Origin of the sequence: Streptomyces sp. NPDC001604 (assembly GCF_042893475.1) — a bacterium.
Lineage (GTDB): Bacteria > Actinomycetota > Actinomycetes > Streptomycetales > Streptomycetaceae > Streptomyces.
The window spans coordinates 169,313-225,736 of record NZ_JBIAUY010000008.1 but is presented as its reverse complement, the minus strand read 5'-3'; the positions used below and the strand labels follow the sequence as shown (position 1 = coordinate 225,736).

The following is a 56,424-nucleotide window of genomic DNA, read 5'->3' as shown; positions in this document are numbered from 1 at the left end:
CGCTGCCCTCTCAAGGCAGTAGCGCCGGTTCGAATCCGGTCGGGGGTACTGATCTCGATCAACTCGGGATCGCTAGGGCCCCCGTTGTGTAGCGGCCTAGCACGCCGCCCTCTCAAGGCGGTAGCGCCGGTTCGAATCCGGTCGGGGGTACAAACTGGTCTAAACCACATTGGTCTATGGTGTAATTGGCAGCACGACTGATTCTGGTTCAGTTAGTCTTGGTTCGAGTCCAGGTAGACCAGCTCGGATCTGCAGCGGTGCAGTACTGAACGCTTGCAAGATCCTCGCCCCCGTTGTGTAGCGGCCTAGCACGCCGCCCTCTCAAGGCGGTAGCGCCGGTTCGAATCCGGTCGGGGGTACATCATGAAGGCCCTTCGCTTCGGCGGAGGGCCTTCGCTGTGGCCGGTGCTCATTCGAGGCCGTACCGCCGCGACGACTCCTCCTCCTGGGCCAGTCGGTGCAGCGCCTGCATCGCCGGTTCGTTGAGGATCGCCCCCAGGACCGCGAACTCGGTCTGCTCCGCCTGGGACGGGTGCGTCTCCATGAGGTCCAGATCGAGGACGGCCGTCCGGTGCATCAACTCGGCGTACGGTACGAGTTGTTCCGCTCCCCAGCCGTAGCCGAGCCGGCGGAAGGCGGCCACCGCCACCACCAGCGAGCGGTACGCGGGCGAGATGGTCGCGAGCCGCTTGGCGTTCTCCCAGCCGAGCCGGTCCAGCAACGCGTCGACCTCCTGGTGCGCGGCCCGGACGTACTCGTCGTCCTCGTCCGGCTCCGGCACCTGCGGCAGCGCCCAGAGCGCCGCGCCCAGGCGGATCGTACGGGGCAGGGAGTCGTCGTCCACATGCTCCAGCACCTCCCGGACCGTCGCCACCGGCAACCGGCCGATCTGGATCATCGCGCGCACCAGCCGCAGCCGCCGCAGGTGCTCCTCGTCGTACTCGGCGGTGGTCGCGTTGATCTGCCGTCCGGGCATCAACAGCCCTTCGCGCAGGTAGTACTTGATCGTCGCGACGGACACACCGCTGTGTCTGCTCAGTTCGGCGAGCCGCATGTCTTGCGCCCCTTCTCGGATACCGGCACTATCCAAGCACCGCCAGTCGGATAGCGCTGCTCGCCAACGAGGGGAATGGCCATGGTGTCCCGTACGACGGCCGACGCGAAGGGCGATGTCGTCGTCCTGCTGATCGGAATGCGCATCAACCGCTTCTGGGCCGTCCATCTGTGGCTGCCGGTGATGCTCGGGATGTTCCGCATGCTGCGGGAGCTGGCGAAGGATCCCGCGCGGGGCCTGCTCAGCCGGGTCCTGCTGTCGGCCTCGCCCCGCACGTACTACGTCGTGCAGTACTGGGAGTCCAAGGAGAAGCTGTACGCCTACGCGACCGCGCCGGACGCCTTCCACCACACGGCGTGGGCCGCGATCAACCGCAAGGAGCGCAGCGGAAGACTGCGCGGGCAGGTGGGGATCTGGCACGAGGCGTACATCGTGCCGGAGGGGTCGTACGAGGCGATCTACGGTGACATGCCTGCCTTCGGCCTCGCGGCCGCGCACGGGCAGATCCCGCTGCAGAAGCGGGGCCGGTACGCGAAGGACCGGTTCGCCTTCCGCTCGCCGCAGGAGGCGGCGGCCGAGAAGGCCGGGTGACCAGGGGGGCAGGAGGAGCGGGGAGGGCCTGCCGCGGCGTTGAGGCCGGCTCTCCTCGCTGACGTCTCCCTACCGTCCCGAGTGTCAGCCGGTGCGGCGCAGCGCCTCGGAGAGACGGGCGGCGGCGTCGATGACCGCCTGGGCATGCATACGGCCCGGGTGGCGCGTCAGGCGCTCGATGGGGCCGGAGACGGACACGGCGGCCACGACGCGGTTGGACGGGCCGCGTACGGGCGCGGAGACGGACGCGACGCCCGGTTCCCGCTCGCCGATGGACTGGGCCCAGCCGCGGCGTCGTACCCCCGAGAGCGCGGTGGCCGTGAAGCGAGCGCCCTGCAGGCCCCGGTGCAGGCGCTCCGGCTCCTCCCACGCCATCAGGATCTGTGCCGAGGAACCGGCCTTCATCGTGAGCGTCGAGCCGACCGGGACGGTGTCCCGAAGTCCGGACAGGCGCTCCGCCGCGGCGACGCAGATGCGCATGTCGCCCTGGCGGCGGTAGAGCTGGGCGCTCTCGCCCGTGACGTCCCGCAGATGTGTGAGCACCGGGCCCGCGGTCGCGAGGAGACGGTCCTCGCCGGCGGCCGCAGCCAGCTCCGCCAGGCGCGGGCCGAGAATGAAACGGCCCTGCATGTCGCGTGCCACCATACGGTGGTGCTCCAGGGCCACGGCCAGTCTGTGGGCCGTCGGTCGTGCCAGTCCGGTGGCCGCCACCAGTCCCGCGAGGGTGGCCGGTCCGGACTCCAGGGCGCTGAGAACAAGGGCTGCCTTGTCCAGAACGCCCACGCCGCTACTGTTGTCCATGAAACGATACTCACGTCTCACTCTGTGAAACGCAAGTTCCTTTTTTCGTGAGACGCGCAACCCTTGTATGCACAGCGGCCCGCTGACCGAACGGGCCGGATGACGGACGCCCGTGAATTGGGGCCGGGTGCCGTCTCCTCAAGATCTCTAGTTGGGCCGGTGGACGTTTGCCGGCCGGAGGGAAAGCGATGGGTAGGACACTCGCGGAGAAGGTCTGGGACGACCATGTCGTCCGGCGCGCCGAGGGCGAGCCCGACCTCCTCTTCATCGATCTCCACCTCCTGCACGAGGTGACCAGCCCGCAGGCCTTCGACGGCCTGCGCCAGAACGGCCGCCCGGTGCGCCGTCTCGACCTCACCATCGCGACCGAGGACCACAACACCCCGACCCTCGACATCGACAAGCCGATCGCGGACCCGGTCTCCCGGGCCCAGCTGGAGACGCTGCGCAAGAACTGCGCCGAGTTCGGCGTCCGGCTGCACCCGCTGGGCGACGTCGAGCAGGGCGTCGTGCACGTCGTCGGCCCGCAGCTGGGTCTGACCCAGCCCGGTACGACGGTCGTGTGCGGTGACTCCCACACCTCCACGCACGGCGCCTTCGGCGCGCTGGCGTTCGGCATCGGCACCTCGCAGGTCGAGCACGTGCTGGCCACCCAGACGCTGCCGCTGGTCCGTCCGAAGACCATGGCGATCACGGTCGACGGCGAACTGCCCGAGGGTGTCACGGCCAAGGACCTGATCCTGGCGATCATCGCCAAGATCGGCACCGGCGGCGGCCAGGGCTACATCCTGGAGTACCGCGGCTCCGCCATCGAGAAGCTCTCGATGGAGGCCCGGATGACCATCTGCAACATGTCGATCGAGGCCGGCGCCCGCGCGGGCATGATCGCCCCGGACGAGACCACCTTCGAGTACCTCAAGGGCCGTCCGCACGCCCCCGAGGGCGAGGACTGGGACGCCGCCGTCGCGTACTGGAAGACGCTGAGGACGGACGAGGACGCCGAGTTCGACGCCGAGGTCGTCATCGACGCCGCCTCGCTGTCGCCGTTCGTCACCTGGGGCACCAACCCCGGCCAGGGTGCGCCGCTTTCGGCGTCCGTCCCCGACCCGGCTTCGTACGAAGACGCTTCGGAGCGCCTCGCCGCCGAAAAGGCCCTGGAATACATGGGGTTGGAGGCCGGGCAGCCGCTGCGCTCCATCAAGGTGGACACCGTCTTCGTAGGCTCCTGCACCAACGGCCGCATCGAGGACCTGCGCGCCGCGGCCGAGCTCGTCAAGGGCCGCAAAGTCGCCGAAGGCGTACGGATGCTGGTCGTCCCGGGCTCCGCGCGCGTGGGTCTGCAGGCCGTCTCCGAGGGCCTGGACGTGGTCTTCAAGGAGGCCGGCGCCGAATGGCGGCACGCGGGCTGCTCGATGTGCCTCGGCATGAACCCCGACCAGCTGGCCCCGGGTGAGCGCTCCGCGTCCACCTCCAACCGCAACTTCGAAGGCCGACAGGGCAAGGGCGGTCGTACGCACCTGGTGTCGCCGCAGGTCGCCGCCGCGACGGCGGTCCTGGGCCACCTGGCCTCCCCGGCCGACCTGTCCGACGCCGAGACCCGTACGCCCGTTGGAGTCTGAGAGTCATGGAAGCATTCACCACGCACACCGGCCGGGCCGTCCCGCTGCGCCGCTCCAACGTCGACACCGACCAGATCATCCCTGCTCACTGGCTCAAGAAGGTCACGCGGGACGGTTTCGAGGACGGGCTGTTCGAGGCCTGGCGCAAGGACGAGACCTTCATCCTCAACCGCCCCGAGCGTCAGGGCGCCACGGTCCTGGTCGCCGGCCCCGACTTCGGCACCGGCTCCTCCCGTGAGCACGCGGTCTGGGCGCTGCAGAACTACGGCTTCAAGGCCGTGATCTCCTCCCGCTTCGCCGACATCTTCCGCGGCAACTCGCTGAAGAACGGCCTGCTCACGGTCGTTCTCGAGCAGAAGATCGTGGACGCCCTGTGGGAGCTCACGGAGAAGGACCCCGAGGCCGAGATCACCGTCGACCTCGAGAACCGCGAGGTGCGCGCCGAGGGCGTCACCGCCTCCTTCGAGCTGGACGAGAACTCCCGCTGGCGGCTGCTGAACGGGCTGGACGACATCTCCATCACCCTCCAGAACGAGGCCGACATCGCCGCGTACGAGGCCAAGCGCCCGTCGTACAAGCCGCGGACGCTCAAGGTCTGATCCCGGGCCCCTGAGCAGGTCGGCTTTCAGCCACCCGAACACCCCCGTTGTACCCCCGATCAGCCCGATCGGGGGTACAGCTGTGTCCGGGCCCGAGCGGCCTCGGGCGCGCTCGGGCCTGTTCCCAACTTCCCACGTTACGACGGTTGTTGCCGGGGTAGCCGAGTTGTGAAGACGCGACTTCCGCCGAAGCCCGGAAGGCCGTTTGAGGCATCAGTTGTGACCCCCGCAGGCGACAACTCGCCCCAGATGGCACAATCTGTGCATGGAACACGACGGCCAACTCGAGCTCTATGCGGCGGTCGCGGACCAACTGAAGGAAGCGCACTCAAGGGTGCGCGCACTGCAAGTCCCGGAGGGCGTACGGATGGCGCTGACCCGGAAGCTGCTGGTCATTACGGCCGCGGCCAAGCACGATCTCGCCGACGCGGCAAGGCGTCTGGAGGCGTTCACCGTGGACCTCGACGAGGGTCGATTCCCCGAAGAGGACCGCTGAACGCGTTCGAGACAGCCGAGTTCGTTGCGGCGCACGGGTGATTAGCCCGTTTCGTGTTTGATTTGCGGTATATATCTGCCTAACGTGCGAAAAAGCTTGAACACTTTCGTTCGGGCAATGTCTCCGAAGGGGAAGACGTGAACAAGGCGCAGCTCGTAGAAGCGATTGCCGACAAGCTGGGCGGCCGACAGCAGGCCGCCGAGGCTGTCGACGCGGTCCTGGACGCCATCGTCCGCGCGACCGTCGCCGGGGACCGGGTCTCGGTCACCGGCTTCGGCTCGTTCGAGAAGGTCGACCGTCCGGCCCGCTACGCCCGCAACCCGCAGACCGGCGAGCGGGTTCGGGTCAAGAAGACCTCCGTTCCCCGCTTCCGCGCGGGCCAGGGCTTCAAGGACCTGGTGAGCGGCTCGAAGAAGCTCCCGCGCGGCGGCGAGGTCGCCGTAAAGAAGGCGCCCAAGGGCAGCCTGACCGGTGGCGCTTCGGCGACCGTGAAGAAGGCGGCCGCGAAGAAGACCACCAAGGCGGCCACCGCCAAGAAGACCACGGCGAAGAAGACGACGGCGAAGAAGACGACGCCCGCCGCGAAGAAGACGACCGCGAAGACGACGACGGCCAAGAAGACGACGGGCGCCGCCAAGACCGCCGCGGCGAAGAAGAGCACCGCCAAGACGGCGACCGCCAAGAAGGCCCCGGCGAAGAAGGCGACGGCCAAGAAGGCCCCCGCCAAGAAGTCGACGGCCCGCAAGACCACCACCGCCAAGACGGCCACGGCCCGCAAGAGGTAAGAGGTAAGGGCACAGGGGCACTCACGCGCCGGGCCGGACTCCGCATTGGAGTCCGGCCCGCGGCGTGTTTTCGGGGGCAAATGGTGTGGTCAGAGGGTCTGGAGTGTCACCAGCGTGATCCGGAGGCTGTCTTCGGCGCCCTCCGTCTCGATGCGGACCCGTTGCCCGGGGCGCAGCAGTCGCAGGCCGCCCGCGTCGAACGCCGGCGCGTCGAAGGGCACCGGGGTGCCGTCGTCGAGCAGCACGCTGCCGGTTCTTGTCTCGGCGTCGTACGTGTATGCGGTGGCTTGCATAGCGGCCAGCGTAGTGCCCCTCGGGGGTTCAGCTCGCCCAGCCCAGCCTGCGGGCAGTCGTGCCGCTAGGGGCGGCACGGGTGGGCGCAGGCGGCACCTCTCAGCGAGCGGCGCCCGACCCCCCCACCGGCACCTCAGGTCCCCGGGATCAGCAATCCCGCCGAGACCGCTGCCGTGTACCGCCCCACCCCCAGTGCCAACGCGGCGCGCAGGTCCTCGCCGGTATCCACGTCCTGGCGTACGGAATCCACCTCCCCGAGCGCGAGCTCCACGGCCCCGGAGGCCCGGTGCCGGGCGCGGGAATCCGGGCCGAATGCCGGGAGCAATTCCTGGGCGGCGGCTGCGGCCAGCAGCGTCGTGCCGATTCCGGCCGCGTCGGCGAGGAAAGCGCGGGGGAATTCCGTGGCCGCGTCCAGCACCCGGGACAATTCCAGGGGCCGCAGCGCCGGGAGATCGGCGTTCAGGGCCGCAACGGGGCTGCCTGGCCGTGCGGCGCGTACGGCGGTCACGCCGTGCGTCAGGGCCGCGTTGAGGCCGCCCCGGGGCTCGTCGGGGACGATCCTGGCGCCCAGCGCGGCGAGCTCCCGGCCGGCCAGGGCGTCGTCCGTGACGACCGCCACATCCCCGACCACCGGGCAGGACAGCGCCGCCGCGACGGTGTCCTGGGCGAAGGCGAGGGCGAGTCCGGGGCGCAGCCCGTCGGCCGCGGTGTCCGAGAGCCTGCTCTTGGCGCGCGTCAGGGGTTTCAGGGGTATGACCAAGGTCCACAGCACCGGCGTTCCGTCCCTCTCTCGTCGCGGCCCATTGTCACTCAGCCGTCACCTGGACCATCTGGCGGTCGCGTCGTCGGGGCGTACGGTGTTCTCGACAGACCGGCGGCCTGGGGCGACACTTGTGCGGCCCCCAAGGCCCTAGAGGAAGGTGTCCGCGTGCCCCGCCGCAGAATCGGCTTCTGGTACCGCTTCGCAGCGGTCCTCTGCAAACCGCCGCTGGTGGTTCTGATCAAGCGGGACTGGCGCGGAATGGAGCACATTCCGGCAGAGGGCGGATTTATCACCGCGGTGAACCACAATTCCCATGTGGACCCCTTCGCGTATGCGCACTATCAGTACAACACCGGACGGGTTCCGCGATTCCTGGCGAAGAGCGGCCTTTTCAAGAAGGGATTCGTCGGCGCCGCGATGCGCGGCACCGGGCAGATCCCCGTCTACCGCGAGACCACGGACGCGCTGAGCGCATTCCGCGCCGCGATCGACGCCGTGGAGCGCGGGGAGTGCGTCGCCTTCTACCCCGAGGGCACCATCACGCGGGATCCGAACCAGTGGCCCATGACCGGCAAGACGGGTGCCGCGCGGGTCGCCCTGACGACCAAGTGCCCGGTGATTCCGGTGGCTCAGTGGGGCGCCAACGAACTGCTGCCGCCGTACGCCAAGAAGCCGAACCTGCGGCCGCGCAAGACCCACCACGTGCTCGCGGGGCCGCCCGTCGACCTCTCGCGCTTCTACGACAAGGAGATGACCCCCGACCTCCTGAAGGAGGCGACCGAGGTCATCATGGCCGCCATCACCCGCCAGCTGGAGGAGATCCGCGGCGAGAAGGCGCCCGCGACGCCGTACGACCCGCGCCGGGAGCGGATCGAGCAGCGGCGCAGGACGCACCAGCAGAAGCTGGTCCAGGAGAAGGCCGAGCAGGAAGAGGGGCAGGGTACGTGAGCAAGCCCGTCAAGGCGGCCGTCTTCGGCACCGGTTCGTGGGGCACCGCGTTCGCCATGGTGCTCGCCGACGCGGGGTGCGAGGTCACTCTGTGGGGCCGGCGGGCCGAACTCGCGGAGGCGGTCAACTCCACCCGGACGAACCCCGACTACCTCCCCGGTGTCGAACTCCCGGACAACGTACGGGCGACGGCGGACGCCGCCGAGGCCGCCCGCGGCGCCGACTTCACCGTCCTCGCGATCCCCTCGCAGACGCTGCGCGGCAACCTCGCCGAGTGGGCGCCGCTGCTCGCGCCCGACACGACCCTCGTCTCCCTGATGAAGGGCGTCGAACTCGGTTCCGCCATGCGGATGAGCGAGGTGATCGAGGACGTCGCCAAGGTGGGCGCCGACCGGATCGCCGTCGTCACCGGGCCCAACCTCGCGCGGGAGATCGCCGCCCGGATGCCGGCCGCCGCCGTCGTCGCCTGCACCGACGAGGCGGTCGCCCAGCGACTCCAGGCCGCCTGCCACACGCCGTACTTCCGGCCGTACACCAACACGGACGTGGTCGGCTGCGAACTCGGCGGTGCCGTCAAGAACGTGATCGGCCTCGCCGTCGGCATCGCGGACGGCATGGGCCTCGGCGACAACGCCAAGGGCTCGCTCATCACCCGCGGCCTCGCCGAGACCACCCGGCTCGGCGTGGCGCTGGGCGCCGACCCGCTGACCTTCTCCGGACTCGCGGGCCTGGGCGACCTGGTGGCGACCTGCTCCTCGCCGCTGTCGCGCAACCACACCTTCGGCACCAACCTCGGCAAGGGCATGACCCTGCAGGAGACCATCGCGGTCACCAAGCAGACCGCCGAGGGCGTCAAGTCCTGTGAGTCCGTGGCGGATCTGGCCCGCCGGCACGGCGTGGAGATGCCCATCACCGAGACCGTCGTGGACATCGTGCACGAGGGCAAGCCCCCGGTGGTCGCCCTCAAGGAGCTGATGTCGCGCAGCGCGAAGCCCGAGCGACGCTGAGCGAACCTGCTGAGTCGACGCTGTATCGGGGCTCTACCAACGGGTACGCTCAACGCGATATGAGCACCGAGAACCTCCCCCAGAGCCCTGAGCAGCCGCCTCGCAAGCCGCGCGTGGCCGTCGTGTTCGGCGGGCGCAGCTCCGAACACGGGATCTCCGTGGTCACCGCCGGCGCCGTCCTCAAGGCCATCGACCGGACCAAGTACGACGTCCTGCCGATCGGCATCACCCGGGACGGCCGCTGGGCCCTCACCGCCGACGAGCCCGAACGCATGGCGATCACCGACCGCCGTACGCCCGAGGTGGAGGACGTCGCCGAGTCGGGCGAGGGCGGTGTGGTGCTTCCCCTCGACCCCGGCAACCGCGAAGTCGTCGTCAGCGAGCCCGGATCGGTGCCCAAGGCGCTCGGCGAGGTCGACGTCGTCTTCCCCGTCCTGCACGGCCCGTACGGCGAGGACGGCACCCTGCAGGGTCTGCTGGAGCTCTCCGGCGTCCCGTACGTGGGTTCGGGCGTGCTCGCCTCGGCCGTCGGCCAGGACAAGGAGTACATGAAGCGGGTGTTCACCTCCTTCGGGCTCAAGGTCGGCCCGTACGTGGTGATCCGGCCGCGTGAGTGGGAGCAGGACGAGTCGGCCGCCCGCAAGAAGATCGTCGACTTCGCCGGCGAGCACGGCTGGCCGCTCTTCGTGAAGCCCGCGCGTGCGGGCTCTTCGATCGGCATCACCAAGGTCGACGACATCGCCGGCCTCGGTGACGCGATCGCGGAGGCCCAGCGGCACGACCCGAAGATCCTCGTGGAGGCGGCGCTGCGCGGCCGTGAGATCGAGTGCGGGGTGCTGGAGTTCGCGGACGGTCCGCGGGCGAGCGTGCCCTCCGAGATCCCCCCGCCGGACGCGCACGCCTACTACGACTTCGAGGCGAAGTACATCGACTCGACCCCGGGGATCGTGCCGGCACCGCTGACGCCCGAGCAGACCGCCGAGGTGCAACGGCTCGCGGTGGACGCCTTCGAGGCCGCGTCCTGCGAGGGCCTGGTGCGCGCGGACTTCTTCCTCACCGAGGACGGCGAGTTCGTGATCAACGAGATCAACACCATGCCCGGCATGACCCCGATCTCGATGTACCCCCAGATGTGGCAGGCCAGCGGCATCAGCTACCCCGAGCTGGTGGACAAGCTCATCCAGGCGGCCCTGCGCAGGTCAACCGGGCTGAGGTGAAGCGCCCCGCAAGGGGCGCGGGGCTGTACCTGATATGCGGCTCCGCCGCGTGGGCGCGAGCAACCCCACACGACTCGCAGTCGACGTATGACCTTTCCGCCGACGGCGATCAGTCGGCAATACCCTCCGGCACCGCCTTCTTGATGGCAGGCGCCAGATCAACCAACGGCGCCATGCCATCACCGGTGCGCTTCGCAGGGATGCGCACCTCGACATAGGCCTTGCGCAGGCTGGTGGTGAAGCGGAACGACCCGTCGTTCTGCTTCTGCAGCAGCCAGCCCACCCCATTGACCTCGACCCCGTCGGCCTCGGGATCACTCATCTCCGCGGGCCGCGGAACACCACAGCGCAGTATGATCGCCGGGTTCCCCCAGCCCGCGGTCAGCGCGGACGCGGGCTCCGGATCCCGGCGACTCAGACCGTCGACCTTGGCCGGCAGTACCTTGTCCAGGCTCCGGCACAAAGCAGCGACCTTCGCCCCCGGCGAGGGAACCGCCGCCGACGCGCTGTCGTCTGCTGATGAGCAGCCCGCGGCGGCGATCAGCAGGACGAGTACGGGCAGCCCGGCAGGAACAGGGCGCCGGCGACTGAAAGACTTCACCGGCCAAGGGTAGACGGGGGCTACAGATGGACGACCGGGCAGGTCAGGGTGCGGGTGATGCCGTCCACTTGCTGGACCTTCGCGACCACCATGCGGCCGAGGTCGTCCACGGTGTCGGCCTGGGCCCGCACGATCACGTCATAAGGTCCTGTCACGTCCTCGGCCTGGATGACTCCAGGGATCTTGCTGATCGTCTCGGCGACGGTCGACGCCTTGCCGACCTCCGTCTGGATCAGGATGTACGCCTGTACCACGGAACCTCCAGGGCGGCCACGAGGATCATGTGGGGAAAAGGAACGCCACGGTATCGCGTCGCCGCTCGCCGCGGGGAGACCTGCGGAGGCCGGGGCTTGCGCGCCGGGGTGCAGGCACGGCAAAGGTTGACGGTCACCTCGACCGTATCGAGGACACTGATGACGCGCGACCGGGCACGGCCAGGGACAGAAGGGGAGCAAGGGCAATGAAGGGCACTGTTGGTGAGCTCGGGGAGTTCGGGCTCATCAGGGAGCTCACCTCCCGTCTCACCACCACCCCGGCGGTCCGGGTCGGCCCCGGCGACGACGCCGCGGTGGTGGCCGCACCCGACCGCCGGGTCGTGGCCAGCACCGACATCCTCCTGGAGGGACGGCACTTCCGCCGCGACTGGTCCACCGCCTACGACGTAGGACGTAAGGCCGCTGCGCAGAACCTCGCGGACATCGCCGCGATGGGTGCCGTACCGACCGCACTGCTGCTCGGCCTGGTGGTGCCGGCCGAACTCCCGGTGACCTGGCCGAGCGAGCTGATGGACGGCATCCGTGACGAGTGCCAGGTCGCGGGTGCGTCCGTGGTCGGCGGGGATGTCGTACGGGGTGACACGATCGTGGTGTCGATCACCGCGCTCGGCGATCTGCGCAACCAGGAGCCGATCACCCGGGGCGGCGCCCAGCCCGGCGACCTGGTCGCGGTGACCGGCTGGCTCGGCTGGTCCGCCGCCGGTTACGCGGTGCTCTCGCGGGGCTTCCGCTCGCCGCGCGCGTTCGTGGAGGCGCACCGGCGCCCCGAACCGCCGTACCACGCGGGTCCGGCGGCCGCGGGGCTCGGCGCGACCGCGATGTGCGACGTCAGCGACGGGCTCATCGCCGACCTGGGGCACATCGCCGAGGCCAGCAAGGTCCGTATCGACATCCGTTCGGGCGCGATCGACATCCCCTCCCAGATGAACGACATCGGGCAGGCCGTCGGTGTCGACCCCATGCAGTGGGTGCTGACCGGGGGAGAGGACCACGCGATCGTGGCGACCTTCCCGCCGGACGTGAAGCTGCCGGCCCGCTGGAAGGTGATCGGCGAGGTGCTCAACCCGTCGGCACTGCCCCAGGTGACCGTGGACGGGGCGCCGTGGACCAGCAAGGGCGGCTGGGACCACTTCGGGGACATCGAGTCATGAGCACCCCGCCCAGGGTGCTGACGGTCGCGGGCTCCGATTCCGGTGGAGGGGCCGGGATCCAGGCCGACTTGAAGACGATGCTCGCGCTCGGCGTGCACGGCATGAGTGTCGTCACGGCGGTCACCGCCCAGAACTCCCTCGGTGTGCAGGGGGCTTGGGAGCTGCCGGTGGAGGCCGTGCGGGCCCAGTACCGGAGCGTGGTCGACGACATCGGCGTACAGGCGGTCAAGACCGGAATGCTGGCCTCGGCGGAACTCGTCGAGGCGGTGGCCGAGTTGATCGCCGCGACCGGCGCCCCCGCGGTCGTCGACCCGGTCGGCATCTCCAAGCACGGGGACTCGCTGCTGGCGGCCTCCGCGCTGGAGTCCGTACGGACGAAGCTGCTGCCCGCGGCGACCGTCGCGACGCCGAACCTCGACGAGGTGGCGCAACTCGCCGGGGTGCAGGTCGGGTCGGAGTCGGATCTGCGCGAGGCGGCTGCGGCCGTGCTGTCGTACGGGCCGCGCTGGGTGCTCATCAAGGGCGGTCATCTGCCGGGTGACGCCGTCGATCTGCTCACCGACGGCTACGAAGAGCACTGGCTGCGCGCTCCCCGGCACGACAACCGGCACACGCACGGCACGGGCTGCACCCTCGCGTCGGCGATCGCGTCGCAGCTCGCGAAGGGGCAGTCCGTGCCCCAGGCGGTGGCGGCGGCCAAGGAGTACGTCACCGGGGCGATCGCGGCAGGGTTCGCACTCGGCGGCGGGATCGGGCCCGTGGACCACGGGTGGGCCCTCGGAACGGGTGCTCCCTCGGCTTGATGCCGGTCGCCGCCCTTCCGGCTTGTCAGGTACAGCAAAAAGCCGGCCCACCGAGGTGGACCGGCTCAGTGCAGCGAACCAGCAGTGGCCGCGCGCTTAGCTGTGCGTCAGCGCGAGACCTTGCCGGCCTTGATGCACGAGGTGCAAGCGTTCACGCGCTTCGGCGTCCCGCCGACCACGGTACGGACGCGCTGGATGTTCGGGTTCCAGCGACGGGACGTACGGCGGTGCGAGTGCGAGATGTTGTTGCCGAAGCCCGGCCCCTTGCCGCAGACGTCGCAGTTGGCAGCCACGGGTCACTCCAAAGACTTCAGATGCACTTACGGTTGAGTCCCGGCATGCCGGGATCGAGATCGCAGGATCAGAGATCTGAGTGGCGGTGCCAGGGGAGAGCCCGATGTGGATCGGGCAACCGGAGCAGCATACAACGACTGCGCCAGTACAACGAAACTACCATGGCTGATCAGGGCCCCGCTCCCGGCCCTCTACCGGTGGTCACCCGCTCTGGGTCTACGCTGCGTCCAGTCCGGATCCTGAGGAGGCGCAGGTGGCGCAGGTGCCGCAGACATTCTTCGATGCTCTCGCGGTGCGCACCTGGTGCGGCCTCGCGCTGGAGGCGCTCGGCCGTGCGCGCGAGGAGATCGACGCGATCAACGTCTACCCCGTGGCCGACGGGGACACCGGCACCAACCTCTATCTGACCGTGGAGTCCGCCGTCGGGGCGGTGGAGGCGGTCTTCGCCGGGCACGAGGTGGGCGCCGGGGCCGCCGGGAAGCCTTCGCTGGCCGACGCCGCGCGCGCGATGGCGCACGGGGCGCTGATAGGCGCCCAGGGGAACTCCGGGACGATCCTCGCGCAGCTGCTGCGCGGCATGGCGCAGGTGCTGGCCGCCGAGGGTGGGACACCTCACACCGACGGCTCCGGCCTCCGGCTCGCGCTGCGGCACGCGGCCGACTCCGCCCGCCGGGCCGTCGCGCACCCCGTCGAGGGCACGGTCCTGTCGGTGGCCTCCGCGGCCGCCGACGCGGCCATGGGAGCCGAGGGCGACTGCGGGGCGGTCGCGCGGGCCGCCTACGAGGGGGCACGCGCGGCGCTGGCCGCGACCCCCGGGCAGCTGGCCGTCCTGGGCCGCGCCGGCGTGGTCGACGCCGGCGGACGCGGACTGGTGGCGGTGCTCGCGGCGCTGGTGGAGACGTTCACGGGGGAGGCGCCGGCCGTTGCGCTGATCGGGGGGCACGCGCGTGTGCAGACTGATACGGCCGTGGTGGAGACCCTCGTGACCGAGGACTGCGTCCCCCTGGTGGAGGAGGGCGGACCCGCATTCGAGGTGATCTATCTCCTGGAGGCCGAGGACGCGGCCGTGGACCGGCTGCGGGCGCGGCTCGACGCCCTCGGGGACTCGCTGGTCGTGGTCGGCGGTGACGGGCTGTGGAACGTGCACGTACACGTGGACGACGCGGGCGCCGCCGTGGAGGCGGGGGTCGAGGCGGGGCGGCCGTACCGGATCCGGATCACCCACTTCGGCGCCGGCGACGTGCACACCACCGGTGGGCGGCGGCCGCCCAGGGAGCAGGTGCAGCGGGCGGTCGTGGCCGTCGTGCCGGGCGAGGGTCTGGCCGGCCTGTACAGCGAGGCGGGTGCGACCACCGTGCTCGCGCGCCCCGGGGAGCCGCCCGCGAGCGGTGAGCTCGTCGACGCCGTGCGGCGCGCCCATGCGCGCGAGGTGGTACTGCTGCCCAACGACGCCGACCTGCGCCACACCGCCGCCGCGGCGGCCGAGCAGGCCCGGACCGAGGGCATCCGGGTCGCCCTGATCCCGACCCGCTCCGCGGTCCAGGGGATCGCCGCGCTCGCCGTGCACGAGCCGGAGCGCCGCTTCGACGAGGACGTCGTGTCGATGACCTCGGCGGCCGGCGCGACCCGCTACGCCGAGGTCGCCGTCGCCGAGCGCCAGTCCTGGACCATGGCCGGAATCTGCCAGGCCGGGGACGTCCTCGGCCTCATCGACGGCGACGTGGCCGTGATCGGCTCCGACGTCATCCTCACCGCCGAAACCGTCCTCGACCGCATGCTCCAGGCCGGCGGCGAACTGGTCACCCTGGTCCTGGGCGACGAGGCCCCCGACTCCGTCGCGGAACGCCTGGAGACCCGCGTCCGCGAGTCGTATCTCGCCGTGGACACGGTGGTGTACCACGGCGGCCGTCAGGGAGCCCTCCTCCTGATCGGCGTCGAATAGCCCCACCGGGACCCGCCGCTCCTGACATCAGCAGTCCCGACGGCCCGTCCGCTCCTGCCCTGGGCCGACCGCGAAGACGTCGGGCGGGCGGGGGCGCCTGGTCTCAGCGGCTGGGAGACCCTTTCGTCTGTGGCCGTACGGCTCGTGGCTACAGCGGGCCCCGCGACTCCTGGCCTCAGCCGGTCGCGGGACTGGCTGACCGCTACCAGCGCCGGAGCCCTTGCCCCTGCGACCGTCCGCTCCGGCCTTGGCCGGCTGCGAGTCCTGACCTTTCGCGGGACTGGCTGACCGCTACCAGCGACGGAGCCCTTGCCTCTGCGGCCCCTCTGCTCCGGCTTTGGCCGGCTGCGAGTCCTGACCTTGGGTCGGCCGTGGGATTCCTGGCCTGCGCGGTTCGGTGTTCCTGGGCCGGGGTGGTTGGGGGGCTGCTGACCGCTGCCGGTGTCGGGGTCCTGCCTTTGCGGCGCGTCTGCTCCGGCTTTGGCCGGCTGCGAGTCCTGGCCTTGGGGTCGGTTGCGGGATTCCTGGCCTGCGCGGTTCGGTGTTCCTGGGCCGGGGTGGTTGGGGGGCTGCTGACCGCTGCCGGTGTCGGGGTCCTGCCTTTGCGGCGCGTCTGCTCCGGCTTTGGCCGGCTGCGAGTCCTGGCCTTGGGGTCGGTTGCGGGATTCCTGGCCTGCGCGGTTCGGTGTTCCTGGGCCGGGGTGGTTGGGGGGGGGCTGCTGACCGCTGCCGGTGTCGGGGTCCTGCCTTTGCGGCGCGTCCGCTTCGGCTTTGGTCGGCTGCGAGATTCCTGGCCTTGGCGGTCGCGAGGCTGCCGGCCCCTGTCGACCGGAGTGGCCGCAGTAGGCCCCGGAGCTTCCGGCCTGAGTCGCCCCAGAGTCCCCGGCTTGGCCGACCCCGGAGCCTCCGGCTCAGACCGGGCTCGCCTCCCGCTCTCAGCCCGCCCCCTGTTCCTCCACCACCTGCAGCATCTGTTCCGCCTCCGCCTTTCGGTCCTGGGCTGTTTCGTCCTCGGGGTCGGCGCCGTCGTATGCGGCGAGGACCGTACGGGCGTGTGTTGCTGCCCGGGAGGGGCGGGCGAGGTCGGCTTCCAGCCAGCCTGCGGCGAGTTCGGCGCCGGTGCGGCTGTGCAGGGCGTCGTCGCCGAGGCAGGCGAAGACCGCGATCGCCTCGGTCACCTCGGACAGGGCGTCCTCGAGTGCCGCCCGGATCGAGTCGTCGTCGGCGTCCTCCGTGGCGGAGCGGGCGAGCAGGTCGCCGAACTGGCGGTGGGTGTGCCCGAGTTCGGCGACGAGCCGCTGCCGGGCCTCCTCGTCGGCCCCGGCGGCGCCCAGCGCCGTCTCGCACTCCCGGACCGCGCCCGCCATCAGCTCCCGGGCCGCGCCCGTCCCGTCCTCCGCGCGCAGCGCCAGCCAGGCGCGGGCGCGCAGGGAGCGTACGAGGCCGTGGACGTTGCCCACAGAGCGCCACAGGTCGCCCGCGCGTGCGTACGCCTGGTCCGCCTCGGCGGGCAGCCCGGCGGCGCCGAGCGACTCGGCGGCGAGGTGGGCGAGTGTCGCGTGGTCGTGCTGCTCGGGCCACTCCTCGGCGATCTCCGCGGCCTGCAGCCGCCGTTCGGCCGCCTCGCGGTGCTCGCCCAGTTCACTCAGACAGTCGCCGAGCCACCACAGCGTCTGGACGACCGCGCCGTCCCCGTGCGTCTCGGCGCTCAGGTCGGGCAACGCCGACTCCAGCACCTCCGCGGCCTCGGCCCACCGCTCCTGCCGCAGCAGGAACCCGCCGAGCTGCTGCCGCGCCCAGGCGCCGAGCGTCGGGCCCTCACCCGCCTCGTCCGCCCAGTGCGCCGCCTCCAGGGCATGCTCCGCGGCCTCCACGGACAGCCCCCGGCCGCCCAGCACCTCGGCGAGCTGCAGATGCAGCTGGGCCCGACCGACCGCCTCCAGATGCGCCCCGCCGTGCTCCAGTGCCGCCCGCAGCGCCCGTTCCGCCCCCGCGATGTCGCCCAGGTGATGCGCCAGCCCGGCCAGCCGCGCCTCGTACTCCACCGCGAACCACGGCAGCCCGGCCCCGACGAACCCGGCCGTGGCCCACCCGAGCAGTTCCACGGCCGTCTCCAGGTCGCCGCCCCGCACCGCCAGATCCGCGAGCATGGCCTGCGCCTCGGCCTGACGCGCGGCGATCCGCACATCGTCCCCGGTGTACCCGCCGACCAGCGCGAGCAGTTCACGTACGGCGCTCTCGGCATCGGCGAGAACCGTTTCCGCGGCCGGCTCGCCCGCCTCCTGCACCCGCCGCATCAGGACCCGCGCCCGGCCCATCAGCACGGACGCCGTCTGCCGCACCCCGGTGGCGTCGTCGGCGTACAGCGCCAGGACCTGGTCGTACGGCTCGGCGACCGCCGCCAGTGCTTCCTCCACCCGGCCCGACAGCGCCCGTACGTACGCCGCACGCGTGCGTGCCGCCAGCGCCTCACCGGGGTCGCCGGCCTCCGCGTACAGTTCGGCGGCCCGTTCGAAGAGTGCGGCGCCCTCCGGACCCCGGTCCATCGCCTCGTGGTCGGCGATCTCCGCGCGGTCGCGGGCGTCCAGCTCGACGCCCTCCGCGGCACGCGAGACGGCCGCCCAGGCGTCCATGGCGTTCGGCTGCAGGGTGTGCGAGAGTCGGCGTGCCTCGGCCAGCAGGACGGCCAGGTCCGGCACGTCCGCGGTCACCGTGGCCGGCGGCGCCACCGGAGGCGTCGAGACCGGGCGCGTCGCCCGCACCCCGAGCGGCAACCGCTCGACCAGCGGTCGCTGCGCCATACGCGCGCGTGCCCGCTCACTGACGTAGGCATTGCCGTTGCGCTCGTCGAAACGCGCCGCCAGCGCGAGCGCCTCGGCACGCGCGTGCGTGGCGAGTTCGCGCGCCGTCCACGTCCGGCCCGCCGGTCCGGGCACCTCACGGTCTCCCAGACCCACCTCGTCCAGCCGCTCCATGAGCAGTGTCACCACGCTCAGGAAGTCCAGCCGGCTGCGCGGATGCCCGGTGTCCGTGAAGTACGCCGGCCGCTCCGCGAGCAGCTCCAGACCGCGCGCTTCGTTCCCGGTCAGCGCGCAGAACTCGACATGGTCCGCATACGCGCCCCGCATGCTCTCCATGCCCCGCACCAGCCGGAAGCCCCGCAGATGGTTGGCGCGCGCCTCGTCCGTGCGGCCCAGCCGCAGCAGGGGCACCAGGGACGACGCGAGCACCGTGTGCGGCTCGTGGGCGCACGTGAACTCGCCCTCCAGGACCGGCCGCCACAGCAGCAGCGCCTCCGCGTCCCGCCCCCGCTCCGCCTGCCACCAGCCCTGCCCGTGCAGCTCGCACGCAGGACAGTCGGCCATGCTGTCCCGGTCGGCGGCCAGCCACGCGGCGTACGCCCGCTCCGCGCGCGCGACGTCCCCGAGGTGCGCCGCCACGCTGAACTCGGCACTGCGTACGGCCCGCTCGGAGTGCCCGGCGAGCCGGTAGCGGTGCTCCATCTCGCCCAGCCACTTCTCGATCGAGGCGAGCGGCACATGCGGCTGGTCGAGCATGCCGGACGACATCCATTTGAAGACCCAGTGCAGCGAGTGCGCCTCGTACTCGTCGAAGTCCTCTGGCCGCTCGTCCCACATGCGCAGCAGACGCGCGAAGGGGACGAACATCTTGTCCTTCTCGGAGCTGTAGTTGTAGACCTTCAGCTGGTGCCCGAGCGCCTCGATCACGGCGAGCGGGATGCCCAGCCTCTCGGCCTCCACGAGCAGCTGCTCCGCGCGCGCGTTGCGCGCCGGCCCCTCCGGCCGTTCGGAGTTCTCCGCCATCGCGCGGCGCAGGGAGTCGAAGTCCGTGATCCCGCTCATCAGTTGTCGTCCTCCCCGTGGGTCGCCCATTCCAGCAGGCCGATGAACGCCCGGTTCAGCAGCGCCGTGTCCGCCGGCCGCAGCGGACGCTGCGCCATGAGCAGCGCCTGCCCGTACAGGGACTCGGTGGCGGTGCCGATCAGTTCCGGATCGCCGAGCGAACTGATCCGCCGGACCAGCGGGCTGAGATGGTTGAGCACGAGACGCGCGCGCGGGGCGCTGCCACGCAGCGATCCCAGGATGCCCGCCCAGAGGTCGTCGGCCTGTTCCTCGGCCTCGGCGCGGGCCTGCTCGTGGCGGGCCGCCCGGTCGTCCAGGTGCAGCGCGGGAACGGACAGCGGGTGGAAGGCCCGCAGGACCACATCGCACCCCAGGGGGTCGAGTTTCGCCCGCGCGGCCGCCAGGAAGCCGGACAGGGCCAGCTCCTCGGCCGGGTCGACCGCGTCCAGGTGCGCGGTCACCGTGTCGGCGTCCAGCTCCGCGACCACCGTCCCGGGCCGTACCGAAGGCAGCGCCTCGACCAGCTCGCTGTCGTACGTGTAACCGCCGTTGATCACCCCGACGCCCTGCGCGGACGCGATCGGCGCGACCTGCCGGTACTCCTCCACGGTCCGCGTGAAGTGCACCACCGCGTGCCGCTGCGCGAACTCCTCCAGTGACAGCTGCCCGTCGGTGGTCTCGAAGGGCAGCCACGGCAGCATCGTGCGCAGCATCTCCTGGTCGTGCCGCGCCAGGGACTTCACACCCAGGTGGTGCACGGACAGGAAGGCCGCCAGCCGCTGCGGATCGCCGGCCGCGAGCCCGGTCAGCCAGGAGCGAATCCTTTCACCGAGCGCCTCCCGTACGGCGGCCAGCGTCTCGTCCTCGTACAGCGACTCGCGCGAGGCCGTGGGCCGCAGACTGTCGGTGTCCAGCACACACCGTACGAAGAACGCCCAGTCCGGCAGCAGCTGTTCGGCCCGCTCGGTCAGCAGCATGCCCTTCAGATGCACGCGATGCGTCGCCCGCTGGGCGGGGCTCACGGCCGACGGAAGGACGTACGCCACTCCGCGGATCCCGGCGAGCGGCACGTTCAGCTCGATCGAGTCGAGCGGGGTGAACCCGAACAGCTCGTGACAGTGCCGCGCCAGCGCCACACGCCGGTTGGCGGGGGAGGGGTACGACCGGTCCCAGGGCGCCGGGAGGTCGGTGACCGCCTCGTCGCCGACCCGGACGTCGTACGGCAGCAGCGACCCGAAGTCCCGTGCCAGCGTGAGCACCCGCTCGGGCGCGAGCCACTCCCCGGCCCCCGCCCGCGCCACCAGGTGCACGGTGGTGCCCGGTTCGGGCCGCGCCTCGTGCGGCAGCGTCCGCACGGTGTAGGAACCGTCGTCGCTCGCCGTCCACTCCACGACCGCCGCGTCCGGCGTACGGGCGCTGCGGCTGACGACCCTGATCCGCTCGGCGACCACGAAGCAGGCCAGCAGGCCGATGCCGAACTGGCCGAGGAAGTCGGACCGGGCCTCCTGGATCCCGTCGGCGATCTGGTCGGTCCGCTTGGAACTGCGCCCGATGGTGGCCAACAGGGTGTGCACGTCCGCCTCGGTGAGCCCCACTCCCGTGTCCTCCACCCGCAGGGCACCGGCCTGGGTGTGCAGCCGCACCCGCGCCGGCGCGTCGGGCTGCTCCGCGCGCCGGGCGGTGATGGCGTCCACGGCGTTCTGCAGCAACTCCCGCAGATAGACCTTGGGGCTGGAGTAGAGGTGATGGGAGAGCAGGTCCACCAGCCCGCGCAGGTCGACCTGGAACGTATGAGGTGATTGGGGTGACTGGGACGGCTGGGATGACTTCGAAGTCTGGGAGTCCATCGTCGCAGCGCCGGTGGGGGGAGGTTCGCGACGGCGCGGGGTCGGGCGGTCCCTGGTGGGGCGGTGACCGCGGGGGATGGCCGGAGCGCGCCATCCTAAGGCCGGAACGAGCCGTCTGACCAGGGGTTTCGCGGGACGTATACGGGATTGTCAGTGGCGTGGTGTGCAATGGATCTCGTGCCCGCACTGGAAGAACCACTGAAGCAACCACTGAAGTCAGTGCTCGGCCCCGCCACCGCGAAGGTGATGGCCGAGCACCTCGGCCTGCACTCCGTCGGCGACCTCCTCCACCACTACCCGCGCAGATACGAGGAGCGCGGCCAGCTCACCCACCTCGCCGACCTCCCGATGGACGAGCACGTCACGGTGGTCGCGATGGTCGCCGACGCCCGCCTGCACACCTTCGCCTCCGCCAAGGCCCCCCGCGGCAAGGGCCAGCGGCTCGAGGTCACCATCACCGACGGCAGCGGCCGCCTCCAACTGGTCTTCTTCGGCAACGGCGTCCACAAGCCCCACAAGGAGCTCCTGCCGGGCACCCGCGCGATGTTCGCGGGCAAGGTCTCCGTCTTCAACCGCCGCCTCCAACTCGCCCACCCGGCCTACGAGTTGCTACGGGGCGACAGCGACGAGACGGTCGAGACCTGGGCCGGCGCCCTCATCCCCATCTACCCGGCCACGGCCAAACTGGAGTCCTGGAAGATCGGCAAGGCGCTCCAGACGGTCCTGCCCACCGCCCAGGAGGCCATCGACCCGCTGCCGGAGGGACTGCGCGAGGGCCGGGGCCTGGTCTCCCTCCCCGAGGCCCTGCTCAAGATCCACCGCCCGCACACCAAGGCCGACATCGAGGACGCCCGGGCCCGCCTCAAGTGGGACGAGGCCTTCGTGCTCCAGGTGGCCCTCGCCCGCCGCAGGCACGCCGACGCCCAACTCCCGGCCGTCGCCCGCAAACCCAAGCCCGACGGCCTGCTCACCGCCTTCGACGACCGCCTCCCCTTCACCCTCACCGAGGGCCAGCAGAAGGTCTCCAAGGAGATCTTCGACGACCTGGCCACCGAGCATCCGATGCACCGGCTGCTGCAGGGAGAGGTCGGCAGCGGCAAAACCATGGTGGCCCTCCGCGCCATGCTGGCCACCGTCGACGCCGGCGGCCAGGCCGCCATGCTCGCCCCCACCGAGGTCCTCGCCCAGCAGCACCACCGCTCCGTCGTCGAGATGATGGGCGAACTCGCCGAGGGCGGGATGCTGGGCGGTGCCGAGCACTCCACCAAGGTGGTGCTGCTGACGGGTTCCATGGGCGCCGCCGCCCGCCGTCAGGCCCTGCTCGACCTGGTCACCGGCGAGGCCGGCATCGTGATCGGCACCCACGCCCTGATCGAGGACAAGGTCCAGTTCCACGACCTGGGCCTGGTCGTCGTCGACGAACAGCACCGCTTCGGCGTCGAGCAGCGCGACGCCCTGCGCGGCAAGGGCAAACAGCCCCCGCACCTCCTCGTCATGACGGCCACCCCCATCCCGCGCACGGTCGCCATGACCGTCTTCGGCGACCTGGAGACCTCGGTCCTCGACCAACTCCCCGCAGGCCGCTCGCCCATCGCCTCGCACGTCGTCCCGGCCGCCGACAAGCCCCATTTCCTCGCCCGCGCCTGGGAGCGGGTCCGCGAGGAGGTCGAGGGCGGCCACCAGGCGTACGTCGTCTGCCCCCGCATCGGCGACGAGGAGGACGACCCGAAGAAGTCCGGCAAGAAGAAATCCCCGGAGGACGAGGCCGAGAAGCGCCCCCCGCTCGCCGTCCTCGACGTGGCCGACCAGCTCGCCAAGGGCCCCCTCCAGGGCCTGAGCGTCGAGGTCCTGCACGGCAGGATGCACCCCGACGACAAGGACGCGGTCATGCGCCGCTTCGCAGCCGGCGACACCGATGTCCTGGTGGCCACCACCGTCATCGAGGTCGGCGTCAACGTCCCGAACGCCACCGCCATGGTGATCATGGACGCCGACCGCTTCGGCGTCTCCCAGCTCCACCAGCTGCGCGGCCGCGTCGGCCGTGGCTCGGCCCCCGGCCTCTGCCTCCTGGTCACCGAGATGCCCGAGGCGAGCGCAGCCCGCCAGCGCCTGACCGCGGTCGCCTCCACCCTCGACGGCTTCGAACTCTCCCGCATCGACCTGGAACAGCGCCGCGAGGGCGACGTCCTCGGCCAGGCCCAGTCGGGCGCCCGCACCAGCCTCCGGGTCCTCGCGGTCATCGAGGACGAGGAGGTCATCGCGGAGGCGAGGGAGGAAGCCGCGGCGGTCGTGGCGGCGGACCCGGAACTGACGGGACTGCCCGGCCTCCGGACGGCCCTGGACGCGCTTCTGGACGAGGAGAGAGAGCAGTACTTGGAAAAGGGGTGAGGAGAACCCACCCCAGGGGCGCGGGGCTGTAATCCATATGCGGCTACCGCCGCGGGGGCGCGACCAGCCACACTGAAACCTGAAGTCGTCCATTCAATGAGGAACCAAAGATGACCCGCGTGATCGCCGGCGCCGCCGGCGGACGTCGCCTGGCCGTGCCGCCCGGCACCGGCACCCGCCCCACCTCCGACCGCGCACGCGAAGGTCTCCTCTCCACCTGGCAGTCCCTCCTCGGCGGCCCCCTGGAAGGCGAACGCGTCCTCGACCTCTACGCCGGCTCCGGCGCCGTAGGCCTGGAAGCGCTGTCCCGAGGCGCGAGCCACGCCCTCCTCGTCGAGGCGGACGCCCGCGCCGCCCGAGTCATCCGCGAGAACGTGAAGTCTCTCGGCCTCCCCGGCGCCGAGGTGAGGGCGGGCAAAGCCGAACAGATCATCCAGACGCCGGCGCCGACACCGCCGTACGACCTCGTCTTCCTGGACCCGCCGTACCGAGTCACAGATCACGATCTTCGCGAGATTCTCCTCACACTCCGCTCGGGAGGCTGGCTCGCGCCGGAGGCGATCGTCACCGTGGAGCGCAGCACCAGAGGCGGCGAATTCAGGTGGCCCGAGGGTTTCGACGCGGTCAAGGCCCGTCGCTACGGCGAGGGAACGTTTTGGTACGGTCGCGCCGCCTCTACGTGCGAAGACGCACGATGACCGGACCGGAGAGCGAGGGATCACTAGTGCGCCGCGCCGTCTGTCCCGGGTCGTTCGACCCCATCACCAACGGACACCTCGACATCATTTCCCGTGCCTCTCGCCTGTACGACGAGGTCTATGTCGCGGTCATGATCAACAAGTCCAAGAAGGGCCTGTTCGAGATCGACGAGCGGATCGACCTGATCCGTCAGGTCACCGCCGAGTACGGCAACGTGATCGTGGAGGCCTTCCACGGGCTCCTCGTCGACTACTGCAAGGAACGGGACATCCCGGCCATCGTCAAGGGCCTCAGGGCGGTCAGCGACTTCGACTACGAGCTGCAGATGGCCCAGATGAACAACGGTCTCTCGGGCGTCGAGACACTCTTCGTGCCGACCAACCCCACCTACAGCTTCCTGTCCTCCTCGCTCGTCAAGGAGGTCGCGACCTGGGGCGGGGACGTCTCCCACCTGGTGCCGCCGATCGTCCTGGAGGCCCTCGACAAACGCCTGCGCAAGGACTGATGGGGCTACAGTCGTCCCGTCCGTCTCCAACACAGCTGTAGAGAGTGGCGAGCACACGGTGGACGTGCAGAAGAAGCTCGACGAGATCGTCGCCGCGGTCTCCGGCGCCCGGTCGATGCCCATGTCGGCCTCGTGCGTGGTCAACCGCGCCGAGCTGCTCTCGATGCTCGAAGAGCTGCGCGAGGCGCTCCCCGGCTCCCTCGCCCAGGCCCAGGAGCTGATCGGCGACCGCGAGCAGCTGGTCGAGCAGGCCCGTCAGGAGGCCGACCGGATCATCGGGCAGGCGCACGCCGAACGCGGCTCCCTCATCTCCGACACCGAGGTCGCCCGCCGCTCCCAGGCCGAGGCCGAGCGCATCCTCGCCGAGGCCCGCCAGGAGGCCGAGGAGGTCCGCGCGGAGGCCGACGACTACGTCGACTCCAAGCTGGCCAACTTCGAGGTCGTCCTCACCAAGACCCTCGGTTCCGTCGGCCGCGGCCGCGAGAAGCTCCTCGGCACCGGCCCGGGCGTCGACGAGCAGGGCTACGAGGACGAGGACGCCCCCGAGCGCAGCCACGACCCCGAGACCCTGCGCAAGGACGCCGACGCCTACGTCGACGCCAAGCTCGGCGCCTTCGAGGCGGTCCTCGCCAAGACCCTGGAGGCCGTCGGCCGCGGCCGCCAGAAGCTGCACGGCCGTATCGCCACCGACGACCTCGGCGCCCTCGCCGACGACTCCACGTCCTTCCAGCACTCCAGCGACGCCGACTACCTGGCCGACCTCGCCGCCGTCGCGGAGCCGAAGGCCCCGGCCGAGCAGCCCGCCCAGCAGCAGGACTACGGCCAGCCGCAGCCGGCGTACGGCTATCAGCAGCAGACCGATCCGTACGGCGCCGGGTACCAGCAGCAGGCGTACGGCCAGCAGGACGCCTACGGCTACCAGCAGGCCGATCCGTATGCCTACCAGGGCTACGACGCCCAGCAGGCGGCGTACGACCCCGGCCAGGCGCAGCAGGGGCACCAGACGCAGCAGGCGCACCAGTCGTACGCCCTCGACGAGACCAGTCTCTTCGACACCGGCATGATCACACCCGAGCAGCTGAGAGCCTACGAACAGGGGCGCGGCCAGTAAGCAGCCACCGGATTGGGCCGTGAGCGAAAGGTCCAGTATCCTGGCTCTTCGGTCGCGTGTACGTCCGCGATCAGCGCTGCCCGGGGACACCGAAGGGCAGCGTCCCCCTGAGCTGGAAGACCGAAAGCAGGAATGGCTCTGAACGCCCGCCTCGACCACCGCAAGCCTCTCGTGTTCGACACACACGAGCTGGGGCGGCGGCCCGGTGCGCTGCAGCGCCTGACCCGCACGGTCGACGCTCCCAAGGACCTCGGTATCGCGGGAGTCGTCGGAGTGCCGGAAGGCGCCCCGGTGGAGCTCGAACTCCGTCTCGAGTCGGTCATGGAAGGGGTGCTTGTCACAGGCACCGCCCGTGCACAGGCCGAGGGGGAGTGCGTAAGGTGTCTGGAGCCGCTTCAGCTGGACGTCGAAGCGGAATTCCAGGAGATGTTCTCGTACCCTGACGCCGATGACCGGGGCCGCCCCAAAGCGGAGCCGGCCGACGACGCCGAGGAAGACGAGGACAGGCTCTTCATCGAGGACGGCCTGTTCGACCTCGAGCCCGTGCTGCGCGATGCGGTGGTGCTCGCACTGCCGATGCAGCCGGTGTGCCAGGAAGACTGTCCCGGTCTGTGCTCCGAGTGCGGAGCGCGGCTGGCGGACGACCCGGACCACCACCATGACGCCGTCGACATCCGTTGGGCGGCACTGCAGGGACTCGCCGGTTCACTCGGAGACGGCGAGAAGGACGAGATGAGCGGCGCCGAAGCGGGCGTCGACGAGAAGCAGGAGAAGTAGCCGTGGCTGTTCCGAAGCGGAAGATGTCGCGCAGCAACACGCGCCACCGCCGGTCGCAGTGGAAGGCTGCGGTCCCCACCCTGGTTGCGTGCGAGCGCTGCCACGAGCCCAAGCAGCAGCACATCGCGTGCCCGTCTTGCGGCACCTACAACAAGCGCCAGGTCCTCGAGGTCTGAGCGGCTGGTGAGAGGCACCGTGTCCACTGCCAAGAAGGCGGATGACGCCATGGCGGACCCAACCGCCAGGAAAAAGTCGGACAACACAGCCTCGTCCCACACGCTTCTGGAAGGGCGGCTCGGGTACAAGCTCGAGTCCGCCCTTCTGGTGCGAGCGCTGACCCACCGTTCGTACGCGTACGAGAACGGCGGTCTGCCGACCAACGAGCGGCTTGAGTTCCTCGGGGACTCCGTGCTCGGTCTCGTGGTCACGGACACGCTGTACCGCACCCACCCCGACCTGCCCGAGGGCCAGCTGGCCAAGCTGCGGGCCGCGGTGGTCAACTCGCGTGCGCTGGCGGAGGTGGGCCGCGGGCTCGACCTGGGTTCCTTCATCCGGCTCGGCCGGGGCGAAGAGGGCACGGGCGGCCGGGACAAGGCGTCCATCCTCGCCGACACCCTTGAAGCGGTGATCGGCGCTGTCTATCTCGACCAGGGTCTTGAAGCGGCGGGCGAACTCGTCCACCGGCTCTTCGACCCGCTGATCGAGAAGTCCTCCAACCTCGGAGCCGGCCTGGACTGGAAGACCAGCCTCCAGGAGCTCACCGCGACCGAGAGCCTCGGCGTGCCCGAGTACCTGGTCACGGAGACCGGCCCCGACCACGAGAAGACCTTCACTGCTGCCGCCCGCGTCGGAGGCGTCTCGTACGGCACCGGCACCGGCCGCAGCAAGAAGGAGGCGGAGCAGCAGGCCGCGGAATCCGCGTGGCGGTCCATCCGGGCCGCGGCGGACGAGCGCGCCAGGACTGCGGCCGAGAAGGCCGCAGCCGAGAAAGCCGCCCAGGACGGCGAAGGACCGTCGTCCGTCTCCGCCTGACCGACGTCTCACCGGCGGAAGTCTCCTTCTGACGAACAGCGACCCGAGCGTCCGTCCCTCCCCGGGGCGGGCGCTCGGTTCATCCACAGCCCGTACGGGGGTCCCGATGCCCGAGTTGCCCGAGGTCGAGGTCGTCCGGCGCGGTCTGGAGCGGTGGGTCGCCCATCGCGTCGTCGCCGACGCCGAGGTGCTGCACCCGCGTGCCGTACGCCGTCATGTGGCCGGCGCCGACGACTTCGCGCACCGCCTCAAGGGCCACCGCATCGGCGTCCCCAGCCGCCGCGGCAAGTACCTGTGGCTGCCCCTGGAGGACACCCACCAGTCGGTCCTCGCCCACCTCGGCATGAGCGGCCAGCTGCTGGTCCAGCCGAACGCGGCCCCCGACGAGAAGCACCTCAGGATCCGTGTGCGCTTCGCGGACGACCTTGCGACGGAACTCCGCTTCGTCGACCAACGCACCTTCGGCGGCCTGTCGTTGCACGACAACACCCCCGAGGGCCTGCCCGACGTCATCGCGCACATCGCGCGCGACCCCCTCGACCCGCTCTTCGACGACGAGGCCTTCCACCAGGCGCTGCGCCGCAAGCGCAGCACCATCAAACGGGCCCTGCTCGACCAGTCGTTGATCAGCGGAGTCGGCAACATCTATGCGGACGAGGCCCTTTGGCGCGCCCGCATCCACTACGAACGCCCCACCGCGAGCTTCACCCGCCCGCGCACCGCCGAACTCCTCGGCCACACAAGGGACGTGATGAACCAGGCGCTCGCCGTGGGCGGCACCAGCTTCGACAGCCTGTACGTCAACGTCAACGGGGAGTCGGGCTACTTCGACCGGTCGCTGGACGCGTACGGCCGGGAGGGTCTGCCCTGCAAGAGGTGCGCCACGCCGATGCGGCGGCGCCCCTGGATGAACCGGTCCAGCTACTTCTGCCCGAAGTGTCAGAGGCCGCCGCGCGTGGTGTCGTAACGCTCGCGGGCCGCGAGGACGTCGTCCATGCGGCCCTCCAGCAGATGGACGAGGGCCAGCAGCCGCTCGGCGACCTCGCGGCCGAGCGGGGTGAGTTCGTAGTCCACGCGGGGCGGGTTCGTCGGCTGGGCCTCGCGGTGCACCAGGCCGTCGCGCTCCAGCGCGTGCAGGGTCTGGGAGAGCATCTTCTCGCTCACGCCGTCGACACGACGGCGCAGCTCGTTGAAGCGCAGGGAACCCTCGAACAGGGCGCAGAGCGTCAGGCCGCCCCAGCGGCCCGTGACGTGCTCCAGCGTGCCGCGCGATGGGCAGGCCTTGGCGAACACGTTGTACGGGAGGTCGTCCGCCTGCCAGAGCTCCTGCGTGGTGTCCATACCTCAAGCGTACTTGAGTGCAGCGCTAACCGACAGGTTGCACTAACCGTGAGTTAGTGCACCAGTCGTCGCTCCGTCTAGTAGCCGAAGTCCTGCGTCCACCAGGGGCCACCGGACCCGAAGTGCACACCGACGCCCAGCGTCTTGAAGTCGCAGTTCAGGATGTTGGCACGGTGACCCGGGCTGTTCATCCAGGCCTCCATCACGGCGGCCGCATCGGCCTGGCCCCGGGCTATGTTCTCGCCGCCGAGGTTGGATATGCCGAGCTTCGCCGCCCGGTCCCACGGCGAGGCGCCGCTGGGGTCGGTGTGATCGAAGAAGCCCTCGGCAGCCATGGCGTCGCTGAACTTCTCCGCCAGCTGGGACAGGGTGCTGTTGGCGGACACCGCGCTGCAGCCGACCTTGGACCGCTCCTCGTTGACCAGCTTGAGCACCTCCGCCTCGGCGGCCGCCGCCGCGGAGACCGCCACCGGAGCGGTGGTCTGCGCGGGCGGCTTGGTCTCCTTCTGCGCCGGCGTCGTCTGCGGCTTCTGGGTGGGCGTGGCCTTCGGCTTCTCCGGCGCCTGGGTCGGCGCGGCCGAGGAGGTCGACGGGCTCGGCGAGGGCGAGGCCGAGCGGTCGGCGTCGCGGCTCGTCGAGGAACCCTGGTCACGGCCGGAAGCGCTGCCGGAGGTGCCGCCCTGCTCGGTCGCCGAGTTGGTCGGCGTGTTCGCGGCCTGCACCTTGTCGGAGCTGCCGCTGCCGCCCAGCCTGTAGTTGTCGAGGCCGGGCATCGCACCCGTGGCGACCGCGACCGTACCGATGGCGACGGCGGCGGAGACCCCGAGCAGACCGGTGCGCACCGGCGTCACGGCCTTCCTTCGGCGCCGGCGCGAGCCCCCACGCCGGGAGCCCTTGTCGGGAGCGTGCTCCGGGAACACCGTCGCGTAGTCGTCCTCGGTGGCGAACAGGTACGCGGCGCTCCTCGCGGAGGCCTCGGCGTACTCCGTGGAGTGCAGATAGGGGGCGGTGCCCAGAGTGGGCCGCTCGTCGTCCGCGCCGGTCTCCGGAGGGTCGTAGCTGTACGAGTACTGCTGGGGGTCGTAGCTGCTCGCGTACGAGCCGTCCCTACCTGTGACCCCCGTGGCGCGGCCCGTGGCGGCGCGGCCGGCGGCGGAGCGTCGGTGGCGTCCCATGTCTTGGCCTTCCTCGTCTTGCGATCAACGTGTCCCATATGATCTTGCCGAGTGATCCAACTCACACGATCGAGTGAGTTTCATATGAGATTCATTGGGTGGGGACGGTACCGCATGGCGTCAGAGGAGGATGTGTCCCGAGAGACATTGGCCGGTTAGGTTGCACCCATGAGCGAGGATGTGCGGCTGGTCGCCTGGGTGCGGGGACGCGTCCAAGGTGTGGGTTTTCGCTGGTTCACGCGGGCCAAGGCCCTCGAGCTCGGCGGCCTGAGTGGTTTTGCTCTCAATTTGGGCGACGGACGGGTCCAGGTGGTCGCCGAGGGCTCCCGCGAGCAGTGCGAGGGACTGCTCGACTGGCTCCAGGGCGACGACACGCCCGGCCGCGTTGACGGTGTCACCGAGATCTGGGACACACCTCGCGGGGGGTACGACGGCTTCGCCATCCGCTGAGCCGATTCTGTAAAGCGGCCCCGGTGAAAGCGGACGGACATGCCACCGGCAGCTGCCCGGAGCAGAAATTGCCTGGTGGTTGCCAAGAAGCGCTTGTCGTGGCAGGCTGCGCACCCAAGAATGATCGCCACGCCCTGAGGGCCCCGCAGGAGTCGCAGCGCCGCCGCCTTCAGGCCGCGCGCCCCCGGGTTGCCCGCCAATACAGGGCGTGATCGTGTTGACCGTCAAACTTTTTGGTGAGACGCTGAAAGCACCCCGCGCACCTTAGCTGTTTGGCATGGATGAACGGCAGCATGAACTCCATAGTGTCAAGCACCGCGGGTGCGATTCCCTCACGACCCACACCGCTTCGGTCGGTCACTCAGTGTGGAGGACCATCCATCATGGCAAAGGCGCTTCTCGGTTACGTCGGCGGCTCCGACCCTCGACTCCTCGCCGAGATGCGACGGCTCCAGCAGCGCGTCCAGGACCTGGAATCCGAGCTCGTACGGATCCAGGCGGAGAACGACGCGCTCGCGGCTGCCGCTTCTCACGACAGGATCATGGAGAGCATCGACGCACACCAGGCGGAGCCTGCGCTCACCTGATCACTGCATCGAACCACGACAGCAGTGGTTGGGCCGCCCGTATCAACCGCTAAGTTGTCAGAGTTTAGAGTTTGCAAGGGACGCTTCGGCGTCCCTTCTTTCTTTCCCCCGCACATCCTTTCACCCTCTTTAACGTTTGATGTGCCCTGCACGTTCAAGGGTGAAACCGCGGGGTCGCCAGGCTTCATCGTGTGGGATACCGGCGGAAGGTAGAGTCCAGCGGCGTGCACCTCAAGGCCCTGACCCTCCGCGGGTTCAAGTCGTTCGCCTCGGCGACCACGCTCCGGTTCGAGCCGGGCATCACGTGTGTCGTGGGACCGAACGGCTCGGGCAAGTCCAATGTGGTGGACGCCCTGAGCTGGGTGATGGGCGAGCAGGGTGCCAAGTCGCTGCGCGGCGGCAAGATGGAGGACGTCATCTTCGCCGGCACCACGGGACGCCCGCCGCTGGGCCGCGCCGAGGTGTCCCTCACCATCGACAACTCCGACGGGGCCCTGCCCATCGAGTACGCCGAGGTCACGATCACGCGGATCATGTTCCGCAACGGCGGCAGCGAATACCAGATCAACGGTGACACCTGCCGTCTCCTCGACATCCAGGAACTCCTCTCCGACTCCGGCATCGGCCGAGAGATGCACGTCATCGTCGGCCAGGGCCAGCTGGACTCGGTCCTGCACGCGGATCCGATGGGCCGCAGGGCCTTCATCGAAGAGGCCGCGGGTGTGCTGAAGCACCGCAAGCGCAAGGAGAAGGCCCTTCGCAAGCTCGACGCGATGCAGGCCAACCTCGCGCGTGTGCAGGATCTGACGGACGAACTGCGCCGCCAGCTCAAGCCGCTGGGCCGGCAGGCGGCGGTGGCCCGACGGGCGGCAGTGATCCAGGCGGATCTGCGGGACGCGCGCTTGAGGCTGTTGGCCGACGATCTCGTACGGCTGCGGGAAGCACTGAAGGCCGAGGTCGCGGACGAGGCCGCGCTCAAGGAACGCAAGGAAGCCGCCGAGCAGGAGCTGAAGAAGGCACTGCAGCGCGAGGCGCTCCTGGAGGACGAGGTACGGCAGCTCGCTCCCCGGCTCCAGCGGGCCCAGCAGACCTGGTACGAGCTGTCGCAGCTGGCCGAGCGGGTGCGCGGCACGATCTCGCTGGCCGACGCTCGGGTGAAGAGCGCGACGTCGGCGCCGCCGGAGGAGCGGCGCGGCCGCGATCCCGAGGACATGGAGCGCGAGGCCGCCCGTGTCCGCGAGCAGGAGGCCGAACTCGAGGCCGCTCTGGAGGCGGCCGAGCGGGCCCTGGAGGACACGGTCGCGCACCGGGCCGAGCTGGAGCGCGAACTCACGCAGGAGGAACGGCGCCTGAAGGACGTCGCCCGCGCCATCGCCGACCGCCGCGAGGGCCTCGCCCGGCTGAACGGGCAGGTGGGCGCGGCCCGTTCGCGCGCCGCGTCCGCACAGGCGGAGATCGACCGCCTGGCCACGGCCCGGGACGAGGCACAGGAGCGGGCCGTCGCCGCCCAGGAGGAGTACGAGGCGCTCAAGGCCGAGGTCGACGGCCTCGACGCGGACGACACGGAACTGGCCGAGCAGCACGCGGCGGCCAAGCAGCAGCTGGCCGAGGCGGAGGCCGCCCTGACCGCCGCCCGGGAGGCGGCCACAGCGGTGGAGCGCAAACGAGCCGCGACCCAGGCCCGCCACGAGGCGCTGGCGATGGGGTTGCGCAGGAAGGACGGGACGGGGGCGCTGCTGGGGGCGAAGGATCGTCTCTCCGGTCTGCTCGGCCCAGCTGCCGAACTGCTGACGATCACGCCCGGGTACGAGGTCCCCTTGGCGGCCGCCTTCGGCGCGGCGGCGGACGCCCTCGCGGTGACGTCCCCGTCGGCCGCGGCGGACGCGATCCGCTTGCTGCGCAAGCAGGACGGCGGCCGGGCGTCACTGCTGTTGGCGGGTGCGCCGGAAGCGCCCCAAACGGGTGCGGGGCTGTATCAAGATGCGGCTCCGCCGCAGGGCGCGACCAGCCACAGCGAACCCGCAGACACCCAACAACCTCACGCGGCAGATTTCGTCCGTGCGCCTTCCGACCTCATGCCCGCCATCCGCCGTCTCCTCGCAGGCGTCGTCGTCGTCGCCACCCTCGAAGACGCAGAGGAGCTCGTCTACAGACGACCGGACCTCACCGCCGTCACCGCCGAAGGCGACCTCCTCGGCGCGCACTTCGCGCACGGCGGTTCCGCCGGCGCCCCCAGCCTGCTGGAGGTACAGGCCTCCGTCGACGAGGCGGCCGCCGAGCTGGAAGAGCTCGCCGTCCGCTGCGAGGAACTCACCGCGGCACAGCACGCGGCCACCGAGCGCCGCAGGGAATGCGCGGCGCTCGTGGAGGAGCTGGGGGAGAAGCGCAGGGCCGCCGACCGGGAGAAGTCGGCCGTGGCGCAGCAGCTGGGCCGGCTCGCCGGGCAGGCACGTGGCGCGGCGGGCGAAGCGGAGCGCACCGTCGCCGCCGCCGCGCGGGCGCAGGAAGCGCTGGACAAGGCCCTCGAAGAGGTCGAGGTCCTCGCCGAACGCCTCGCGGTCGCCGAGGAGATGCCCGTCGAGGAGGAGCCGGACACCTCGGTACGGGACCGTCTCGCCGCCGACGGCGCCAACGCCCGCCAGACCGAGATGGAGGCCCGGCTCCAGGTCCGTACGCACGAAGAGCGCGTCAAAGGACTCGCCGGCCGCGCCGACTCCCTCGACCGCGCCGCCCGAGCGGAGCGCGAGGCACGCGCGCGTGCCGAGCAGCGCCGGGCGCGCCTCAAGTACGAGGCGTCCGTGGCGGAAGCCGTCGCCTCCGGCGCACGCCAGCTGCTTGCGCACGTAGAGGTCTCCCTCGCCCGCGCCGAGGAGGAACGCACTGCGGCCGACGCCGCCAAGGCCCGGCGGGAGCAGGAACTGGCCGCCGCCCGAAGCGCGGGCCGCGACCTCAAGGGCGAGCTCGACAAGCTGACCGACTCCGTCCACCGCGGTGAGGTGCTCGGTGCCGAGAAGCGCATGCGGATCGAGCAGCTGGAGACCAAGGCGCTGGAGGAGCTGGGCGTGGAGCCGGCCGGGCTCGTGTCCGAGTACGGCCCGCACCAGCTCGTACCGCCCTCCCCGCCCGCCGAGGGCGAGGAGCTGCCCGAGGATCCCGAGCACCCGCGCAACCAGCCCAGGCCCTTCCACCGCGCCGAGCAGGAGAAGCGGCTCAAGGCCGCCGAGCGGGCCTACCAGCAGCTCGGCAAGGTCAATCCGCTTGCCCTGGAGGAGTTCGCCGCACTGGAGGAACGCCACAAGTTCCTCAGCGAGCAGCTCGAAGACCTCAAGAAGACCCGCGCCGACCTCCTCCAGGTGGTCAAGGAGGTCGACGAACGCGTCGAGCAGGTCTTCACCGAGGCCTACCGGGACACGGCCCGTGAGTTCGAGGGCGTGTTCAGCCGGCTGTTCCCGGGCGGTGAGGGACGGCTGATCCTGACCGACCCCGACAACATGCTCACCACGGGCGTCGACGTCGAGGCCCGTCCACCGGGCAAGAAGGTCAAGCGGCTGTCGCTGCTCTCGGGCGGTGAGCGCTCGCTCACGGCCGTCGCGCTGCTGGTGTCCATCTTCAAGGCCCGGCCGAGCCCGTTCTACGTCATGGACGAGGTCGAGGCCGCGCTCGACGACACCAACCTGCAGCGGCTCATCCGCATCATGCAGGAGCTGCAGGAGGCCTCGCAGCTGATCGTGATCACCCACCAGAAGCGGACCATGGAGGTCGCCGACGCGCTGTACGGCGTCTCCATGCAGGGCGACGGTGTGTCAAAGGTCATCAGCCAGCGGCTGCGTTGACCTCAGCCGGCGGCTGGGTTGGGCAATCTCTTCAAGACTTGAACACATTCCCGTCACAAGCATGCTGAAAAGTCACAGGCATGACCCCTTGACTTCGAAACTTGAAGGCATAGTCTCGGCAACGTTGCTTTTACCTTCAGGTGTTACCCACCGGGAAGGGTCCCCCACCCGGCAGCGCTGCCGGTGGCCCGAGGAGTTGAACGTGACCAGCACAGTGCAGGCACAGAAGTCAGGAGCCAGAACGGCTCGTCCCGAGCACCTCGGGCGCGTCACCTTCATCGCGGCGGCGGCCGCGATGGGCGGTTTCCTGTTCGGCTACGACAGCTCCGTGATCAACGGCGCAGTCGAGGCCATCCGGGACCGCTACGGGATCGGCTCCGCGGCCCTGGCCCAGGTCATCGCCATCGCCCTGATCGGCTGCGCCATCGGTGCCGCGACCGCCGGCCGCATCGCCGACCGGATCGGCCGCATCCGGGTCATGCAGATCGCCGCCGTGCTGTTCACCGTCAGCGCCGTCGGCTCGGCGCTGCCCTTCGCACTGTGGGACTTCGCCCTCTGGCGCGTGGTCGGCGGCTTCGCCATCGGCATGGCCTCGGTCATCGGCCCGGCCTACATCGCCGAGGTCGCCCCGCCCGCGTACCGCGGCCGTCTCGGCTCCTTCCAGCAGGCCGCGATCGTCATCGGCATCGCCATCTCGCAGCTGGTCAACTGGGGTCTGCTGAACGCCGCCGACGGCGACCAGCGCGGCACGCTGATGGGCCTGGAGGCCTGGCAGGTCATGCTCGGCGTCATGGTGATCCCGGCCGTCCTCTACGGCCTGCTCTCCTTCGCCATCCCCGAGTCGCCCCGTTTCCTCATCTCCGTCGGCAGGCACGAGCGCGCCCGTGAGATCCTCGCCGAGGTCGAGGGCGAGCACGGCGACCTGGACGCCCGCGTGAACGAGATCGAGCACGCGATGAAGAGCGAGCACAAGTCCGCCTTCAAGGACCTGCTCGGCGGCGGCTTCTTCTTCAAGCCGGTCGTGTGGATCGGCATCGGCCTCTCGGTCTTCCAGCAGTTCGTCGGCATCAACGTCGCGTTCTACTACTCCTCGACCCTGTGGCAGTCGGTGGGCGTCGACCCGACGGACTCGTTCTTCTACTCCTTCACGACGTCGATCATCAACATCGTCGGCACCGTGATCGCCATGGTCTTCGTGGACCGGATCGGCCGTAAGCCGCTGGCCCTGATCGGCTCGATCGGCATGGTCGTCGGTCTCGCGCTGGAGGCCTGGGCCTTCTCGTACCACCTGGTCGACGGCAAGCTGCCGGCCGCGCAGGGCTGGACCGCCCTGATCGCCGCGCACGTCTTCGTGCTCTTCTTCGCCCTGTCCTGGGGTGTGGTCGTCTGGGTCATGCTCGGCGAGATGTTCCCGAACAAGATCCGCGCCGCCGCCCTGGGCGTGGCCGCCTCCGCGCAGTGGATCGCCAACTGGGCCATCACCGCGAGCTTCCCGTCACTGTCCGACTGGAACCTCTCCGCGACCTATGTGATCTACACGGTCTTCGCGGCGCTCTCCGTCCCGTTCGTCCTGAAGTTCGTGAAGGAGACGAAGGGCAAGGCGCTGGAGGAGATGGGCTGAGCAGCCCCGCACACTCGGGGAGAAGGGCCAAGTCCCCGCTGCCCCTCTCCTCGTACCGTCCGCCGCCCCCGCCCGGCACCGCCCGGGCGGGGGCGGCGGCCTCCTGTCCCACCGGATGAGGACGCCACCGCCGATCTCCAGGGCCTTGCGGATGCTCTCCTCGATGATTCGGTCGTCCGGCACGTCGAGCATCCGTATCTCGCCGTCCGGTTCCCGGACGAGCACTTCTCCACCAGCAGACTCATGGCCGCAGTGGACCACCGCCGGGCCCCGCCCGACCACCGGTCATCGCCCCGGCTCAGCCCCCAGCGCCGGAAGCACCCGCTCGGCGAACAGACGCAGACTCCGCCACCCCTCCTCCACAGGCATCCCACCGGCCAGCGGATGCAGTACGAGGCTGTCGAGCCCCTGCGCCACGCACTCGTCGGGGGTGAGGATCCGGTACACGCCCTCGGCGCGCAGCTCGGCCACGCTCGTGGCCGCCGACTTCACCGCCGAGCGGATGTCACCGGACTGCCAGGAGGCGTATGTCCGCGCCTCGTGCAGGAAGTGCTCGCCGTACTCGGCCCACGCCCGGTCGGGATCCTCGGCGAGGTGCAGCAGCGGGGTCTCGGCCGCGGGCATCATGGTCCAGCCCTCGGTGCCGTACTCGACGAGCCGCTCCTTGTAGTACGCCTCCAGCTCCGGCAGATGTGCGCTGGGGAAGAAGGGGAGACCGAAACGGGCCGCACGCCGGGCTGCGGCCTTCGAGGAGCCGCCGACCAGGAGCAGGGGGTGCGGCTCGGTGAAGGGGCGCGGGGTGACCCGTACCGTACGGCCCCGGTACTCGAACTCCTCCCCGGTCCAGGCCTTCAGCACCGTCTCCAGCAGCTCGTCCTGGAGCCTGCCGCGCCGCTTCCAGTCCACGTCGAACTGGGCGTACTCCTCCGGCCGGTATCCGATCCCGGCGACGGTCACCAGCCGCCCGCCGCTCAGCAGATCCAGTACGGCGATGTCCTCGGCCAGCCGCAGCGGGTCGTGCAGCGGGCCGATCACCGCCGAGACGGTGACCGCGATGCGCCGGGTGGCGCCGAAGACCGCCCCCGCGAAGGCGAACGGTGACGGCAGCCAGTTGTTGTCGGCGCCGTGGTGCTCCTCCGTCTGCACGGTGGTGATCCCGTGCTCGTCGGCGTACGCGGCCATCTCCAGGGCGGCCCGGTAGCGGGCGGCGAGCGAGGCGGGGGTGGCGCCGGGTTCGACGAGGTTGAAACGTACGACGGAGACGGGCATGGGGGTCCCCCTTCACCGGGCGGGTGGTGCGGGGGACGTTAGCTGACGGTGTGTCAGACATCCAGAGGGGTGTCGCAGGACTCCATGACTGATACTGGACCCGTTATGGAAACCGTCATCCTTGCTGTAGTCATCGCCGTGGTCGTGCTCGGCGCGCTCGGCGGGCTCATCGTCGGCAGCCGACGGAAGAAGTCGCTGCCCCCGCCGCCCCCCGCCGCGCCCGACATCACCGCCCCTCCGGCCGAGCCGCATGTCGGCGACGAGGCCGAGACACCCCGCGACGAACCGCGCCGGACGATAGAGGAGGTGGATCTTCCGGACGGTTCGGCGCCGGTCGCCGTCGAGGAGCCGCCCGTCCTCGAAATCCCCGAGATCGAGGTCCCCGAGCCGACCGCCGGACGCCTGGTCCGGCTGCGCGCCCGCCTCTCCCGCTCCCAGAACGCGCTCGGCAAGGGGCTGCTCGCGCTCCTGTCGCGCGAGCACCTCGACGACGAGACCTGGGAGGAGATCGAGGACATCCTGCTCACCGCCGACGTCGGCGTGGCCCCCACCCAGGAGCTGGTCGAGGGCCTGCGCGAGCGTGTGAAGGTGCTCGGCACCCGCACCCCTGCCGAGCTGCGCGGCCTGCTGCGGGAGGAACTCCTCAAGCTGGTCGGCACCGACCTCGACCGCACGGTGAAGACCGAGCCCGAGACCAGCAAGCCCGGCATCGTGATGGTCGTCGGCGTCAACGGCACCGGCAAGACCACCACCACCGGCAAGCTCGCCCGCGTCCTGGTCGCCGACGGCCGCAGCGTCGTCCTCGGCGCCGCCGACACCTTCCGTGCGGCCGCCGCGGACCAGCTGCAGACCTGGGGCGAGCGGGTCGGCGCCCACACCGTGCGCGGGCCGGAGGGCGGCGACCCCGCCTCCGTCGCCTTCGACGCGGTGAAGGAGGGCAAGGAGATGGGCTCCGACGTCGTCCTCATCGACACCGCCGGGCGCCTGCACACCAAGACCGGACTGATGGACGAGCTCGGCAAGGTCAAGCGCGTCGTCGAGAAGCACGCCCCGCTGGACGAGATCCTGCTCGTCCTCGACGCGACGACCGGGCAGAACGGCCTGGTGCAGGCCCGCGTGTTCGCCGAGGTCGTCGACATCACCGGCATCGTGCTCACCAAGCTCGACGGTACGGCGAAGGGCGGCATCGTGATCGCGGTCCAGCGCGAGCTGGGCGTACCGGTCAAGCTGGTGGGTCTCGGCGAGGGCGCCGACGACCTGGCGCCGTTCGAGCCGGAGGCGTTCGTTGACGCCCTTATCGGAGAGTGACCCCCCACCTACCAGAGTCGGTATGTGGTCTGTGGCCGAAGAAGCGCCCGTTTCCCAAGGTGCAGTTGGGGAGCGGGCGCTTCGCTGTGTACGGCTGGGGGGCGGCCCTGGGCCTACGCCCGCGACCGATGCGCCGCATAGGCCAGCGTCCCCAGCAGCAGCCGTGCCGCCGGCGGTTTCGTGGCCGAGTCCAGGGCGGGCGGCCGCAGCCAGCGCACCGGGCCCAGGCCGCCCCGGTCGGAGGGCGGAGCCGTGATGTACGTGCCGGGGCCCAGGCCGTGCAGGTCGAGGGAGGTCGGGTCGTCCCAGCCCATGCGGTAGAGCAGCTCGGGGAGTTCGGCGGCGGCTCCGGGGGCGACGAAGAACTGGGCGCGGCCCTCGGGGGTCGCGGTGACCGGGCCGACCGGGAGGCCCATCCGCTCCAGGCGGACCAGGGCGCGGCGGCCTGCGGGCTCGGCCACCTCGATGACGTCGAACGCCCGGCCGACGGCGAGCATGACCGACGCCCCGGGGAACTCGCTCCACGCCTTGGTCACTTCGTCGAGCGTGGCGCCGGCCTGGACCTGGGGCGCGAACTCCAGGGGATGCGCCCCCGGTGCGCTGCAGTCCGTCCGGCCGCAGGAGCAGTCGCCCGCCGCGGCCCGGGCGCCCGGGACCGCGTCCCAGCCCCACAACCCCGTGAACTCGGCGACGGCGGTGCACTCCGAGGAGCGGCCGCGCCGACGCGAGCCGGAGCGGATCTCCCGGATGCCGCCGATCGTGAAGCCCATGCCCCCTCCAACGGGTCCGACGCGTCGGTGGTTACGACGCGGATGCGGAACGTGACCCTGTGTTCCGGACGCATCGGCCCCGCGTGGTCCGGGCGGCGCTCGAAGTGCCCCGGGTGGTGAACTCGACGGCGCACGCCCCTGAGTGCATCGCTCCGCCTACTCCGGGTTGGTCTATGTCAAGTGAATCGCGCCGAGGCGACACTGAGTTCATTCGAAGGGGTGGCGAATGGTGGCGTTTCCGGGATCGCCATGGCTGGACGGGTGATCGTAGGATTACTGTGAGTGCACGAGTCCTGGGGGCACATGCACTCGTGGGTATGCCGGAGGCAAGTAGGTATCCCGTTCGAAGGGTGAGAACCGGCGGACGGGCGGCAGTATTTACCGGCATTCTGATAGGGCTTGGCGCACTCAGCGACAAGTGGTCTCAGGGATGGGGGCGTTCCAGTGAGCGGCAACGACGGAAGCGGGACGACCGCGACCAGCACGGACAAGCGCCCCAATGAGCTGCTCACGTCCTGGTTCGTGCGCAGCGGCTGGTCGAAGGGCGAACTCGCCCGTCAAGTCAACCGCAGGGCACGCCAGTTGGGTGCCAACCACATCTCCACGGACACCTCCCGGGTGCGCCGCTGGCTGGACGGCGAGAACCCTCGCGAGCCGATCCCCAGGATCCTGTCCGAGCTGTTCTCCGAGCGCTTCGGCTGTGTGGTCTCCGTCGAGGACCTCGGCCTGCGCGCCGCCCGTCAGTCACCCTCCGTGTCCGGCGTCGACCTGCCCTGGACGGGCCCGCAGACGGTGGCCCTGCTCAGCGAGTTCTCGCGCAGCGACCTGATGCTGGCGCGGCGCGGCTTCCTCGGGACCTCGCTGGCCCTGTCCGCGGGCCCGTCCCTCATCGAGCCCATGCAGCGCTGGCTGGTGCCCTCTCCCCAGGCCCAGTCCGAGCCGGAGCCGGAGCCGCCGGCATCGTCCCGCCGGCCCGGCAGGCTCTCCAAGCCCGAGCTGGACCTCCTGGAGTCCACGACGGTGATGTTCCGGCAGTGGGACGCCCAGTGCGGCGGCGGCCTGCGCCGCAAGGCGGTGGTGGGCCAGCTGCACGAGGTGACGGACCTGCTCCAGGAGCCCCAGCCCGAGGCCACCACCAGGAAGCTGTTCAAGGTCGCCGGGGAGCTGGCGGAGCTGGCCGGCTGGATGTCGTACGACGTCGGGCTCCAGCCGACCGCCCAGAAGTACTTCGTCCTCGCCCTGCACGCCGCCAAGGAGGCGGGCGACAAGCCGCTCGGCTCGTACATCCTCTCCAGCATGAGCCGCCAGATGATCCACCTCGGCCGGCCCGACGACGCGCTGGAACTGATCCACCTCGCTCAGTACGGCAGCCGGGACTGCGCGAGCCCCCGCACCCAGTCGATGCTGTATGCGATGGAGGCCCGCGCCTACGCCAACATGGGGCAGCCCGGCAAGTGCAAGCGGGCGGTCCGGATGGCCGAGGACACCTTCGCGGACGCGGACGAGTGGGACGAGCCGGACCCCGACTGGATCCGCTTCTTCTCCGAGGCCGAACTGCACGGCGAGAACTCCCACTCCTACCGCGACCTCGCCTATGTCGCGGGCCGCAGCCCCACGTACGCGTCCCTGGCCGAGCCCGTGATGCAGCAGGCCGTCGACCTGTTCTCCCGGGACCCCGAGCACCAGCGCTCGTATGCACTGAACCTGATCGGCATGGCGACGGTGCATCTGCTGCAGCGTGAGCCCGAGCGTGGCGCGGTGCTGGCCGAGCAGGCCATGCACATCGCCAAGAAGGTCCGCTCCGAGCGCGTGAACACTCGTATCCGAAAGACGGTCGACACGGCCGTACGCGATTTCGGGGATCTCGCCGAGGTCGTGGACCTCACCGAGAAGCTCGCCGTCGAACTACCGGAGACCGCCGAGGCGGTCTGAAAACCCTTGGCCCCGGCCGCGGCCGGCCCTCCCGAACTGCCCGACTCGGCTCCCCCCATGCCAGGTCATCGGAAGGCCGCCCGTGGCCGGTTCTTTCCCTCGGTGAAGGTTGCGCCACGATAACGATGGACGCGTCCGACATCCGGCAGTTCATCGAGGCGTAACACACAGGGCGCCTTCGTCACGGCGGCGAAACAACGAGGGGCTTCCAACGAAACCGCGCTGCGCCAATCTCATGGCGCATAACCGGCCCACCCCTCATGACCGCTTCAGGCTTCGCCCGCACGGGGCCGTACCAACGACGAGGAGACGCCGATGGCACCAGCCATCACGCTTGCCGCGGAGGCACCCAAGCTGTCCTCCGCGAACACAGGCTTCATGCTCATTGCATCCGCCCTGGTACTGATCATGACGCCGGGCCTCGCCTTCTTCTACGGAGGCATGGTCCGCGTCAAGAGCACCCTCAACATGCTGATGATGAGCTTCATCAGCATCGGAATCGTCACGATTCTGTGGGTGCTCTACGGCTTCTCCCTCGCCTTCGGTACGAACAACAGCCTCATCGGCTGGGACTCCGACTGGTTCGGCCTCCGCAAGGTCGGTCTGACGGAGCTGTGGCCCGGCTACACCATCCCGATCTTCGTCTTCATGGTCTTCCAGATGATGTTCGCCATCATCACTCCGGCCCTGATAAGCGGCGCCCTCGCGGACCGCGTCAAGTTCTCGGCCTGGGCGCTGTTCGTCGCCCTGTGGCTGACGATCGTCTACGTCCCGGTCGCCCACTGGGTCTGGGGCTCTGACGGCTGGGCCTTCAAGCTGGGCGTGATCGACTTCGCCGGTGGTACCGCGGTCCACATCAACGCCGGTGCGGGCGCCCTCGGCGTCATCCTCGTCATCGGCAAGCGCGTCGGCTTCAAGAAGGACCCGATGCGCCCGCACAGCCTCCCGCTGGTGATGCTCGGTGCCGGTCTGCTGTGGTTCGGCTGGTTCGGCTTCAACGCCGGTTCGTGGCTCGGCAACGACGACGGCGTCGGCGCGCTGATGTTCGTCAACACGCAGGTCGCCACCGCCGCCGCCATGCTGGCCTGGCTCGCCTACGAGAAGATCCGCCACGGCGCGTTCACCACGCTGGGCGCCGCCTCCGGCGCGGTCGCCGGCCTGGTCGCGATCACCCCGTCCGGTGGTGCGGTCTCCCCGCTCGGCGCGATCGCCGTCGGCGCCATCGCCGGTGTCGCCTGCGCCGCGGCCGTGGGCCTGAAGTACAAGTTCGGCTACGACGACTCCCTCGACGTCGTCGGCGTCCACATGGTCGGCGGCATCATCGGCTCCCTGCTCATCGGCTTCTTCGCCACCGGCAAGGGCCAGTCGACCGCGACCGGTGTCTTCTACGGCGACCACTCCTTCACCCAGCTGTGGAAGCAGTTCGCCGGTGTCGGCGCGGTCCTCGCCTACTCCCTGATCGCCTCCGCGGTCCTCGCCTTCCTCCTCGACAAGACCATCGGGATGCGGGTCACCGAGGACGAGGAGATCTCCGGTATCGACCAGGCGGAGCACGCCGAGACCGCATACGACTTCAGCGGCGCGGGTGGCGGCATCGCCGGATCCGCCGCTTCGGTCCTGGCCGCCACGGAGAGCAAGAAGGTGGACGCATGAAGCTCATCACCGCCGTCGTGAAGCCCCACCGGCTCGACGAGATCAAGGAGGCCCTGCAGGCCTTCGGAGTCCATGGCCTGACGGTCACCGAGGCGAGCGGTTACGGTCGTCAGCGGGGCCACACCGAGGTCTACCGCGGTGCCGAGTACACCGTCGACCTGGTTCCCAAGATCCGTATCGAGGTACTGGCCGAGGACGACGACGCCGAGCAGCTGATCGACGTCATCGTCAAGGCGGCCCGAACCGGCAAGATCGGTGACGGCAAGGTCTGGTCCCTCCCGGTCGAGACGGCCGTACGGGTCCGGACCGGCGAGCGCGGCCCGGACGCGCTCTAAGTGAAGAAGTAAGGACAGGAGCTGCTGGGTGTCGAGCACGGACGTGCACAAGGAAGCGGAAGACTCGGGACCCAGCGGCTACGCGGCGGCCCGGCTGCACCTCCTCACCGAGGGGGCGCGGTCCGGGCCGCCGCGCCGTACAGCCCTGTCCGAGCTGACGGACGACTGGCTGACGGGACTGTTCGCGGCGGGCGCCGAGGGACTGCGCGGGGTCTCCCTGGTCGCCGTCGGCGGCTACGGCCGCGGTGAGCTCTCCCCACGCAGCGACCTGGACCTGCTCCTCCTCCACGACGGCAGCGACCCCAAGGCGGTCGCCGCCCTGGCCGACCGCATCTGGTACCCCGTCTGGGACCTCGGCCTCGCCCTCGACCACTCGGTGCGCACCCCCGCCGAGGCCCGCAAGACCGCAGGGGAGGACCTGAAGGTCCAGCTCGGCCTGCTGGACGCCCGCCACATCGCCGGCGACCTGGGCCTGACGGCCGGTCTGCGGACGGCCGTCCTCGCCGACTGGCGCAACCAGGCGCCGAAACGTCTCCCCGAACTCCAGGAACTCTGCGCCGAGCGCGCCGAACGCCAGGGCGAGCTGCAGTACCTGCTGGAGCCGGACCTGAAGGAGGCCCGCGGCGGTCTGCGTGACGCCACCACTCTGCGGGCCGTCGCCGCCTCCTGGCTGGCCGACGCCCCGCGCGAGGGCCTCGACGACGCCCGCCGCCGACTGCTCGACGTACGCGACGCCCTGCACCTGACGACCGGACGGGCGACCGACCGGCTTGCGCTCCAGGAGCAGGACCAGGTCGCCGCCGAACTCGGACTGCTCGACGCCGACACCCTCCTGCGGCAGGTGTACGAGGCGGCGCGGGTCATCTCGTACGCCAGTGACGTCACCTGGCGCGAAGTGGCGCGCGTGCTGCGGTCGCGCGCCGTACGGCCGCGGCTGCGCGCCATGCTCGGCGGCGGAAAGCCCGTCCCCGAGCGTTCCCCGCTGGCCGAGGGCGTGGTCGAGCAGGACGGCGAGGTGGTGCTCGCCCGGGCCGCGCGGCCCGAGCGCGACCCCGTCCTGCCGCTGCGCGCCGCGGCCGCCGCCGCCCAGGCCGGCCTCCCGCTCTCCCTGCACGCCGTACGGCGCCTGGCGGCGACCGTGCGCCCGCTGCCCACGCCCTGGCCCGCCGAGGCCCGCGAACAGCTGGTCACCCTGCTCGGCTCCGGGCACCCCACCATCGACGTCTGGGAGGCGCTGGAGGCGGAAGGCCTGATCACCCGGCTGCTTCCGGACTGGGAGCGGGTGCGCTGCCGCCCGCAGCGCAACGCCGTGCACATCTGGACCGTCGACCGGCACCTGATCGAGACGGCCGTGCGCGCCTCCGAGTTCACCCGCCGCGTGCACCGCCCCGACCTGCTCCTGGTCGCCGCGCTGCTGCACGACATCGGCAAGGGCTGGCCCGGCGACCACTCGGTGGCCGGCGAGATCATCGCCAAGGACGTGGCCGCCCGGATCGGCTTCGACCGCGACGACGTGGCCGTGCTCTCCACCCTCGTACGCCACCATCTGCTGCTGGTCGAGACGGCCACCCGCCGCGACCTGGAGGACCCGGCCACGGTCCGCTCGGTCGCGGAGGCGGTCGGCTCGCAGTCCACCCTGGAGCTGCTGCACGCACTGACCGAGGCGGACGCCCTGGCCACCGGACCGGCCGCCTGGTCGTCCTGGCGCGGCTCGCTCGTCGCCGACCTGGTCAAGCGGGTCGCCGCCGTCCTCGCCGGGGACGTCCCCGACGAGCCCGAGGCCGCCGCGCCCACCGCCGAGCAGGAGCGGCTCGCCATCGAGGCGGTCGCCACCGGCAGCCCCGTGCTGTCCCTGCGCGCGCAGACCGAGCCGCCGACGGAGGAACAGCCCTCCGGCGACCCGGAGCCGCTCGGCGTCGAACTGCTCATCGCCGTACCGGACCAGGAGGGCGTGCTGCCCGCCGTGGCCGGTGTCCTCGCCATGCACCGCCTGACCGTGCGCACCGCCGAGCTGCGCACCCTGGACCTGCCGGACGGCGTCGAGGGCTCGGTCCTGCTGCTGAACTGGCGGGTCGCCGCCGAGTACGGCTCGCTGCCCCAGGCGGCCCGGCTGCGGGCCGATCTCGTACGGGCCCTGGACGGTTCCCTGGACATCGCCGGGCGCCTCGCCGAGCGCGACGCCGCGTATCCGCGGCGCCGGGGTGTCGTGGCGCCGCCGGCGCGGGTGACGGTCGCCTCGGCCGCGTCCCGGCTGGCCACGGTGATCGAGGTACGGGCCCAGGACGCTCCCGGCCTGCTGTTCCGCATCGGGCGGGCCCTGGAGGACGCGAGCGTACGGGTGCGCAGCGCGCACGTCTCCACGCTGGGCGCGAACGCCGTGGACGCCTTCTACGTGACCGGGCCGGAGGGCGCGCCCCTGCCGGGCGACGAGGCCTCGGCCGTGGCGCGGAAGCTGGAGGAGACCTTGCGGGGGTGACCGCGCTGTAGGAGCGGGCGGGGACGATTGTCTTGCGCGGCCCGATATCCTGGAAGACGCTCACACTGCCCCCGACTCCGAGGACCGACGCCGCCGTGTTCGACACTCTCTCCGATCGCCTCTCAGCGACCTTCAAGAATCTGCGCGGCAAGGGGCGTCTGAGCGAGGCGGACATCGACGCCACCGCGCGCGAGATCCGTATCGCGCTGCTCGAAGCGGACGTGGCTCTGCCCGTCGTCCGCGCGTTCATCAAGAACGTCAAGGAGCGCGCCCTCGGCCCCGAGCTCTCCGGCACGCAGTACCCCGCCCAGCGGGTGCTCGACATCGTCAACGAAGAGCTGGTCACCATCCTTGGCGGCCAGACCCGCCGCCTGCGGTTCGCCAAGCAGCCGCCGACCGTGATCATGCTCGCGGGTCTGCAGGGTGCCGGTAAGACCACCCTCGCGGGCAAGCTCGCCAAGCACCTCAAGGAAGAGGGCCACTCGCCGCTCCTGGTCGCCGCCGACCTCCAGCGCCCGAACGCGGTCACCCAGCTGAGCGTCGTCGCCGAGCGGGCCGGCGTGGCCGTCTTCGCCCCGGAACCGGGCAACGGCGTGGGCGACCCGGTCCAGGTCGCCAAGGACTCGATCCAGCACGCGAAGACCAAGGTCCACGACATCGTCATCGTCGACACCGCCGGCCGCCTCGGCATCGACCAGGAGATGATGCAGCAGGCCGCGGACATCCGGGACGCGGTCTCCCCGGACGAGATCCTCTTCGTCGTCGACGCGATGATCGGTCAGGACGCCGTCAACACGGCGGAGGCCTTCCGCGACGGCGTCGGCTTCGACGGCGTGGTCCTCTCCAAGCTCGACGGTGACGCCCGCGGTGGTGCGGCCCTGTCGATCGCCTCGGTCACCGGCAAGCCGATCATGTTCGCCTCGAACGGCGAGAAGCTGGACGACTTCGACGTCTTCCACCCCGACCGGATGGCCGGCCGCATCCTCGACATGGGTGACCTCGCCACCCTGTTCGAGAAGGCGCAGAAGGAGTTCAGCGAGGAAGAGGCCGCCAAGATGGCCTCCAAGCTCGCCTCCAAGAAGGGCCAGGACTTCACCCTGGACGACTTCCTGGCCCAGATGGAGCAGGTCAGGAAGATGGGCAGCATCTCCAAGCTGCTCGGCATGATGCCCGGCATGGGCCAGATCAAGGAACAGATCAACAACATCGACGAGCGGGACGTCGACCGCACGGCCGCCATCATCAAGTCGATGACCCCGGCCGAGCGCCAGGAGCCGACGATCATCAACGGCTCGCGCCGCGCCCGTATCGCCAAGGGGTCCGGTGTCGAGGTCAGCGCGGTCAAGAACCTCGTCGAGCGGTTCTTCGAGGCCCGCAAGATGATGTCCCGCATGGCCCAGGGCGGCGGTATGCCGGGGATGCCCGGGATGCCGGGCATGGGCGGCGGCGCCGGCCGCGCCAGGAAGCAGCCGAAGAAGGCCAAGGGCAAGCAGCGTTCCGGCAACCCGATGAAGCGCAAGCAGCAGGAGCAGGAGGAGGCAGCCCGCCGGGCCGCCGCCGCTCAGGGGGGCAACGCCTTCGGCGTGCCGGGGCAGCAGCCGCCGCAGGACTTCGAGCTCCCGGACGAGTTCAAGAAGTTCATGGGCTGAGTTCACCCGGTGCGCGTGCCAGGGGCGGGGTGTTGTCGTAACGTCCGCTTATGACCAACCCCGCCCCGCCGCGCAAGTCGCCCGACCAGCCCTGGCGTACCGAGGGCACTCCCGAGGAGCCGTCCAGGCCGCCGGGCGGGCGGAGGATGCGGGGCGGCTGGTGGAGCCTGATCCTGACCGCGCTGGTCGTGTATCTGATCGCGAATCTGATCCTGTCCTTCTTCAACGAGGGCAACGAGCCGACGATTTCGTACACCGAGTTCAGCAAGCAGGTCGGCGCGGGCAACGTCAGCAAGATCTACGCCAAGGGCAATGCGATCCAGGGCCAGCTCAGGAAGGCGCAGAAGAGCCCGCACGGCGGCGGCAAGTACACCAAGTTCAGCACCGAGCGGCCGACGTTCGCGAGCGACCAGATCTGGGACGACCTGACCAAGCACAACGTCACCGTCACGGCGGAACCGGTCGTCCAGCACCGCAGCTTTCTGGCCAATCTGCTGATCTCGCTGGCCCCGATGCTGCTGCTGATCGCGGTGTGGGTGTTCGTCGCGCGGCGGATGAGCGCGGGGCTGGGCGGCGCGGGCGGGATGCTCGGCCGCAAGGCGCCGCCCAAGCCGGTCGAGCTGCAGCCGGGCGCCAGGCGCACGACCTTCGAGGACGTGGCGGGCATCGACGAGGTCGAGGGCGAGCTCAACGATGTCGTCGACTTCCTGAAGAACCCGGACGCCTACCGCAGGATGGGCGCGAAGATGCCCCGGGGCGTGCTGCTCGCGGGCCCGCCCGGCACCGGCAAGACCCTGCTCGCGCGTGCCGTCGCCGGTGAGGCCGGTGTGCCGTTCTTCTCGGCGTCCGCCTCCGAGTTCATCGAGATGATCGTCGGCGTCGGCGCCTCACGCGTGCGTGAACTGTTCGCGGAGGCCCGCAAGGTGGCGCCGTCGATCATCTTCATCGACGAGATCGACACCATCGGGCGGGCCCGCGGCGGCGGCTCCGGCATGGGCGGCCACGACGAACGCGAACAGACGCTGAACCAGATCCTCACCGAGATGGACGGCTTCTCCGGCTCCGAGGGCGTCATCGTCATCGCCGCCACCAACCGCGCCGACGTCCTGGACCCGGCCCTCACCCGCCCCGGCCGCTTCGACCGGGTGGTCATGGTCTCGCCCCCGGACCGCGGCGGCCGCGAGGCCATCCTGCGGATCCACACCCGCGAGATCCCCCTCGCGAAGGACGTCGACCTCGGCCAGGTCGCCCGTACGACCCCGGGCATGACCGGCGCCGAACTGGCCAACCTCGCCAACGAGGCCGCACTGCTCGCCGTCAAGCGCAGACAGGAGCGGGTCACGCAGACCGACCTCTCCGAGGCCCTGGAAAAGGTCCAACTGGGCGCCGAACGGCCCCTGGTGATGCCCGAGGAGGAGCGCCGCCGCACCGCCTACCACGAGAGCGGCCACGCCCTGCTCGGCATGCTCCAGCCCGGCGCCGACCCCGTCCGCAAGATCACCATCGTCCCGCGTGGCCGGGCCCTCGGGGTCACGCTCTCCACTCCGGAGTCCGACAAGTACGCGTACACCGAGGAGTACCTGCGCGGCCGGATCATCGGCGCGCTCGGCGGCATGGCGGCGGAACAGGTCGTCTACGGGGTCGTCACCACCGGCGCGGAGAACGACCTGGAACAGGTCACGGGCATCGCCCGGGGCATGGTCGCCCGCTGGGGCATGAGCGAGCGCGTCGGCCGCCTGTCCGCCCTGCCGAACGACGCCCAGCAGGCTTACGGCCTCGCCGCCGCCCCGCAGACCCTCGACGTCATCGACGGCGAGATGCGCCGGATCGTCGACGAGTGCTACGAGGAGGCCTGCCGCAAACTCACCGACCACCGCGGCCGACTGGACGCCCTCGCCCGGGCCCTGCTGGAGCGGGAGACCCTGGAGGAGGCGGACGCCTACCGGATCGCGGGGATCACACGGCTGGAAAAGGCGGAGGCGCCTGACGCGCCCGGGGCCTAAGGGGTACGGGCGATCAGGTAGCGGAACACGTTCGGCATCCACACCGTGCCGTCCCGGCGCCGATACGGGTGCAGGGCCTCCGCCAGTTCCTTGTCCACCTGCGCCTGGTCCGTCGCGGAGATCGCCGCGTCGAACAGACCCGTCGACAGCAGGCCCCTCACCGCGCTGTCCACGCCCGCGTACCCGAACGGGCAGGCGACCCGCCCGGAGCCGTCGGGCTTCAGACCCGCCCGCTGCGCGACCTCCTCCAGGTCGTCGCGAAGGGCGGGGCGCCAACTGCCCGTGCTGCGCAGCGGGTCCGCCAGCCTGGTGGCGACCCGCAGCACGGACGAAGTGGTGCAACGTTCCGGCGGACCCCAGCCGGCGAGCACCACGGGCGCCCCGTGCCCGACGAGCGGTGTCGCTGCCTGCAGCAGCCCGCCGAGCCCCTCCGAGTCGCCCGCCAGACACCCGATCGGCTCGAAAGCCGTCACCAGGGTGAACGCGGGCGTCTCCGCGTCGCCCGCGGTCACGACGTCTTCGGGCGAGCCGTCGACGATACGGGTGCCTGCACGCGCGCGCGTGCCCCACCCGTCCGGGAGCAGCCGCTCCCGCGCGAGAGCCAGCCGTTCGGGGGAGGAGTGGTCGACACCGGTGACCGCCGCGCCTCTGGAGGCCGCCAGCAAAAGCGCCAGCCCGCTGCCGCAGCCGAGGCCCAACAACCGTGTGCCGGGGCCCACTTCCAGTCGCTCGTAGACGGCCTCGTAGAGCGGGACCAGCATCCGCTCCTGGATCTCGGACCAGTCACGCGCGCGTGCACACAGGTCCACACGGGGCGCCTGGCCCGTAGGGGACGGGTGCTGCCGCACGAGCGTAGGTGTCATGTAAAGCGCCCCAATCCGCCGAGAGTTGCCCCTGTACCCGATTCCATGGCCCCCGTGACGTGCGCTCGCACTCCCCCCGTATGCCAGATAACTCCGCACTCGACCGCGCGTCCAGGGGTAGTGGGGTCCGGCTTGTGGGTTGCATATGCGGGCGAAAAGAATTCACGTCCCGGCAACGTGGGCCCCTACCATCGCGCCCATGGCAAAGGCTCCCGTTCTCACCCCGCGCGCGGACGACTTCCCGCGCTGGTACCAGGATCTGATCTCCAAGGCCGAACTGGCCGACAACGGGCCGGTGCGCGGCACCATGGTGATCCGACCGTACGGGTACGGGCTGTGGGAGCGGATGCAGGCCGAGATGGACGCCCGGATCAAGGAGACGGGCACCCAGAACGCGTACTTCCCGCTGCTGATCCCGCAGTCGTACTTCGCCAGGGAGGCCGACCACGTCGAGGGCTTCGCGCCCGAACTGGCCGTGGTCACCCATGGCGGCGGCAAGGAACTGGAGGAGCCCGCGGTCGTCCGCCCCACCTCCGAGATGATCGTCAACGACTACTTCTCGAAGTGGGTGCAGAGCTACCGTGACCTGCCCCTGAAGATCAACCAGTGGGCCAACGTGGTCCGTTGGGAACTGCGGCCCCGTCTCTTCCTGCGTACCACCGAGTTCCTGTGGCAGGAGGGCCACACCGCGCACGCCACGTACGAGGAGGCGCGCGACTTCGCTGCGCACATCCAGCAGCACGTCTACGGCGACTTCCTGACCGAGGTCCTCGCGACGGACTTCGTCTCCGGCCGCAAGACGGCCAAGGAGCGCTTCGCCGGGGCCGTCAACACCCTCACGCTCGAAAGCATGATGGGCGACGGCAAGGCCCTCCAGATGGTCACCAGCCATGAACTGGGCCAGAACTTCGCCAAGGCCTTCAACACCCGGTACCTGTCCAGGGAGGGCAGGCAGGAACTCGTCTGGCAGACCTCCTGGGGCTCCACCACCCGCATGATCGGCGCCCTGGTGATGACTCACGGAGATGACAACGGCCTGAGGGTTCCGCCGCGGCTGGCGCAGATCCAGGTCGTCGTCCTCGCGATCAAGGGCGAGGAGGCGGTTTCGGCCAAGGTCCGTGAGCTCGGTGACCGGTTGCGGGCGGCGGGCCTGCGGGTCCACGTCGACGACCGCACCGACATCCCCTTCGGGCGCCGGGCCGTCGACTGGGAGCTGAAGGGCGTGCCCGTACGCATCGAGATCGGGCCCCGTGACCTGGAGAACGGCACGGCGATGCTGGCCCGCCGCATCCCCGGCGGCAAGGAGCCGATGCCGGTCGACTCCCTCGTGCGGCTCCTGCCCGCGATCCTCGAGGAGGACCAGGCGCTCCTGCTCGCCCAGTCCCGCGAGCGCCGTGAGTCCCGTACGGCCGACGTGTCGACGGTCGAGGAAGCCGTCGAGGCGGTCGGCGCCGGCGGCTGGGCGCGCATCCCCTGGGCGGATCTCGGCGAAGAAGGCGAGGCCAGGCTGGCCGAGCACGCGGTGACCGTACGGTGTCTGGTCGCTGCCGACGGGTCGGTGCCGGAGGCCGAGGACGCGCCCGGTAACGTCGCGGTCGTCGCGCGCGCTTACTGATACAGGGCCGTTCCGCCGCGGACGCGACCGAAACGCCCCTTGCGCACCTGTGGATCACACCCGCACCGGCGCGTGGACACCGTCTACGCGCCGGTGCGTAGGGCGGGCTACGTACCGGCTTGGGACGAGCTGTGAGGTTTCTCCGCAGATCAGCGCACCCGCCCTCGTCGGCACGCATCAGCGGAAACTGACGGGTACGTGCAAATTATTTGGGATGGCCCGGAATAGGAACACATTCGAGGCCCCGCTCGTTGTCATTACGTGAGCACGACACAGACACCACCTGTTCTCGCCGCAGAGCTGGCAGAGGCGTGGGCCGACATTCAGCGGTACCACCCCGAGCTGCCGGACCTTGCCGCGCCAGAGTCCCTGATCGGAGAGTCGTCGTCCGCGTGCGGTCACGAGCTCTCCTTCGAGCGACTGCTCCATGAGGCAGTCCATGGCATCGCCGCCGCGCGCGGCGTACGCGACACGTCCCGCGCCGGCCGGTACCACAACCGCAGATTCCTCGCGATCGCCGAGGAACTGGGCCTGGACCACCCCGAGGAACCGCACCCCAGCAGCGGCTTCTCACTGGTCACGCTCAACCCCGAGGCCAAGCGCCGCTACCGCCCGACCATCGAGCGGCTGCAGCGCGCCCTCAAGGCCCACACGGCCGCCACCTCCGCCGACACCCCGAAGAGCTTCCGCGGCCCGGCGGCCCGGCACGGCTCGTCCGGGGGCGGGGTGCGAGTGAAGGCGGTGTGCGACTGCGGCCGTAACGTACGGGTCGTCCCGTCGGTGCTGGCCCAGGCGCCGATCGTCTGCGGCGGCTGCGGCAAGCCGTTCCGGATCCCGGAGGTCGTGGGAGCTGCATAAGCGCGGATCCTGGAGCACCGGCATCTCGTGGCTGCCGGAATCCGGGCGCCGCGCGCGGGGAGGCGACCGCCTGCGGGCAGTCGTGCCGCTGGGGCGGCACGGGTGAGCGCGGGCGGCACCCCGTAGCGCCGGTCCGCGCGACCACCCCAAGGGCACCTGCAGCGCCGGGTGCCCCTCAGCCATGCCCGGGCGCGGCTCGCACCCCTCGGCCGAAGCGACCCGCAGGGTATGGCACAATGGCTAGCTGTACTCGACAGCCGCACAGGAACCCTCTCGCCTCCGGCTGACGCGTCCATCGGGCACTCGGGTACCGCAACCCCACGCGGCAATCTCGCCGTGCCCAACCACGTCAAATCCAGGAGAACCCACTCCCGTGGCAGTCAAGATCAAGCTGAAGCGTCTGGGCAAGATCCGTTCGCCTCACTACCGCATTGTCGTCGCCGACTCCCGCACCCGTCGTGACGGCCGTGCGATCGAGGAGATCGGTCTGTACCACCCGGTGCAGAACCCCTCGCGCATCGAGGTCAACGCCGAGCGCGTGGCGTACTGGCTCGGTGTCGGCGCCCAGCCGACCGAGCCCGTGCTCGCCATCCTGAAGAAGACCGGCGACTGGCAGAAGTTCAAGGGCGAGCCCGCCCCGGCGCCGCTGCTGCAGCCGGCCGAGAAGGCCACGCGCCCGTCGTTCGAGGCCCTTGGCGGCGACGACGAGGGCAAGGGTGAGGCCATCACCCAGAAGAAGAAGGCTGAGAAGAAGGACGAGGCTCCCGCCGAGTCCGCGTCGACCGAGGCCTGAGCATGCTCGAGGAGGCTCTCGAGCACCTCGTGAAGGGCATCGTCGACAACCCTGACGATGTGCAGGTCGCCTCGCGCAACCTGCGCCGCGGCCGTGTGCTCGAGGTCCGGGTCCACCCCGACGACCTCGGCAAGGTGATCGGCCGCAACGGCCGCACCGCGCGCGCTCTGCGTACCGTCGTGGGCGCCATCGGCGGCCGCGGTGTCCGCGTCGACCTCGTCGACGTGGACCACGTCCGCTGACGCCAAACGCAACACCGGCTCGGGCCGGGGAGGGCCACTGCGCCGTCCCCGGCCCGTAGTCGTTACCAGCCGTTACGACAGGAGATCCTGGGAAGTGCAGCTCGTAGTCGCACGGATCGGCCGTGCCCACGGCATCAAGGGCGAGGTCACCGTCGAGGTCCGTACCGACGAGCCCGAACTGCGGCTCGCACCCGGCGCCGTACTGGCCACCGATCCCGCCTCGGCGGGCCCGCTCACCATCGAGACGGGCCGCGTCCACAGCGGCCGCCTGCTCCTGCGCTTCGAGGGCGTACGCGACCGCAACGCGGCCGAGGCGCTGCGCAACACCCTCCTGATCGCCGAGGTGGACCCGGAGGTGCTCCCCGAGGAGGAGGACGAGTACTACGACCACCAGCTGATGGACCTGGACGTGGTCACCAAGGACGGCGTCGAGGTCGGCCGGATCACCGAGATCTCGCACCTGCCCTCCCAGGACCTGTTCATCGTGGAGCGCCCGGACGGCAGCGAGGTCCTGATCCCGTTCGTCGAGGAGATCGTCACGGAGATCGACCTCGAGGAGCAGAAGGCGGTCATCGACCCGCCGCCCGGCCTGATCGACGACCAGGCTGAGGTCGTGTCCTCGCGGGAAGAGTCGTAAGAGATGCGCCTCGACGTCGTCACGATCTTCCCGGAGTACCTGGAGCCCCTGAACGTCTCCCTCGTCGGCAAGGCGCGCGCGCGTGGGCAGCTGAACGTCCATGTGCACGATCTGCGCGACTGGACCTACGACCGCCACAACACCGTCGACGACACCCCCTACGGCGGCGGCCCCGGCATGGTCATGAAGACCGACCCCTGGGGCGACGCCCTGGACTCCGCCCTCGCCGACGGCTACGAGACCGGCTCGCACGCGCCCGCGCTGATCGTCCCCACCCCGAGCGGCCGCCCCTTCACCCAGGAACTCGCCGTCGAGCTCTCCGAGCGCCCCTGGCTGATCTTCACGCCCGCGCGCTACGAGGGCATCGACCGCCGGGTGATCGATGAGTACGCCACCCGGATGCCGGTCTACGAGGTGTCCATCGGCGACTACGTCCTCGCCGGCGGGGAAGCGGCCGTGCTGGTGATCACGGAGGCCGTGGCCCGGCTGCTGCCCGGCGTCCTCGGCAACGCCGAGTCCCACCGCGACGACTCCTTCGCCCCCGGCGCCATGGCCAACCTCCTGGAAGGCCCCGTCTACACCAAGCCGCCCGAGTGGCGCGCCCGCGGCATCCCCGACGTGCTGCTCAGCGGCCACCACGGCAGGATCGCCCGCTGGCGCCGCGACGAGGCCCTGCGCCGTACGACGGCCAACCGGCCCGACCTGATCGAGCGGTGCGACCCCAAGGCCTTCGACAAGAAGGACCGCGAGATGCTCTCCATCCTCGGCTGGGCCCCGGACCCGGAGGGGGAGCCGTACGGCCGATTTTGGCGCAGGACCGAGGGCGTGGAAGAATAGACCGCTGTTGTGCGTCGTCCGGCGTGCGCCCCTGCCACAGGGGGACACGACGCCCGCCCCGACACGGACAGCATCCTCCTGGAAGACCTAGTTCCCGCCTATGACCTGTGGCATGGGCGAAGAAAGCAGACGAAATGTCTCACCTGCTCGACTCCGTCGACAGTGCGTCGCTGCGCAGCGACGTCCCGGCCTTCCGCCCGGGTGACACCGTCAACGTCCACGTCCGCGTCATCGAGGGCAACCGCTCCCGTGTGCAGCAGTTCAAGGGCGTTGTGATCCGCCGCCAGGGCGCCGGTGTCCGCGAGACCTTCACGGTCCGCAAGGTCTCCTTCTCCGTCGGCGTCGAGCGCACCTTCCCGGTGCACACCCCGATCGTCGAGAAGATCGAGCTCGTCACCCGCGGTGACGTGCGTCGCGCCAAGCTGTACTACCTGCGCGAGCTGCGCGGTAAGGCCGCGAAGATCAAGGAGAAGCGCGACAGCTGAGCTCGCGCAGGCGTTCATACCGGGGCCGGATACCATCTGGCCCCGATGGACACCGAAGCACAGCACACGGAGCGCGACCGCTCCTCCCGCCCTTCCGATTCCGAGGACGTCTCCCAGGAGATCTCGGACACAGAGGGACCGGAGGGACGGTCGCGTTTCGCGTGGGTGTCGCGGGTCGCCGACTGGCTGCCCGGTGGGCGGATCAGTCTGACGCTCCTCATCTGCCTGGT

Annotated in this window: 51 protein-coding genes, 4 tRNA genes and 1 pseudogene (2 of these 56 only partly in view); 42 read left to right on the top strand and 14 right to left on the bottom strand. The window is 70.5% G+C overall.

Features of this window, described 5'->3' with window-relative positions:
* The 4 genes from ACFY1E_RS23480 to ACFY1E_RS23465 form a co-directional block, all read left to right on the top strand.
* Positions 1–48 (top strand) — tRNA-Glu (locus ACFY1E_RS23480); it begins 25 nt to the left of the window's first position.
* 29 nt (positions 49–77) lie between these two features.
* A tRNA-Glu gene (locus ACFY1E_RS23475) sits at positions 78–150 on the top strand.
* A gap of 20 nt (positions 151–170) precedes the next feature.
* Positions 171–242: transfer RNA gene (locus ACFY1E_RS23470), tRNA-Gln, on the top strand.
* A gap of 44 nt (positions 243–286) precedes the next feature.
* Positions 287–359 (top strand) — tRNA-Glu (locus ACFY1E_RS23465).
* A 50-nt stretch (positions 360–409) separates the two neighbouring features.
* On the opposite strand, the gene ACFY1E_RS23460 is transcribed toward ACFY1E_RS23465, so the two are convergent.
* Positions 410–1,054, bottom strand: a complete 645-nt coding sequence (locus ACFY1E_RS23460; RefSeq protein ID WP_389079036.1) for a MerR family transcriptional regulator — start codon at positions 1,052–1,054, stop codon at positions 410–412.
* A gap of 81 nt (positions 1,055–1,135) precedes the next feature.
* Between ACFY1E_RS23460 and ACFY1E_RS23455 the strand changes: the two genes are divergently transcribed.
* Entirely contained in the window at positions 1,136–1,645 is a 510-nt protein-coding gene (locus tag ACFY1E_RS23455) for a DUF4188 domain-containing protein (protein ID WP_389079033.1), read from the top strand.
* Positions 1,646–1,729: 84 nt separating this feature from the next.
* On the opposite strand, the gene ndgR is transcribed toward ACFY1E_RS23455, so the two are convergent.
* Positions 1,730–2,446 carry an IclR family transcriptional regulator NdgR gene (gene ndgR, locus ACFY1E_RS23450; protein ID WP_015036427.1) on the bottom strand — a complete coding sequence of 239 codons (717 nt, stop codon included), beginning with the start codon at positions 2,444–2,446 and terminating at the stop codon, positions 1,730–1,732.
* Between the two features lie 188 nt (positions 2,447–2,634).
* Between ndgR and leuC the strand changes: the two genes are divergently transcribed.
* From leuC to ACFY1E_RS23430, 4 genes are all read left to right on the top strand, one after another.
* Positions 2,635–4,065, top strand: a complete 1,431-nt coding sequence (gene leuC, locus ACFY1E_RS23445; RefSeq protein WP_389079032.1) for a 3-isopropylmalate dehydratase large subunit — start codon at positions 2,635–2,637, stop codon at positions 4,063–4,065.
* 5 nt (positions 4,066–4,070) lie between these two features.
* Entirely contained in the window at positions 4,071–4,664 is a 594-nt protein-coding gene (leuD, locus tag ACFY1E_RS23440) for a 3-isopropylmalate dehydratase small subunit (protein WP_389079029.1), read from the top strand.
* Between the two features lie 265 nt (positions 4,665–4,929).
* On the top strand, positions 4,930–5,160 hold the full coding sequence (locus ACFY1E_RS23435; protein ID WP_030943037.1) for a hypothetical protein: 231 nt from the start codon (positions 4,930–4,932) through the stop codon (positions 5,158–5,160).
* 137 nt (positions 5,161–5,297) lie between these two features.
* Positions 5,298–5,945 carry an HU family DNA-binding protein gene (locus ACFY1E_RS23430; RefSeq protein ID WP_389079026.1) on the top strand — a complete coding sequence of 216 codons (648 nt, stop codon included), beginning with the start codon at positions 5,298–5,300 and terminating at the stop codon, positions 5,943–5,945.
* Positions 5,946–6,034: 89 nt separating this feature from the next.
* Here the strand turns inward: ACFY1E_RS23430 and ACFY1E_RS23425 are convergent, their stop codons facing one another.
* Together ACFY1E_RS23425 and cofC are read right to left on the bottom strand one after the other, a co-directional pair.
* Positions 6,035–6,238, bottom strand: coding sequence for a hypothetical protein (locus ACFY1E_RS23425; RefSeq protein ID WP_389079024.1), 204 nt, complete (start codon positions 6,236–6,238; stop codon positions 6,035–6,037).
* 134 nt (positions 6,239–6,372) lie between these two features.
* Complete coding sequence (gene cofC / locus ACFY1E_RS23420) at positions 6,373–7,011, bottom strand: 2-phospho-L-lactate guanylyltransferase (protein WP_389079022.1); 639 nt, start codon at positions 7,009–7,011, stop codon at positions 6,373–6,375.
* Positions 7,012–7,167: 156 nt separating this feature from the next.
* Between cofC and ACFY1E_RS23415 the strand changes: the two genes are divergently transcribed.
* The 3 genes from ACFY1E_RS23415 to ACFY1E_RS23405 are packed head-to-tail and all read left to right on the top strand — an operon-like array spanning position 7,168 to position 10,174.
* Positions 7,168–7,950 (top strand): lysophospholipid acyltransferase family protein, encoded by a 783-nt coding sequence (locus ACFY1E_RS23415; protein WP_389079021.1) that lies wholly within the window; start codon positions 7,168–7,170, stop codon positions 7,948–7,950.
* Positions 7,947–8,957: an NAD(P)H-dependent glycerol-3-phosphate dehydrogenase gene (locus ACFY1E_RS23410; RefSeq protein WP_389079018.1), complete on the top strand. Its 1,011-nt coding sequence runs from the start codon at positions 7,947–7,949 to the stop codon at positions 8,955–8,957. Before ACFY1E_RS23415 ends, ACFY1E_RS23410 begins: the two co-directional genes overlap by 4 nt.
* A gap of 59 nt (positions 8,958–9,016) precedes the next feature.
* Positions 9,017–10,174 carry a D-alanine--D-alanine ligase family protein gene (locus ACFY1E_RS23405; RefSeq protein ID WP_389079016.1) on the top strand — a complete coding sequence of 386 codons (1,158 nt, stop codon included), beginning with the start codon at positions 9,017–9,019 and terminating at the stop codon, positions 10,172–10,174.
* Positions 10,175–10,283: 109 nt separating this feature from the next.
* On the opposite strand, the gene ACFY1E_RS23400 is transcribed toward ACFY1E_RS23405, so the two are convergent.
* Positions 10,284–10,775, bottom strand: coding sequence for a DUF3515 domain-containing protein (locus ACFY1E_RS23400; RefSeq protein ID WP_389079013.1), 492 nt, complete (start codon positions 10,773–10,775; stop codon positions 10,284–10,286).
* A 20-nt stretch (positions 10,776–10,795) separates the two neighbouring features.
* Positions 10,796–11,029, bottom strand: a complete 234-nt coding sequence (locus ACFY1E_RS23395; protein WP_003997603.1) for an Lrp/AsnC family transcriptional regulator — start codon at positions 11,027–11,029, stop codon at positions 10,796–10,798.
* A gap of 206 nt (positions 11,030–11,235) precedes the next feature.
* Between ACFY1E_RS23395 and ACFY1E_RS23390 the strand changes: the two genes are divergently transcribed.
* Positions 11,236–12,201, top strand: a complete 966-nt coding sequence (locus ACFY1E_RS23390; protein WP_030943058.1) for a thiamine-phosphate kinase — start codon at positions 11,236–11,238, stop codon at positions 12,199–12,201.
* On the top strand, positions 12,198–13,004 hold the full coding sequence (gene thiD, locus ACFY1E_RS23385; RefSeq protein WP_389079012.1) for a bifunctional hydroxymethylpyrimidine kinase/phosphomethylpyrimidine kinase: 807 nt from the start codon (positions 12,198–12,200) through the stop codon (positions 13,002–13,004). The genes ACFY1E_RS23390 and thiD overlap by 4 nt, the downstream gene beginning before the upstream one ends.
* 107 nt (positions 13,005–13,111) lie before the next feature.
* Here thiD and rpmB read toward each other — a convergent pair whose 3' ends face one another.
* On the bottom strand, positions 13,112–13,297 hold the full coding sequence (rpmB, locus tag ACFY1E_RS23380; RefSeq protein WP_003993230.1) for a 50S ribosomal protein L28: 186 nt from the start codon (positions 13,295–13,297) through the stop codon (positions 13,112–13,114).
* Between the two features lie 254 nt (positions 13,298–13,551).
* On the opposite strand from rpmB, the gene ACFY1E_RS23375 reads away from it, so the two are divergent.
* Complete coding sequence (locus tag ACFY1E_RS23375) at positions 13,552–15,240, top strand: DAK2 domain-containing protein (RefSeq protein WP_389079009.1); 1,689 nt, start codon at positions 13,552–13,554, stop codon at positions 15,238–15,240.
* A 935-nt stretch (positions 15,241–16,175) separates the two neighbouring features.
* Here ACFY1E_RS23375 and ACFY1E_RS23370 read toward each other — a convergent pair.
* Complete coding sequence (locus tag ACFY1E_RS23370) at positions 16,176–19,103, bottom strand: tetratricopeptide repeat protein (protein WP_389079006.1); 2,928 nt, start codon at positions 19,101–19,103, stop codon at positions 16,176–16,178.
* Entirely contained in the window at positions 19,103–20,950 is a 1,848-nt protein-coding gene (locus ACFY1E_RS23365) for an HSP90 family protein (protein ID WP_389079005.1), read from the bottom strand. The genes ACFY1E_RS23370 and ACFY1E_RS23365 overlap by 1 nt, the downstream gene beginning before the upstream one ends.
* A 168-nt stretch (positions 20,951–21,118) precedes the next feature.
* On the opposite strand from ACFY1E_RS23365, the gene recG reads away from it, so the two are divergent.
* The 8 genes and pseudogenes from recG to mutM all read left to right on the top strand — a co-directional run bounded on the left by recG (position 21,119) and on the right by mutM (position 28,429).
* Positions 21,119–23,338 carry an ATP-dependent DNA helicase RecG gene (gene recG / locus ACFY1E_RS23360; protein WP_389079002.1) on the top strand — a complete coding sequence of 740 codons (2,220 nt, stop codon included), beginning with the start codon at positions 21,119–21,121 and terminating at the stop codon, positions 23,336–23,338.
* 98 nt (positions 23,339–23,436) lie between these two features.
* Positions 23,437–24,036: pseudogene (gene rsmD / locus ACFY1E_RS23355) on the top strand (16S rRNA (guanine(966)-N(2))-methyltransferase RsmD); the annotation flags it as partial.
* A 26-nt stretch (positions 24,037–24,062) separates the two neighbouring features.
* Entirely contained in the window at positions 24,063–24,542 is a 480-nt protein-coding gene (coaD, locus tag ACFY1E_RS23350) for a pantetheine-phosphate adenylyltransferase (protein WP_389079296.1), read from the top strand.
* A 58-nt stretch (positions 24,543–24,600) separates the two neighbouring features.
* Positions 24,601–25,653: an ATP synthase F0 subunit B gene (locus ACFY1E_RS23345; RefSeq protein WP_389079000.1), complete on the top strand. Its 1,053-nt coding sequence runs from the start codon at positions 24,601–24,603 to the stop codon at positions 25,651–25,653.
* 132 nt (positions 25,654–25,785) lie between these two features.
* Positions 25,786–26,430: a YceD family protein gene (locus ACFY1E_RS23340; protein WP_344404864.1), complete on the top strand. Its 645-nt coding sequence runs from the start codon at positions 25,786–25,788 to the stop codon at positions 26,428–26,430.
* Between the two features lie 2 nt (positions 26,431–26,432).
* Entirely contained in the window at positions 26,433–26,606 is a 174-nt protein-coding gene (rpmF, locus tag ACFY1E_RS23335; protein WP_003951102.1) for a 50S ribosomal protein L32, read from the top strand.
* A gap of 7 nt (positions 26,607–26,613) precedes the next feature.
* On the top strand, positions 26,614–27,462 hold the full coding sequence (gene rnc / locus ACFY1E_RS23330; protein WP_389078997.1) for a ribonuclease III: 849 nt from the start codon (positions 26,614–26,616) through the stop codon (positions 27,460–27,462).
* A gap of 106 nt (positions 27,463–27,568) precedes the next feature.
* Positions 27,569–28,429, top strand: coding sequence for a bifunctional DNA-formamidopyrimidine glycosylase/DNA-(apurinic or apyrimidinic site) lyase (mutM, locus tag ACFY1E_RS23325; protein ID WP_344404862.1), 861 nt, complete (start codon positions 27,569–27,571; stop codon positions 28,427–28,429).
* Here mutM and ACFY1E_RS23320 read toward each other — a convergent pair.
* Entirely contained in the window at positions 28,402–28,803 is a 402-nt protein-coding gene (locus ACFY1E_RS23320) for a winged helix-turn-helix transcriptional regulator (RefSeq protein ID WP_389078994.1), read from the bottom strand. The two genes, mutM and ACFY1E_RS23320, sit on opposite strands and share 28 nt — an antisense overlap.
* A gap of 77 nt (positions 28,804–28,880) precedes the next feature.
* Entirely contained in the window at positions 28,881–29,978 is a 1,098-nt protein-coding gene (locus ACFY1E_RS23315; RefSeq protein ID WP_389078992.1) for a CAP domain-containing protein, read from the bottom strand.
* Between the two features lie 168 nt (positions 29,979–30,146).
* Between ACFY1E_RS23315 and ACFY1E_RS23310 the strand changes: the two genes are divergently transcribed.
* The 4 genes from ACFY1E_RS23310 (at position 30,147) to ACFY1E_RS23295 (ending at position 36,469) form a co-directional block, all read left to right on the top strand.
* Positions 30,147–30,428: an acylphosphatase gene (locus ACFY1E_RS23310; protein WP_389078990.1), complete on the top strand. Its 282-nt coding sequence runs from the start codon at positions 30,147–30,149 to the stop codon at positions 30,426–30,428.
* Between the two features lie 383 nt (positions 30,429–30,811).
* On the top strand, positions 30,812–31,015 hold the full coding sequence (locus ACFY1E_RS23305) for a hypothetical protein (protein ID WP_016432419.1): 204 nt from the start codon (positions 30,812–30,814) through the stop codon (positions 31,013–31,015).
* Positions 31,016–31,239: 224 nt separating this feature from the next.
* A complete protein-coding gene (gene smc, locus ACFY1E_RS23300) occupies positions 31,240–34,848 on the top strand; it encodes a chromosome segregation protein SMC (protein WP_389078988.1) in 3,609 nt (1,202 codons plus the stop codon).
* 202 nt (positions 34,849–35,050) lie between these two features.
* Positions 35,051–36,469 carry a sugar porter family MFS transporter gene (locus ACFY1E_RS23295; protein ID WP_389078986.1) on the top strand — a complete coding sequence of 473 codons (1,419 nt, stop codon included), beginning with the start codon at positions 35,051–35,053 and terminating at the stop codon, positions 36,467–36,469.
* 285 nt (positions 36,470–36,754) lie between these two features.
* On the opposite strand, the gene ACFY1E_RS23290 is transcribed toward ACFY1E_RS23295, so the two are convergent.
* On the bottom strand, positions 36,755–37,738 hold the full coding sequence (locus tag ACFY1E_RS23290; protein WP_389078984.1) for an LLM class flavin-dependent oxidoreductase: 984 nt from the start codon (positions 37,736–37,738) through the stop codon (positions 36,755–36,757).
* Between the two features lie 105 nt (positions 37,739–37,843).
* Between ACFY1E_RS23290 and ftsY the strand changes: the two genes are divergently transcribed.
* Positions 37,844–39,046 carry a signal recognition particle-docking protein FtsY gene (gene ftsY / locus ACFY1E_RS23285; protein ID WP_389078982.1) on the top strand — a complete coding sequence of 401 codons (1,203 nt, stop codon included), beginning with the start codon at positions 37,844–37,846 and terminating at the stop codon, positions 39,044–39,046.
* A 113-nt stretch (positions 39,047–39,159) separates the two neighbouring features.
* Here the strand turns inward: ftsY and ACFY1E_RS23280 are convergent, their stop codons facing one another.
* Positions 39,160–39,816 carry a bifunctional DNA primase/polymerase gene (locus ACFY1E_RS23280; protein ID WP_389078980.1) on the bottom strand — a complete coding sequence of 219 codons (657 nt, stop codon included), beginning with the start codon at positions 39,814–39,816 and terminating at the stop codon, positions 39,160–39,162.
* A gap of 444 nt (positions 39,817–40,260) precedes the next feature.
* Between ACFY1E_RS23280 and ACFY1E_RS23275 the strand changes: the two genes are divergently transcribed.
* The 6 genes from ACFY1E_RS23275 to ftsH all read left to right on the top strand — a co-directional run bounded on the left by ACFY1E_RS23275 (position 40,261) and on the right by ftsH (position 49,864).
* Entirely contained in the window at positions 40,261–41,748 is a 1,488-nt protein-coding gene (locus ACFY1E_RS23275; RefSeq protein WP_389078978.1) for a hypothetical protein, read from the top strand.
* Between the two features lie 315 nt (positions 41,749–42,063).
* A complete protein-coding gene (locus ACFY1E_RS23270) occupies positions 42,064–43,401 on the top strand; it encodes an ammonium transporter (RefSeq protein WP_389078975.1) in 1,338 nt (445 codons plus the stop codon).
* The gene (locus ACFY1E_RS23265) at positions 43,398–43,736 is read left to right on the top strand and encodes a P-II family nitrogen regulator (protein WP_003997576.1); all 339 of its coding nucleotides are present in this window, start codon (positions 43,398–43,400) and stop codon (positions 43,734–43,736) included. The genes ACFY1E_RS23270 and ACFY1E_RS23265 overlap by 4 nt, the downstream gene beginning before the upstream one ends.
* Before the next feature lie 28 nt (positions 43,737–43,764).
* Entirely contained in the window at positions 43,765–46,212 is a 2,448-nt protein-coding gene (locus tag ACFY1E_RS23260; RefSeq protein WP_389078974.1) for a [protein-PII] uridylyltransferase, read from the top strand.
* Between the two features lie 95 nt (positions 46,213–46,307).
* Positions 46,308–47,861 carry a signal recognition particle protein gene (gene ffh / locus ACFY1E_RS23255; RefSeq protein WP_389078971.1) on the top strand — a complete coding sequence of 518 codons (1,554 nt, stop codon included), beginning with the start codon at positions 46,308–46,310 and terminating at the stop codon, positions 47,859–47,861.
* Between the two features lie 50 nt (positions 47,862–47,911).
* A complete protein-coding gene (ftsH, locus tag ACFY1E_RS23250) occupies positions 47,912–49,864 on the top strand; it encodes an ATP-dependent zinc metalloprotease FtsH (protein WP_389078969.1) in 1,953 nt (650 codons plus the stop codon).
* On the opposite strand, the gene ACFY1E_RS23245 is transcribed toward ftsH, so the two are convergent.
* Positions 49,861–50,727, bottom strand: coding sequence for an SAM-dependent methyltransferase (locus ACFY1E_RS23245; protein ID WP_389078966.1), 867 nt, complete (start codon positions 50,725–50,727; stop codon positions 49,861–49,863). The genes ftsH and ACFY1E_RS23245 overlap by 4 nt on opposite strands.
* 199 nt (positions 50,728–50,926) lie before the next feature.
* Here ACFY1E_RS23245 and proS point away from each other — a divergent pair, with 199 nt between their 5' ends.
* The 8 genes from proS to lepB all read left to right on the top strand — a co-directional run.
* Positions 50,927–52,342, top strand: a complete 1,416-nt coding sequence (gene proS, locus ACFY1E_RS23240) for a proline--tRNA ligase (RefSeq protein WP_389078965.1) — start codon at positions 50,927–50,929, stop codon at positions 52,340–52,342.
* A 261-nt stretch (positions 52,343–52,603) separates the two neighbouring features.
* Complete coding sequence (locus tag ACFY1E_RS23235) at positions 52,604–53,200, top strand: hypothetical protein (protein WP_030943152.1); 597 nt, start codon at positions 52,604–52,606, stop codon at positions 53,198–53,200.
* Between the two features lie 373 nt (positions 53,201–53,573).
* Positions 53,574–53,993: a 30S ribosomal protein S16 gene (gene rpsP / locus ACFY1E_RS23230; protein WP_389078963.1), complete on the top strand. Its 420-nt coding sequence runs from the start codon at positions 53,574–53,576 to the stop codon at positions 53,991–53,993.
* A 2-nt stretch (positions 53,994–53,995) separates the two neighbouring features.
* Positions 53,996–54,235 carry an RNA-binding protein gene (locus ACFY1E_RS23225; protein WP_003973401.1) on the top strand — a complete coding sequence of 80 codons (240 nt, stop codon included), beginning with the start codon at positions 53,996–53,998 and terminating at the stop codon, positions 54,233–54,235.
* A 94-nt stretch (positions 54,236–54,329) separates the two neighbouring features.
* Positions 54,330–54,872 (top strand): ribosome maturation factor RimM, encoded by a 543-nt coding sequence (gene rimM, locus ACFY1E_RS23220; protein WP_389078961.1) that lies wholly within the window; start codon positions 54,330–54,332, stop codon positions 54,870–54,872.
* Between the two features lie 3 nt (positions 54,873–54,875).
* Positions 54,876–55,709, top strand: a complete 834-nt coding sequence (gene trmD, locus ACFY1E_RS23215; protein WP_389078958.1) for a tRNA (guanosine(37)-N1)-methyltransferase TrmD — start codon at positions 54,876–54,878, stop codon at positions 55,707–55,709.
* Between the two features lie 134 nt (positions 55,710–55,843).
* Positions 55,844–56,194 (top strand): 50S ribosomal protein L19, encoded by a 351-nt coding sequence (gene rplS / locus ACFY1E_RS23210; protein WP_030866123.1) that lies wholly within the window; start codon positions 55,844–55,846, stop codon positions 56,192–56,194.
* A 45-nt stretch (positions 56,195–56,239) separates the two neighbouring features.
* A protein-coding gene (gene lepB, locus ACFY1E_RS23205) for a signal peptidase I (RefSeq protein ID WP_389078957.1) crosses the window boundary here: on the top strand, positions 56,240–56,424 show its beginning. The gene runs 544 nt beyond the window's last position; only the first 185 of its 729 coding nucleotides appear in the window; its start codon is at positions 56,240–56,242; its stop codon lies off the right edge, out of view.

Coding starts and splice junctions, on each gene's coding strand:
- ACFY1E_RS23460 (WP_389079036.1), bottom strand. CDS start 1,054: ATGCGGCTCGCCGAACTGAGCAGACACAGCGGTGTGTCCGTCGCGACG.
- ACFY1E_RS23455 (WP_389079033.1), top strand. CDS start 1,136: ATGGTGTCCCGTACGACGGCCGACGCGAAGGGCGATGTCGTCGTCCTG.
- ndgR (WP_015036427.1), bottom strand. CDS start 2,446: ATGGACAACAGTAGCGGCGTGGGCGTTCTGGACAAGGCAGCCCTTGTT.
- leuC (WP_389079032.1), top strand. CDS start 2,635: ATGGGTAGGACACTCGCGGAGAAGGTCTGGGACGACCATGTCGTCCGG.
- leuD (WP_389079029.1), top strand. CDS start 4,071: ATGGAAGCATTCACCACGCACACCGGCCGGGCCGTCCCGCTGCGCCGC.
- ACFY1E_RS23435 (WP_030943037.1), top strand. CDS start 4,930: ATGGAACACGACGGCCAACTCGAGCTCTATGCGGCGGTCGCGGACCAA.
- ACFY1E_RS23425 (WP_389079024.1), bottom strand. CDS start 6,238: ATGCAAGCCACCGCATACACGTACGACGCCGAGACAAGAACCGGCAGC.
- ACFY1E_RS23405 (WP_389079016.1), top strand. CDS start 9,017: ATGAGCACCGAGAACCTCCCCCAGAGCCCTGAGCAGCCGCCTCGCAAG.
- ACFY1E_RS23390 (WP_030943058.1), top strand. CDS start 11,236: ATGAAGGGCACTGTTGGTGAGCTCGGGGAGTTCGGGCTCATCAGGGAG.
- thiD (WP_389079012.1), top strand. CDS start 12,198: ATGAGCACCCCGCCCAGGGTGCTGACGGTCGCGGGCTCCGATTCCGGT.
- ACFY1E_RS23370 (WP_389079006.1), bottom strand. CDS start 19,103: ATGAGCGGGATCACGGACTTCGACTCCCTGCGCCGCGCGATGGCGGAG.
- ACFY1E_RS23365 (WP_389079005.1), bottom strand. CDS start 20,950: ATGGACTCCCAGACTTCGAAGTCATCCCAGCCGTCCCAGTCACCCCAA.
- recG (WP_389079002.1), top strand. CDS start 21,119: ATGGATCTCGTGCCCGCACTGGAAGAACCACTGAAGCAACCACTGAAG.
- ACFY1E_RS23340 (WP_344404864.1), top strand. CDS start 25,786: ATGGCTCTGAACGCCCGCCTCGACCACCGCAAGCCTCTCGTGTTCGAC.
- mutM (WP_344404862.1), top strand. CDS start 27,569: ATGCCCGAGTTGCCCGAGGTCGAGGTCGTCCGGCGCGGTCTGGAGCGG.
- ACFY1E_RS23320 (WP_389078994.1), bottom strand. CDS start 28,803: ATGGACACCACGCAGGAGCTCTGGCAGGCGGACGACCTCCCGTACAAC.
- ACFY1E_RS23315 (WP_389078992.1), bottom strand. CDS start 29,978: ATGGGACGCCACCGACGCTCCGCCGCCGGCCGCGCCGCCACGGGCCGC.
- ACFY1E_RS23310 (WP_389078990.1), top strand. CDS start 30,147: ATGAGCGAGGATGTGCGGCTGGTCGCCTGGGTGCGGGGACGCGTCCAA.
- ACFY1E_RS23305 (WP_016432419.1), top strand. CDS start 30,812: ATGGCAAAGGCGCTTCTCGGTTACGTCGGCGGCTCCGACCCTCGACTC.
- ACFY1E_RS23290 (WP_389078984.1), bottom strand. CDS start 37,738: ATGCCCGTCTCCGTCGTACGTTTCAACCTCGTCGAACCCGGCGCCACC.
- ftsY (WP_389078982.1), top strand. CDS start 37,844: ATGGAAACCGTCATCCTTGCTGTAGTCATCGCCGTGGTCGTGCTCGGC.
- ACFY1E_RS23280 (WP_389078980.1), bottom strand. CDS start 39,816: ATGGGCTTCACGATCGGCGGCATCCGGGAGATCCGCTCCGGCTCGCGT.
- ACFY1E_RS23270 (WP_389078975.1), top strand. CDS start 42,064: ATGGCACCAGCCATCACGCTTGCCGCGGAGGCACCCAAGCTGTCCTCC.
- ACFY1E_RS23265 (WP_003997576.1), top strand. CDS start 43,398: ATGAAGCTCATCACCGCCGTCGTGAAGCCCCACCGGCTCGACGAGATC.
- ftsH (WP_389078969.1), top strand. CDS start 47,912: ATGACCAACCCCGCCCCGCCGCGCAAGTCGCCCGACCAGCCCTGGCGT.
- ACFY1E_RS23245 (WP_389078966.1), bottom strand. CDS start 50,727: ATGACACCTACGCTCGTGCGGCAGCACCCGTCCCCTACGGGCCAGGCG.
- proS (WP_389078965.1), top strand. CDS start 50,927: ATGGCAAAGGCTCCCGTTCTCACCCCGCGCGCGGACGACTTCCCGCGC.
- ACFY1E_RS23225 (WP_003973401.1), top strand. CDS start 53,996: ATGCTCGAGGAGGCTCTCGAGCACCTCGTGAAGGGCATCGTCGACAAC.
- trmD (WP_389078958.1), top strand. CDS start 54,876: ATGCGCCTCGACGTCGTCACGATCTTCCCGGAGTACCTGGAGCCCCTG.
- rplS (WP_030866123.1), top strand. CDS start 55,844: ATGTCTCACCTGCTCGACTCCGTCGACAGTGCGTCGCTGCGCAGCGAC.